Source organism: Pedobacter sp. 01N310 (assembly GCF_056399805.1).
On record NZ_JBFTSB010000003.1, the window covers coordinates 346,029 to 403,699 of the forward strand.

Genomic DNA, 57,671 nt, shown 5'->3' on the forward strand with positions numbered 1-57,671 from the left:
TTCTACCAAAAAGTGTTAATGTAGAATCGCCGTTTCCTTTTGGCATATCGCCAAGCACCTGATCGTAGGTCCTGTTTTCTTTAATAATATAAAAAACATGCTTAATGGGCGATTTTTCGCCCTGTTTACGCGGAATAGGATTTCCGGCTTCACCATCGGCCATGATAGTCCGCTTATCAGTAAAGGGCGTATTGGCATACACCTGTTTGGTATATGCTTTTAACTGCTCAGGTTTTGGTGCATCAATAAAAGATAAGGTTCCTTTAAACAAACCGGCAATATACTGCAGCCGGCTATTGGCCGTACTTCCCATATGGTAGCCACTATTATCAACTTTAGAAATAGGTTGTGGCCCTTGAGGGTTGGCCATAGGTGTATTGCCCTTACCATTGGTAACCAAAATTTTCGAGCCCAAAACCTTCACACTCGTTGGGTACCAGCCTACCGGGATAAAACCCTGACTTAAACTTAATCCAGGTTTGCTCACATCAAAAACTGCCAAACAGTTGTTATCTGCATTGGCGATGTACAAAGTTTTCTCGTTGGTACTTAAAGCTAAACCATTAGTGGTAGAACCTGTTAACTGTGTGGCATAAAGGGTCGTAGCAATGGTTTCGATCACCTTATTGTTCGAAGTATTGATTACCGAAACGGTATTATCGTTGGCATTGGCTACGAATAAAATATTTCCTTTTTTATTAAGCAATAGTTCATTTGGGTGATCGCCAACAGGAATGCGTTGTGAGATGCTTTCTGAAACTAAATCGATAACCGCAACAGATTTTCCACCCCAGAGCGAAACGTATAATTTACTTTCATCTGCAGATAAAACACAACTGTAAGCAATTGCAGGAAGCTGGATTTTTTTCAGGATCTGCTTTTCTGTGGGGTTGATAATGTATAAACTGCTGTCTTCTTTGGTTACCGTATATAACTTACTGTTGTTTTTGTTTACAACAATCCCCGCCGGACTGATTTTTCCCTTTGGCCAAATGGGACCTAGTTTAATAGTATCGCTTTTGCCAAGTTTATTGTTCTGGATATTAAAATCTAAAATCCAGTTGTCGTTACCGCCTGAAGCGTAAAGGTGTTTTTCGTCTTTACTAAAAGCAATGCCGTACCACGATTTACTTAGCACTTTTTCATCGATAATCTTTTCTGTTTTGGCATCAAGCAATTGCAGCGACTGGGTACTTTGTCCGTTGTTGGTAATGGCAAGATATTTACCCGAGGCGCTGAGCTGCATATTTAAAGGCAAATCACCCAATTGTAACGAATGCCCTGCCGGGCTCAGCTTCCACCCATTAGGCAGTAAAATCTGCTGTGTACTTTCGTTTTTGCCTGGCCATTGTGCAAATCCTTTTTGGATGAGCAGGAAACCGAATAATATAAATATATATGACTTTTTCATTTTCTTAAATTGATTTAGCAACACCTAGCGATGAAGATTAAAATTAACCAGCGCCCTGATGGTGTAACCGTTACCAGATGCTACGGAACCGATTTCGCGGATGGCCTCTGATGGGATTACCTGACTACGGGTTGCATAAAAAACAGGCCCACCAGAAAGAGAGAACGAAAGTTTCGAATGGTTTGGTTCCAGATTGATTGATGGCCCGATCATTACCTTTGCACCACCTTCTGCTTCATCCTTTTCCCAAAAGCCTTCTAAATCTTGACCTAAGGCTTCAAAGCCAAGGTATAAAACGTTAGAAACACGATGCTGATAACCAAAACTGCTTATAAAATCGAGCTTATCCCTTGTTTTATCAAAAGCTTTTTCGAAACGAAGGTTACCGGCCATTCGCCAGTTTGTCTGATCAAATGAAGCGGTAATGCGGCTAATCGCTGAACCAATGCTCGACCAATCTCTGCTTAAACCTAAACCAGCACCTAACCTAAAACCAGCTATGCCTTTACCGCCCACTAAATCTCTAATTACTTCAGCTTGTTGCGCAGAGGTTACACCTCCCGAATTGGCAAAACCGATTGCTGCTGTTGCATACAAGGTAAACCTGCTGCCTAAATAGCCCTTAACACCAAACTGTTGCCCTAAACCATCATAACCGAACTGTCCATTGGTTCTTTCGCCATAACTTCCTGAATAATGAATATTCCAACGGGGATTTTCTGCTGTTAAGGTATTCAGCGAAAACAGAAAGGGCTGAGCGGCATCAGTTCCTGTTTTGATTTCAGGCTTGGCTTCATTTATTTTCTGTGCGGCACAGCTTAAGACGGTACCAGCAAAAATGAGCATCAAAATTGTCTTTTTCATTGCAATGATCTATCAATTAAAATTTGGTTTCATTTAATAGTGGCGATTGACTTGCATTTACCTGATAAGTCTGGATCTTATCATTTTCATCAACCTCTACAATGCGGTAACCTTTATAGGCCGTACCCCAGTTTCCACCGATGTGTGCATCGAAAAAGTGCGGCAGTTTATCGGTATAAAAAACGGCATCGAGACTGTGGTCGTGCCCATGGAATACTGCTTTTACATTTGCATAACTGTGCAGCAGTTTAATCGTATCCGGACATTCTATAAAAGGGCTTTCGGGCACCCAGAAATGAGGGGGAATATGCAACACCACGAAAACAGTTTTCAGGTTTTTAAACTTATCGAGTTCCTGCTTTAAAAAATCGTTGTTAGGGCATAAATAAGTGCCTTTGGTATCAGAAGTATTGGCCAAAACAAAACCTACTCCATTTTTTTCGAAAGAAAAGTTATCCTCATAGCCAAAAACCGATTTCCAGATCTTTGCATCGGCATGATCGTGATTACCCGGAATGGCATAAAAAGGAACTTTAAGTTTATCGTAATATTCCTTTTTTACTTCTGATAATAGTTCCGGACGATCGTGTACAAGATCTCCGTTAATGATCACAAAATTGAGTGGGTTTTTATCGTGCGATTCATTTAACCACTTCACAATATTCTCATGGTGCAATTTGTACTCCGTTCCAGGCTGACCATAATGTCCATCGGATGCGATGGCAAAACGCAATTTAGGAGCTTTGCCCAGTCTGGCAGGCGCGGTGTGTTCTTCAGCGAATGAAGAAAAAACTGGCGAAATACTGGCCACAACAGCTGCGGCCAAACTATTTTTTAGAAAAAATCGTCTGTTAGACATAAGGATGGGATATGTTTTGTATCAAAGCCCAATATTAGGATGACCAGGCTTCTTAAACATAAATTTAATGTTATGATTAGGTTAACCAAAGCATATCTGTGTATCAATTTTATAACAGAAAGGTCCTTGAAAATTCAGCTTAAATTTTATTCCTCGGTCTGTGTCCTCACAGAACGAAAAACAATAATTTCTTCCTATTGAGTACTTGATAAAAGCAAACCTGAAGGTCTGTGAGGACACAGACCTTGGATTAGTGATTGAAACTACCGGAACCTTTCTCCCAGTTTTTATTGCTGTTGCTACTAAAGGAAAGATCCTTCATTGCATTCAGGATGACAAATCCCTAAAATTGGGCGTCATTCCCGCGCAGGCGGGAACCACGAAGTGCTCAGCGAAGCTAATCGTAATGCAATAGCTTTAAATCCCCAATCATTCGGGAATGATGAGCCCATTCCTCGGTCTGTGTCCTCACAGAACGAAAAACAATAATTTTGTAATGAAAAATTTAGCGAAAGGACTAAAAACAAAAGGTCTGTGGGGGCACAGACCTTGGAGAAAAAATTTGTTGTTAGGTCTTCGACGAGCTCAGACAGATAACATTATCCAGAATTAATAAACCAAGTGCACCTGGTTCCGTGCTTTCCGTGTTTCCGTGGCAAAAAAAATGAGCTACCGATTCAGGGAACATCAAAAAAAAATGCCTGTGGGAGACACAGACCATGGAAAATATTTATTAAAAGATAACGATCGCCTGCTTGATGACCAGGTAAACCGCCAATGCGAACAAAAATATCGCTATCGATTTATTGATAATTAAGCTACTCAGGGCAAACTTCTCTTGGATATAGGTTGCAAAATGCGCATATAAGTAAAGTGCAAGTGTAGAACCAACGCCCGAGCCCAAACTAAAAATCACCAATGAAAGGTAATCCGTTTCAATCCATTGGTGTAAAATGACATAATTGCCAAAAAACAGCCAGAATGGAATCTGAACAGGGTTTAGCACCCCTAAAATTAACCCATATAAAACACTCCCACTTCGTTTATCCTCTTTGGTATTACTTGTTTTAGGCACTTTTTTCCTATTTTTCCAGGTAATGGTACCCATCACCAAAAACATCACGATCATAAAACAATCGACTAAAGTGCTCAAGCGCACTTCGCTTACCGCCTCGTTCGGATTGATATCGCTCATGGCCCAGCGGGCAAAACGCATCATCCCAAAGGTAAAAAACACTTCTACACAAGAGAAGGAAAGAATAAAGTACCAAACCTGCCGCATGCCCTTGTTAATAGCGAGCTGTGCAACGGTGAGATTAATGTTGCCCGGAGGAATATAACCCATGGCATTGAGAATGATGCCTATGAAAAACGTTAGAAAAAGCATTGCCGAAATTATGGATTTAAATTTAAATGCGATGCTAAATATTTTCCGGTATACGATTTTTCCACCTTAACTAAATCTTCGGGTATACCTTCAAATACCACCTGACCGCCGCCATCGCCCCCTTCCGGGCCGATATCGATTACCCAATCGGCACATTTGATCATGTCCATATTGTGTTCTATTACCAAAATAGTGTTCCCTTGTTCAATCAAGGTATTCAGCGCCTTTAGCAGTTTTTTAATATCATGAAAATGCAGACCGGTTGTTGGCTCATCAAAAATAAACAGCGTTTTATTGGCATTGTTCCCTTTAATCAAAAACGAAGCGAGTTTAATACGTTGTGCCTCACCACCCGATAAGGTATTAGAAGATTGGCCTAAATGTACATAACCCAGACCTACATCAACCAATGGATTTAATTTATTGAGGATCTTTTGTTCATCCTTAAAAAATTCTACCGCCTCTTCAATAGTCATATCCAAAATTTCAGATACGTTTTTCTCTTTGTAGGTTACATCTAAAACCTGCTGTTTGAAACGTTTTCCGTTACAGGCTTCGCAAGGCAGGTAAATATCGGCCATAAACTGCATCTCGATCTTCACCTCGCCCTCACCCTGACAAACATCGCAACGGCCACCTTCTACGTTGAAAGAGAATGCAGCTGGTTTTAAGCCTGCAGCTTTTGCCGATGCCAGACCCGAAAACAAGGCACGGATATCATCCCAGGCTTTAACATAAGTAACCGGGTTAGAACGGCTAGAACGACCAATCGGGTTCTGATCGACCATTTCTACAGCGCTTACCAGATCGTAATTGCCGAAAATGCCATCATAAGCACCCGTTTGCTCACCAGCGTAGTTGCCAATTGCCTTTTGTAATGCAGGATATAAGATTTTTTTAACCAAGCTGGTTTTACCCGATCCAGAAACACCACTTACGGCAGTAAAAACACCTAACGGAAACTTCACATCAATATTCTGCAGATTGTTTTCCCTTGCTCCTTTAATCAGGATGTGATCTTTCCACTTACGGCGTTTATCCGGAATGGCAATTTTTTCTATTCCCGATAGGTAACGGCCTGTTAAGCTATTTTTATCTTTTAAAATCTCCTCGTAATTACCACTGAAAACCAAATTACCGCCATGGGTACCAGCCTCAGGGCCAATATCAATAATGTAATCGGCTGCACGCATCATTTCTTCTTCGTGCTCCACCACCAAAACGGTATTGCCTACATTACGGAGCGAGATTAATACTTCGATCAGTTTATTGGTATCACGTGGATGCAGACCGATACTCGGTTCGTCCAAAACGTAAATAGAACCCACCAAACTACTTCCCAATGAAGTTGCCAGGTTGATCCTTTGCGATTCTCCACCCGAAAGCGTATTCGATAAACGGTTTAGGGTAAGGTAGCCTAAACCTACATTGTTTAAATAAAGGAAACGGTTATCAATCTCTGCCAATAAACGTTTGGCAATTTTGGTATCGTTGGCGTTTAATTTCAACTCGTTAAAGAAAACCAGTGCTTTTGCCAATGGCATCAGCACCACATCGATAATCGATTTCTCAGCAATCTTTACGTAAGATGCATCCTTACGCAAACGCGAGCCTTTACAATCAGGACAGGTGGTTTTGCCCCGGTAACGTGATAACATAACGCGGTACTGAATTTTGTAGGTCTGTTCTTCCAGTTCTTTGAAAAAAGCATCAAGGCCTGCAAAATATTTATTTCCTGTCCAAAGCAAGCGTTGCTCTGTTTCTGTTAAGGCACTATAAGGCCGGTGAATCGGGAATTCGAATTTTGGTGCAGCTTTAATAAAATTCTGCAACCATACATTCATTTTTTCGCCGCGCCAGGGGGCAATGGCATTATCGTAAATACTTTTGCTCTTATCAGGAATAACCAGATCTTCATCAATGCCGATTACGTTTCCATAACCTTCACAACGTTTACACGCACCATAAGGGTTATTGAAAGAGAAAAAATTCGGCGTAGGTTCTTCAAATTTTATTCCATCCAGTTCAAACCGATCGCTAAAATGTTTTGTTGTGCCCTGGCCTTCTACATAACAATCGCCTTTACCTTCAAAAAAAGCAGTCTGTGCCGAATCAGCCAATCTGCTTAATGTTTCTTCTTCCTTGTTGGTTACAATACGGTCGATCAGGATCTGAACTGTTTTATCATCCGTTAAGGCTTCATCCTTAAAGTCGGCATCATCTAAAACCGCTTCTATTTTTTCAATTTTATCGTTAATCAGAACGCGTAAAAATCCTTTCTGTAATAAAATAGCCAGTTCCTCCTTAATTGTACGGTTATTGTGCGGGTACAAAGGACAAAAAATAGTAACCGTTGTATCTTCGGGCATGGCATTTACATAATCAACCACCGTGCTTACCGAATCCTTTTTTACTTCTTTGCCCGAAACAGGCGAAATGGTTTTCCCGATACGCGAGAAAAGCAGTTTAAGGTAATCGTAAATTTCGGTCGAGGTACCAACGGTAGAACGTGGGTTGGAAGTAATAACCTTTTGTTCGATGGCAATTGCCGGAGCAATACCTTTAATATAATCAACATCGGGTTTATTCATCCGGCCCATAAACTGGCGGGCATAAGAAGATAAACTTTCTACATATCGGCGTTGCCCCTCTGCATATAAAGTATCAAATGCAAGCGAAGATTTCCCCGAACCAGACATACCTGTTACCACCACAAGTTTGTTTTTTGGAATGGCAACATCGATGTTTTTGAGGTTGTGCACACGGGCACCTTTTATGATAATATTTTTATGCGGATCTTTTTCGGCCTCTTTTTTGCTCATGTATAGTAACGAATATAATGTATAACCCCAGAATGTTGTTAGGGTTTTAAGAACATACAAAAATAGGGTACTGAGACGGTTAATTTATTTTTTAACATTTTATTTTTTGCTTTTTGATAAAAAAATAACTTTCTTTGAACATTAACAACCTCAAAACCAAACTAACACACATCAAAAAACATAGGAGAGCAGCTATAGAAATTAAACATCTACAAATTAATTTTTAGCAAATAGTACGGGATTTAGTGTAGGTAAACCTATGAATTTACAATCATATAATGATCAGGACCTGGTAAAGGTATATATTGCCGGGAACGAGAATGGATTGCAGGAACTTTTAAGAAGACATAAAAGTAAAATTTATACCTCTATCTACTTATTGGTTAAAGACCAATATCTGGCGGAGGATATTTTTCAGGATGCTTTTATAAAAGTAATTAATACCCTGCGATCGGGAAGATATAACGAAGAAGGCAAGTTTTTGCCTTGGGTAATGCGTATTGCCCATAACTTGGTTATCGATTATTTCAGAAAAGAAAAGAGAACACCAATCATCACCAGTGCCGATGGAATGGATGTATTCAATATGCTACACTTTTATGATGAGAGCGCAGAAGATAAAATGCTTCGCGACCAGACCCATAAAGATTTGAAAGCAATGATCCATTTATTGCCTGATGAGCAGAAAGAAGTGCTTTTAATGCGTCATTACGCTGATTTAAGCTTTAAGGAGATCGCAGATTTGACCGATGTAAGCATCAATACAGCATTAGGCCGTATGCGTTATGCATTGAGTAATTTGCGTAAAATGCTTAAAACAAAGGAGATGACCTACAAAGGGTAGTAAAATTGTTACATAAAATTTTTTAGGGGTTGAAATAAAGCATCTGAACTATCGTTAAGTTTATAAAACTTATCACATTTTAGTTGCTTATGACAAAAACCTCTACATCAAAAACAAATGTAAATTTACCTACACCTAACATGTTTCAGCCTAGAACTGATATTGAATCTGACGCAGAAATCGACTTATTTTATGATCAAATAAAAGGTAAGTTAGATAGACTGGCTAAAAATCCTCAAGATGAAACCATCAACAAGATTTTAGCTTACAGCAGCGCAAAGTAGAAAATCTTTACATGAGCCAAAAAAGCTTGTTCCACAGGGTGGGGCAAGCTTTTTCATTTTATGAGTTCAATAGTTCATTCACCATTCGTTCATTGGTAACTGCAAACCGGCTACGGTTTCATAATTGATGGTACTTTATTATCTTATAACTACTTACATACATTATAAACTATTTGGACATCAACTATTTGACCATATACTATCGACTATCTGACCATCAACCCCATCCTACCTCTTCCCTCTTTTCCATAAATGGTTTTATTTTATGAGTTCAATAGTTCATTCGCCATCCGTTCATTGGTAACTGCAAACCGACTACCGGTTCATAATTGATGGTACTTTATTATCTTATAACTACTTACATACATTATAAACTATTTGGACATCAACTATTTGACCATATACTATCGACTATCTGACCATCAACCCATCCTACCTCTTCCCTCTTTTCCATAAATGGCCTAATTTTTACAATCTCCTAAAGCAAAAAGCCTTACCTTTGCATAGTGTAAATTTAACACTAAGTACGCTATGAACAAGAACTTGCTCCCACTCACTTTAGGCGGTTTAGGCATCGGGATAACAGAATTTGTTATGATGGGCCTGCTACCCGATATCTCAAAAGATTTAGCAGTAACCATTCCGCAGGCAGGGCATCTAATTTCTGCATACGCTTTAGGTGTAGTAATAGGCGCACCCTTATTGATCATGATTGCCGGCAAATATCCACCAAAAATGATATTGATTGCTTTGATGATCATGTTCACGGTATTTAATGCCTTCTCTGCATTCGCACCTACTTTTGATACCCTGTTTATTGCCCGATTGCTTTCGGGTTTACCACACGGTGCATTTTTCGGGGTAGGATCGGTAGTAGCCAGCAGAATAGCCGAAAAGGGAAAAGCTGCTCAGGCGGTATCGCTTATGTTTATGGGCTTAACCATCGCCAATATTGTTGGGGTGCCATTAGGTACCTTTATCGGTCACAATTTTTCCTGGCGGATCTCTTTTGCCGTTGTCGTATTTGTTGGCCTTGTTACTTTGCTAAGTTTAAAATTATGGCTTCCAGCGCTGGAAGCCACAAAAAACCGTGATTTAAAAGCAGAACTAAGTTTCTTCAAAAAAAGAGAAGCATGGATCATCATTTTGATGATCTCGATCGGAACGGGTGGATTATTTACCTGGTACAGTTATATCGCCCCTTTAATGACAGATGTTGCAGGCTTTTCGCCAAATGCAGTAACCTATATATTAATGCTGGCAGGTTTGGGCATGATGTTCGGCAATTACGTTGGCGGCCGATTGGCCGATAAATTTTCACCAGCAAAAGCGTCTGCAGCCTTGTTGCTCACCATGGTAATTACACTAACCATTGTTCACTTCGTATCCGCAAGTCAGCCACTGGCTTTAATTATGACTTTTGTTACCGGCGCCGTATCTTTTGCGTTGGCAGCCCCAATACAGATGTTAATGATCCAGAGTGCTAAGGGCTCCGAAATGCTGGCAGCATCTGCAAGTCAGGCGAGTTTTAATATTGGTAATGCTTTAGGCGCATTCTTCGGCGGGCTTCCACTAGTTTATGGATTCGATTATACTTCGCCAGCCTATGTTGGTGCAGCTATGGCTTTGGTTGGTGCTTTTTTTGCCTTCTGGTTAATTAAAAGTAATCAGGACGTAACGGAACAGGTTAAAGTGCCAGCAACTTCCTTTCACTAAAAATATTCGTCATTGCGAACGAAGCAGCACTTTGTGATGGAGCGTAGTAATCTATATTGTTACTTTTTTTAGAAAATGAAAGTTAGTGCAAGCAAAAATTTCAGTCCTGCTGTACACTGTAGCCTCGCAGAAAAAGCTCGGGCTGCCGTTCCCATCAGGTTTAAAACGAAAGGTCAGTGCGGTTAATTAAAAACCCTTCGCAATTCCTGAATGATTGGATGTGATAGTCCAAATCACTCACTCATTCAATCATTCAAAACTCAATCATTCAAAATTAGTTGCCAGTTAACTTTTTGAGGGAGATTACAAATGCTTAGATCAATAATTAAGCGTTAAGCCTGCGCCAAAGCCCATATCGCTATCATAGTGCACAGAAATGCCCATGTATTTAGTGGTAATAAATTTAAGTCCGCCCATAAACTCTTTATCACTATTTACCATAAAGCTTGCCCTTAAGCGTTTAGAAATTGGTATATCTTCCCGCATTAACTGTAAACGAACATTACCGTCGTGGTAAACTTCTGCCTGCGCTACTACCAACATAGGCAGCGTGTAGGCAAGCCCTACACTAAACATACTTCTTTTATCCTTTGTGCTTTTTTGGCCAAAAATATTGCTTTCCTGTTCGCCAGCTTCCATTTTCCGGTAGCGCCAATCGAAACCTACAAAAGGCATTAGCCACTGCATTCTATCTACATATCGGCCAATATGAGTTTCGGTTTCAAAGCCGTGCATTTTATTGTAACCTAAGCGCCATTCAGCGCCAATGCTCCAGCGCGTATTTGCCAACATGACCATACCATCGTTTCCGTTACTGGCAAAATCGTTTTCTGCCATAAAATGAAACATCCTGTCATCGGCAAAAAGTTTTCGCTGCGCCAATTTAGGGTTTGGGATTTCGGGGTTTAGCGGCGAGTTTTCATAACTAAAGATTTTACCCATCCCACTCATCATGTGGTATAAAATGTGGCAATGAAAAAACCAATCGCCACTTTCTGAAGCGCTAAACTCAATGGTATCGCGCTCCATGGGCATAATATCGAGTACATTTTTTAAAGGAGCGTAATCGCCCTGACCATTAATTACCCTAAAATCGTGCCCATGCAAGTGCATAGGGTGGCGCATCATACTGTTGTTATATAAAATGATCCGCAGGTTTTCGCCCTTTTTAATGAGGATTTTATCTTCTTCAGAAATGGTTTTATTATCCAAAGTCCAAACATAACGGTTCATGTTGCCCGTTAACTGAAACTCCATTTCGCGGGTTGGGGCTTTAGGTAAAACCGTTTTTTCAGGTGAGCGCAACATATCGTAATTTAATGTTGTCATGGGGCCTTTTGCGCTTTTGCTACTACCCATATTATGGGCTTTATGCGCATCAGCAACAACAGTATCAGTCCCAGTATCATCCAGCTCAGCATACATTACGGTATTCATATCCATCACCTGGTTCTGCATTTTCATGCCTTCCATCTGCACCAGATTACCGTTCATATCCATCATTTCGTTCATCATTTTCATGCCTTCGAAATATTTCAATTTGGGCATTTTTTGAGCCGGCACTTTTTGCCCACTACCCAGCCATAAGGAAGCAGATTTGGTACGGTCTTCGGGGGTTACCAAAAACTCGAAGCTTTTGTTTTCGGGGATGGTTACAATTACATCATAGGTTTCGGAAACAGCAATAATCAGCCTATCTACTTCTACGGGTGTTACATCGTTACCGTCGCTGGCCACTACCGTTATTTTACCACCGGCATACGTGAGCCAAAAATAGGTAGATGCCCCGCCGTTAGCAATGCGCAACCTTACTTTATCGCCTGCTTTGAGCTTGTTTGGTACCTGATATTGATTTTTTCCATTAACTAAAAATGCTTCGTAGTACACATCACTCACATCCATGGCAGTCATCCGTTTCAGTTCGTTGGTGAGCTTGGTTTTAAAGTGCCCACCTTTTATTGCTTCGACATAACTCTGTGTTGTGCCTTTTTTTATCGCGAACCAATCATTGGCATTGTGTAATCGCCTGTCTACTTCGTGGGGCATCATATTTGTCCACTCACTCAAAACAACAGGTATCGTCGGTATAGTGGGTTCTTTTCTTTTGTTTAAGATCATGGCACCGTACATTCCAATCTGCTCCTGTAAGCCCGAATGGCTATGGTACCAATGGGTACCGTTCTGTATAATCGGAAAACGGTAAACATGGGTTTTATTGGGCGCAATAGGCATTTGGGTTAAATAAGGAACCCCATCATATTGATTTGGCAAAAATAGCCCATGCCAATGCAACGAAGTTGACTCCTTTAGTCTATTATGTACATGTATTTCTGCTGTATCGCCCTCGGTAAAAGTTAGTGTTGGCATAGGTATTTGCCCGTTAACCGCAATGGCTCTTTTAGGTTTCCCGCCAAAAGTTACCGTTGTATCGGCAACATATAAATCATAGCGCACAACCCCCGGCGACTTTTTGTTGCCTAAAGTTTCCACATCACTTGCTTTGAGGGGAGCTTTTTTTGGGGCAGCTGCTTTTACCTCACTGTGCTGATGTTGGCCAAAAGTAAAACTACTGAGCAAAATACTAAGGCAACAAACTAAAATAAACTTCATTTTGTAGCGTATGTTTTATTTAAGCACCACGGCAACCTTACCACAAGTTAACATTTTACTGCCATAATACGGATTTTTTATTGCCTCGCTTTCACTTAACCAATAGCTTTTTTTCATCGGGCAATAAGCATAATAAACAGGCTTATCGTTAAGTTTTACTGCTTTTACCAAGGCATAAAAATCGGTTGACAGGGAGGTAAAATGATCTCTTTGATGTTCAATATCTTTACTTTCCGCAATGTGCTCAGCATCAAATAATATTTTATCACGCAGAACTTTCGAAGTGTTCGTTTTCTCGTTGGCTTTTATGGCGTTAATTAATGCGGTAGCCTTGGTGCCAGCCACGCTTGCATTGCTGCTAATTAAGGCATCTTTAACTTCGTAATAAGCCTGCAAAGGGTTAACCGCTGCTGCTTTTTCCTGTGCTGATACACTGCCAGCCACAATTAGTACAAGGACATTGATTGTCCATAATTTAAATAATCTTTTCATTTTGTGTTAAGTTAAATGTTATCAACCTATTTCCTGATACCAGTTAGCGAGCTGCTTATTAATTTGCTTTGCAACCAGAACAGGGTTTTATTATTATACAAAACTAGCGCTACAGCCTTTCCGGATGTTACACATTTACCGAAAATGTTTATATAATTATCGCTTGTAGTTGGGCCATGAGGTTGGCGTTAAGCGGTTAGCGTGGATTGAGCGATTTAAACAATTAACCTTTTATAAGTAAAGGTCCTTCGACTAAGCTTTCATTGACGTTATTTTGCAATTGCTTACTAATAAGATATTTGCGACATTATGCATTTCCATCCAGCCATGCCACAGCACCGCATCCCTGTTCCGCTTAAATCCGGCCTAACAAATTTTTCGGATTCTGCTGACCCAGCCACACCGCTGACCTCTAAAGAAAAATTTTCAGCCGGTGTTTTTTGTTTCTTTTTGACATCAAAAAGAAAGAGCCTTTCGGCGGCGGTGAGCCGAGGAAAGCATGAGCTGTAGGGTAAAAAATAATCAATTATACGTCGTTAATATTGATTTTTATGAAATAAATTATTCCTCATGATAGCAAATCTCAGTTTTATCTCACACCTCTCCCATCTTCCATTTCCCATATTACATTTTCCATCTTTAACCTATATTTGCACATGCTTAAAAAAGAACGCTACAAACTTTTTGTAGAACATTTTTCGGCCAAGCAGCCTGATGCAGAAACCGAGTTACATTATAATAATCCCTACCAGCTTTTAGTGGCGGTAATCCTTTCAGCACAATGCACCGATAAAAGGGTAAACATGGTAACCCCTGCGCTTTTTCAACGGTTCCCTAATGCTAAAGCGCTGGCCGAAGCTACGCCCGATATTGTTTTCGATTACATCAGAAGTATCAGCTATCCCAACAATAAGGCAAAACACCTGGTGGGTATGGCTAATATTCTGCTTAACGAATTTAACGATGTGGTGCCTTCTGGGATTGACGACTTACAGAAAATGCCAGGCGTTGGCCGCAAAACCGCCAATGTAATTGCCTCGGTAATTTACAATGCACCGGCAATGGCGGTTGATACCCATGTTTTCCGTGTGGCCAACCGTTTAGGTTTAACCAATGGTAAAACCCCACTGGCGGTTGAAAAAGATTTAGTTAAAAACCTTCCCGAGCACGATATCCACATTGCACACCACTGGCTTATTTTGCACGGACGTTACGTTTGTGTGGCCAGAAGCCCCAAATGCGATGTTTGCGAAATTACTTACATGTGCAGGTACTTCGAACGCTTAACCACTCAAAACGAAAGAGATAAACTAAAAGCCTAAAAAATTATTTTCACTTTACTATTGATATTAGCTAAAAAACATTTACATTAGCTAAATATATTAGTATTATAAATATCAACATTTAAGCATATTAGCCGATAATCGATTATATTTACGCAATCAATGAAAAAAGAAATGAGCACTGCAAATCCAGATAAATTAAAAGCCCTACAACTTACCTTAGATAAGCTAGAGAAATCTTACGGTAAAGGTACCATCATGAAACTTGGCGATTCTGCCATTGAGCCAATAGATTTTATTTCTACAGGATCGATCAGTTTAGATATTGCTTTAGGTATTGGCGGTATCCCAAAAGGCCGTGTAATAGAAATCTATGGTCCGGAATCTTCTGGTAAAACAACTTTAGCCACACATATTATTGCCGAAGCACAAAAAAAAGGCGGTATTGCTGCTTTTATCGATGCAGAGCATGCTTTTGATCAGTTTTATGCAAAGAAACTAGGTGTTGATACCGATAACCTTTTAATCTCTCAACCAGATAATGGTGAGCAGGCATTAGAAATTGCTGATAACTTAATCCGTTCGGGTGCTATTGATGTAATTGTAATTGACTCTGTTGCCGCTTTGGTTCCTAAAAGTGAAATTGAAGGCGAAATGGGCGATAGTAAAATGGGTTTACACGCCCGTTTAATGAGTCAGGCGCTACGTAAATTAACCGGAACAATTTCGAAAACCGGATGTTGCTGTATTTTCATTAACCAATTACGTGATAAAATTGGTGTAATGTTCGGCAACCCTGAAACCACAACCGGTGGTAATGCGTTGAAATTTTATGCATCGGTACGTTTAGATATCCGTCGTATATCACAGATCAAAGATTCTGATGAAGTTTCCGGTAACCGTGTGAAAGTAAAAATCGTTAAAAATAAAGTGGCTCCACCTTTCCGCATTGCAGAATTTGATGTAATGTTTGGTGAAGGTATTTCTAAAAACGGAGAGATTGTAGATTTAGGTGTTGACTTCGGCATCATCAAAAAAGCAGGCTCTTGGTACTCTTACGGAGATACCAAACTTGGCCAAGGTAGAGACGCCGTAAAACAATTGTTAAGCGACAACCCTGAACTTGCAGAAGAATTAGAAATTAAAATTAAAGCCGAAGTAACCGGCGATAAATTGGCTGAGAAATAAGCCTATCTTAAATTCAATAATATTAAAAACGCCCTGCTAAATATTTTTAGCAGGGCGTTTTGCTTTATATGTTATAATATTTTATAGCACAGGCCTTTATTGAAAAGGCACCGTTATTAATTCTGGCTAAAAATGGCGTTAAAATCTTTGGTTACATACACAATTACCAAAAGTGCGGCAATAACCAAAGCACCTAAAATAATCACCCCCCAGCTTCCTTTTAGTTTGTTTTTGTCATTTCTGATCAACCAATATAAAATACCGATTAGCGGTATCGCGCAAACAATCCAAAATATTAACGATGCTCCAGTCATATATATAAATTCAATTTAAACAATTCTCATTGCCAGTTTTCAATTGGCGGTTTACAGTTTTTTGCCACGGAAGCACAGAAACACGGAGGTACATTGCCTTAACCACCGTAGTAAGATTGCTTCGTTCCTCGCAATGACGAACGAGGGAATTAACCGGTTTTCAGTTGCCAGTTTACCGTTAACAGTCAACTACTCTAGGCAATTAACTATTTACTAATGAACCAATGACCAATGAACCAAAATTAAAACTCCATTCTCGCCATTGGCGAAACATCCTGTCCTACGAAATCCTGTTTCAGGTATTTCTGGTAGCCTGCTATGGCAATCATCCCTGCATTATCTGTACAGTATTGAAAAGCGGGGATATATACCTTCCAGCCCAGTTCGTCGGCTGTTTGCTGTAATCCATTTCTTAAACCGGAGTTCGCCGAAACACCTCCTGCAATAGCAATTTCATTAATTCCGTATTGTTTTGCCGCTTTCTTTAACTTATTCAGCAAAATTTGCACAATGCTATGTTGAACCGATGCGCAAATATCATCTAAATTTTCGGCAATAAAATTATGGTTCTCTTTTTCCTGCTTCCTGATAAAATACAGGATAGAAGTTTTAAAACCACTAAAGCTAAAATTCAGATCGGCAATTTGCGGTTCGGCAAATTTAAAGGCCAAAGGATTTCCATGCTGTGCATGTTTATCGATCAGCGGCCCTCCCGGATAAGGCAAAGCCAGTAATTTAGCAGTTTTATCAAAAGCTTCACCCGCAGCATCATCCAATGTTTCGCCAATTATTTCCATATCAAAGTAATCTTTTACCAGCACAATCTGTGTGTGCCCGCCCGAAACGGTTAAACAGATAAATGGAAAACCTGGCTTAGGATCATCAATAAAGTGCGCTAAGATGTGCGCATGCATATGATTAACAGAAATTAAAGGTATATTTAAAGCTAATGCAAAAGATTTTGCAAAAGAAACACCAACCAGTAACGATCCTAAAAGGCCGGGGCCACGTGTAAAAGCGACAGCATTAATGTCCTGTTTTGTAACTTTAGCATTAATTAAAGCTTGTTGTACGGCAGGCACAATATTTTGTTGATGTACCCTTGAAGCTAATTCAGGTATAACACCACCATAATTTTGATGAATTGTTTGGTTTGCAATAACATTGGCAGTAATTTTGCCGTTGTTACAAATAGCAACGGATGTATCATCGCAAGAAGACTCGATAGCAAGTATAACAGACAAATTATTAATATTTAAGCTGCAAAATTATTAAAAAACTATTTAAAATACTCCTTTGGGTAATCGCATCAATAATTCTGCTGTTTGCGCTTCTTATTTTTTCGCTACAATTTAAGCCTGTTCAAACTTATTTTGCGCAGAAGGCTGCCGCATATTTATCTAAAGAGCTTAAAACCACCGTATCAATCAAGAGTCTCTACATCAAGCCATTTAAATCTATTGTACTCGAAGATTTATTGGTTTTAGATTTACAAAAAGACACTTTACTAAGCACACCACAATTTATGGTGGATATTAATCAATTATCCATTGATAAAAAGATCATTGATATCAATACCCTTCAAATTAACAATGGGCAGTTTTTCCTAAAGGATTTCAAAGATAAGTCTTCTAATCTCGATTTCATTATAAACTACTTCGATTCTGGTAAACCTACTGTAAAGAAAAAGAAAAGCAAACCATACGATATTAATATTGGCCGCATTATTTTAAATAAATTCGCCTTCAGGTATATCAATTACAGGGCAAAAGATACCGTTCAGGGCAAAAGTGTAAACTTCGAAAACGTATCTGTTAAAGAGTTGAGCGGAATTTTTGAAGGGCTCGATACCAAAAACCATTTGATTAAAACCAATATCAAAAACCTAACTTTTAAAGAGCGTAGCGGGTTTTACCTTAAAAACTTAACGGCCCAAACCACTATAGACAGTAATGCCATCGAGCTGAAAAACCTATTGCTCGAAACCAATCAGAGCCGTTTAACAAACTATTACCAAATGCGGTTTAAAAGTTATAAAGACTTTAACCACTATGTAGATAATGTTCGGATGAAGGCCATTTTTAAAGATAGCCACATCACTTCCAGAGATATAGCCTTCTTTGCGCCTGAGCTGAACACCATGAAACTCGACCTTGATGTTGATGGCCAGATTACGGGTTTAGTGAATAACCTTAAAGCCAAAAAACTATCGTTAAGAACCGGAAAAGCCACACACATTAAAGGCGATTTTATTTTAAAGGGACTGCCGAAATGGAAAGAAACCTTTATGGACCTCAACATTGAAATGGCGGGAACGAATAAAACCGATCTGGATGAGGTACTGGCCGGCATTACCAACAGCAAAAAGAAAATTGTTCCGGTAATTGTGAACAAATTCGGCAACATTAACTTTAACGGAAGTTTTACCGGTTTCCAGAACGACTTTATTGCTTACGGCGAATTTAAAACCAAACTTGGCCGTATTGTTTCGGATGTGAACATGAAAATCGATAAAAACGATGTTCCTTCATATACAGGGAACGTAAAAAGCTACGATTTTAATCTTGGCAACCTGATTGACGAAAAAAGCCTTGGCCGTATCAGCTCCTCACTGTATGTTAAGGGCCGCGGCACTGAGCTTAAAGATTTGACCGAGAAGATAAACGGCGATGTAACCTATATCGACTTTAATAATTACCGTTACCACAATGTGAAGATTGACGGAACCTTTAACAAAAAGTATTTCGATGGCAAGCTGAGCATTAACGACCGTAATGTTAAACTGGTTTTTGATGGCGGAGTAAACCTGAATCCTAAACTGCCGGTATTTAACTTTAATGCCACTATTTCTAAAGCAAGATTAAAGGCTTTAAAGCTGGTGAAAGATTCGTTGCAGGTTGATGCTAAATTTACCACCAATTTCTCGGGTACCAACCTGAACAATATCTCAGGTAAATTATTAATAGAACAAATCAGGCTGCAAAATTCGAAGGGTATCTACAGTGTTGATTCGGTACAGTTAATGGCCGCCGGAAAGGGTGCCAGCCGCGTACTGGATATCCGATCAGATATTTTAGATGCCAGTATTAAAGGTGAGTACGATTTAAATTCTATTGTTTCTTATTACAAAGCCATCGCCAAAACCTATATCCCTTCGTTAAAGGCTGATATTATCAAATACAAGAACCAGATTTTTCAGTTTAACCTGAAGGTTAAAAAGTTCGAACCGCTGGCGCAAATATTTGTCCCAGGCTTAGAATTAGAAGAAGGGGCTACATTAACCGGCGATTTCGACTCGCGCAACAATACCGCAACGCTGAACGGTTTTGTTAAGAAACTAAAATACAATGGTATTGTGGTAAACAATATCATCCTCGATGAAAATACCACCACACAACAGCTTCAACTGATTGTAACTTCAGATCGGGTGCAGATTAACGACAGTTTGTTTATTAAAGATGTAAACATTTCCAACATCCTGCGGAACGACAGTTTGGCTTTCAACGTAAAAATGTCGAACGCTGAAGAGGACAATCAGCTCGATTTAAACGGCCTGGTAGAGTTTACCAAAAACCAAGATACCACAGCAAGGCTAAGCGTATTGCCTTCTATCTTAAAAATCAACAACGAAGAGTGGCGCATCCAGGAGAAGGTACGCATCGTGCTCAACAATGGCAAAACCGAGATCACTAATTTCGATTTAACCAACGGAAAGCAGCAGGTTATTATTGATGGATTAATTTCGGAAGACCCTAAAGATTTAATCAGTGTTGGCTTTAAAGATTTCAACTTAAAAACCCTGAACCCTTTTACCAAAGGCTTTGGTGTTAAACTGGGTGGAAACCTGAACGGCACAACCGATCTGTACGGTATATTAAAAGCACCGAGGGTTGCCGACGATTTAAAGATCGATTCGTTAAACTTTAACGATATCTATATCGGTACTTTAACCGATACCTCATCATATAGCAACGAAAGCAAAAAGATCAACGTATTTACCCGCATTATGGCCGACGATTCGGAGACTTTTAAGCTGACTGGAAATCTCGATCTAAAAGAAAAAGAAATCGACCTGGCTGTAAAAATGGACGAAAGCAAGCTCACCATCCTCGAGCCTTTTGTTAAACAACTGGTATCGAATTTAAAGGGGAATATCTCGGCTGACTTAACCGTAAAGGGCAAATTAGAAAAACCTGAAATTAATGGAACCCTATCATTAGATAAAGGGCAGCTGATGGTAAACTACCTTAAAACCACTTATGTAATTACCGATGAGGTAGAAATAAACAATAGCGTAATTAAACTCGGCGATTTTGAACTTAAGGATCTGGAAGGTCATGAGGCTACCGCACGCGGCACTGTAGACTTAAACGACATCAATTACCCTACTTTGGATGTAACAGTTAACGCGAATAGCTTAATGGCCTTAAATACCACCAGCAAAGACAATTCGGTGTATTATGGCCGGGCCTACGGCACTGGTGTATTTAAGTTTACCGGGCCTACCAATAAAATGAAGATTGATATTAAGGCAAAAACTGAAAAAGGAACCGTTTTCAACCTGCCTTTAAACAGTTCAGAAACCATATCAGATAAAGATTTCATTAATTTTGTAAGCCGCGATTCGACTGTGCTGGTTAAGAAAAAGACCAACTTTGATGGCCTGACCCTAACCTTCAAATTAACCATCGACCCGAATACCACGGCGAATATATTTACAACCCTGGGTAATTTAAGTGGCAAGGGTAATGCCGAGCTAAACTTAAACATCAACAGTTTCGGCGATTTCGAAATGTCTGGCGATTATATCATCGAAACCGGAAGTTTCGATTTTACAGCACAGGAGGTAATTAACAAAAAATTCGAGATCAGGCAAGGTGGCACCATCCGCTGGACGGGTAACCCTACAGCTGCACAGATAAACCTAAAAGCAGTATACGCTTTGAGAGCGAGTTTGAACGACCTTTACAAAGCAGCCAACCGCGATGCCAGCAGTAATGCCAACCAAAGGGTAAATACTGAGGTTGAGATGGGTTTAACAGGTTTACTCTTAAAACCAGATATTAAACTTGATATTAACTTCCCTGCTCAGCCTTCTATCAAAGAAGAACTGCAAACCTATTTCAGCGATCAGAACAACCTGAACCTTCAGGCTTTCAGTTTAATTATCAGAAGAAGTTTTGCCCCTGGAAACGGAGGAGAATCGATCGGGAACCAGCTCAGCTCTACCGCAACCAGTACAGCTACCGAGTTGGTATTTAACCAGTTTAACAATGTACTTTCTTCATTAAACTTAAATTTTGTCGATCTGAATGTACGCTCGTTGAGCGAGGCCAATGCATCGTTCAAATTCTTTAGCGATCGTTTAATTATCAACGCAGGTATTGTAGATCGGAACAGTGTGAACGATTTTACCGTTATCGATTTCTCTAAAGACAATGTGGGTAGAGAGGTTGAGGCCCTTTTCTTAATTAAAAAAGATGGAAGCTTAACTGTTAAGGCCGCAAATAAACCACCTACGCAACAAAGTATCTTCTTAAACAGCGGGATTAGCTCAACGGCAAATGTAACCTCTTTCGGTTTGGTTTACACCCAGCAGTTTGATACGTTTAAGGAGTTTATCCAGAAAATTTCTGGTGCTTACCGCCGAAACCTAAAACGGAAACAAAGCCAGGCCCCTGTTAAAACCAATAAATCGATCAATAAAGAAGCAATTATCAATCAGAGTAAAGGGAATCAACGGAGGTAGAGAGGTTCATTGGTCATTGGTTCAATAGTCAATAGTTTATTGGTCATTGGTCCGGATGTCATTCTTCCTCATACGTCATTGCGAGAAGGAACGACGAAGCAATCTTCTTTGATAGACTATGTATCATTTAGGTCCTGAAACAAGTTCAGGAGGACGAACGCCGTGGGAATGACGCAAGCAAAGAAACCATGCAGTGCTCAGCGAAGCTAATCAGCCCTATAGCATTACGATTCCCAATCAAGTTGGGAATGACGCATACATAAGAAATTAACTCTGATTATGGCGGCCGTCATTCCCGCGCAATGACGATTGATCTCGATTGAAATAATGAGAATGGTTTCTCTGCTCCATACTATATGCACCCTGCTATCCGGCCTAGGATATGATGGAAGGAGAAAACGTTAAAGCTTTAGCACCTCCTCTCAACCTACCACAACCCCGAGGTAGCACGCCCTCCCCGATTTTTCATCGGGGGCTTGTGCTGACGATCAATTAAGCTTTGACGAATTTATCCGACATCAGATCCAAGCCTTGATTGTTTGTTTCTTTATCATCAAGGATAAAGAAAAAGCCCTTCGGCGGCTAGCCGAGGCAAGCATGTGGAAGGGAGAAAGACGGCTATTTAAAGATCCTTCGCTGCGCTCAGGATGACAAATATCCTAACAAAAAAGACCAACAATCGAACATCTGTTCAACTGTTGGTCTTGTATAAGTTTTCAATTAGCGGTTTTCAGTTCTTACAATCCAAACTGTTAACTGCCAACTGAATTATCCTTTCATAATCGAATGGCCCATTTTATCTCTTTTGGTGGTCAAATAACGTTCGTTATGTACGTTACTTGCAATTTCTATAGGAATATTTTCGACCACTTCTAAGCCATAACCAATTAGACCTGCTCTTTTGGTTGGGTTATTACTCATTAAACGCATTTTAGTAACCCCTTCCGATCGCAGGATCTGCGCACCTACACCATAATCGCGTTCGTCGCCTTTAAAGCCTAATTTAATATTCGCTTCTACCGTGTCAAAACCGGCATCCTGTAAGTTATACGAACGTAATTTATTAATCAGCCCGATACCTCTACCCTCCTGGTTCATGTATACGACAATGCCTTTACCTTCTTTTTCGATCATCTCTAGTGCTTTGTGCAACTGCGGACCGCAATCGCAACGGCACGACCCAAAGATATCGCCTGTTACACAAGAGCTGTGTACACGTGCTAAAATCGGTTCGTTGGCATTCCATTCGCCTTTAGAAATGGCTAAGTGCGTGGCATTGTTATCCAACTGGGTATAAGCCGTCATTTTAAAATCACCCCAAGCAGTAGGTAAATCGATGCTAACCTCTTGTTTAATCAAACTATCCATGGTTAAACGGTAAGCGATTAAATCTTCGATTGATATAATTTTTAACTGGTGCTGTTCGGCAATTTTAAATAAATCAGGGAGTCTGGCCATTTCACCATCTTCTTTTAAAATCTCTACCAATAAACCTGCAGGTTTCATGCCGGCCAAACGCGCTAAATCTACCGCAGCCTCTGTATGACCAGCACGGCGGATTACGCCACCATCTTTTGCAATTAAAGGAAAAATATGTCCTGGTCTGCCCAACTCTTCAGGGTTGGTTTTAGGATTAACCAGGGCCAGCATGGTTTTAGAGCGGTCGCTTGCTGAGATCCCGGTGGTACAACCGTGTCCAACCAGATCTACGGAAACCGTAAAATTAGTTTCGTAAGCTGCCGTATTTTTACCCACCATCAGGTTAAGGTTTAACTCTTTACAACGTTCTTCTGTTAAGGGCGCACAGATTAAACCACGGCCGTAAGTAGCCATAAAATTGATGATCTCGGGCGTTGCATTTTCGGCTGCCGTTAAAAAATCACCTTCGTTCTCTCTATTCTCATCATCTACAACAATAATCACTTTACCAGCTTTTATATCTGCGATGGCCTCTTCTATTGTGTTTAATTTTGTTTGCATTTTATAAACATTATGGGGCAATGGCGTGTTAAAATCAATTTATACCACAAACAATAACCCGTACAAATGTACAACCTTATTGAGCAATATTTGGATTAAAATATCATCTGTAAGTAAAGGAAAAGACGCCTATTTTTCCTTCTTTTTAAACAGTTGAAGGAAGAGTTGTTTGTAATAATTTACATCAAACAAGGCCGAATCTACTGTAGCTTTATAGGTTAAAAAGGCCGCCAGTGGCGATAAAACGATTACGGCAATCCACATCCCGAATATCGGGTTTAAATTACCTTCGCGTGCTGATTTTTCGGCCACTGTGGTAATAATGTGATACACCAGAAAGAAACAAATGGCCACCACTACCGGTAAACCCATTCCCCCTTTTCTGATAATCGCACCCAAGGGTGCACCAATAAAAAACAACAGGATACAAGATGCGGCCAGGGTAAATTTACGCTGGTACTCTACTGTGGTAAAAATAATTTCGCCGGTTAAATCAGTTTGGCGCGGCCCCCAGTTGGGTACATGCTGCATAATATTCGCCACCGTATTGTTTGCATTATCGAGGGCCAGTTTCCGCGATCCGTTAGGGATACTCTTCAATATTACATCATCAATCTCTTTCGGTACGGCTTTTACTTTGGTATAACCTTTAGTCACATTAAACTGTTTAAAGTTGCTGGTGAGGTTGGCAATGGTGCGCATTTTCATCGTATCCAGTTGCTTGGTCAGCGAGTCGCGCTTTTTTACGATCCCTTTCAGGTTTAACATGGGCGTACTGTTTCCAAAAGCATTAGGATCGGTGGTATTTCCATCAAAAGACGACATATCGAAACGCGGTGAGGTTTCTTTAAAACGGTTCCGCGTAAAAATCTGCCTGGGGTTGTACATGCCGTTTTTCGAAGCCTGCTCTTCGTACTGCACACCATTTTTAAGGTAAAGCACCAAAAACTTACCATCAGCGGTTTTATTCATCTTACCCTCTCTGGCCAGAATTACTTTCGGAATCCCGTTATTTTCACGGTGATCGTAAATCATGATATTGTGTAGCGTACCGTCTTCTTCTTTCGAATCGACACGGATGGCATAACCTGGAATGGCATTGTTAAAAACCCCTGGTTTAATTAAAAATGAAAGTTTTTTGTTCCTGATATCGTACAGTAGCGAACCAAATTTGAGGTTGGCTTTGGGCAGCATATAGTTGGCAAAAAAGAAGGAGGCTATAGTGAGCATCAAAATCACCACAAACAAGGGGCGCATGGCTTTCTGTAAAGAAATCCCCGCTGATTTAATAGCCACCAACTCATAATTCTCGCCCAGCGTACCAAAAGTCATGATGGATGAAAGCAGTACCGATAGTGGTAGCGCCATAGATACGTTGGCAGCCGAGGCGTAATACATCAGCTCCAGAATGGTGTACCATTCGAAACCTTTTCCGATTAAGTCATCAATCCATTTAAACAGAAAAAACATCAATAGAATAAACATCATAACAAAAAATGTTGCTATGAATGGCTTCACAAATGCTTTTATTAATAGAAGATGTATTTTTTTCACCCTACAAAGGTAAACAATACGAAGGTAATTTATGCACCCAAAACGCTAATCAGATAATCGATCTGGTTATCCCAGATTAATTTTTTCTCTGCAAGAAGCTCATCGGTAGTAAAATCAGTAATCGAGAGGGCAACATCGTTGGTTAGTTCATCCTGTACAATTTCCATCTCAAAATAACATTGAGGTTCATCATCCAGCCACTTAAATTTAACCAGCTTATTTTCTTTAATGGAAACCAGTTTTGCTTTTTGCTGCTCATCGTCCCAGGTAAAAGTATATACCTGATCGCGAAAATTCACATCGTCCGCAAACCATTGCGATAAGCCGTTTGGCTCACTTATAAAACTATACAATATTCTTGGTGACGATCTAACTTCGTACTCTAGTGTAAATTTTTTCTTTTCTGCCATGTTAGTACACTACCAGGATAATTTCCGGACTATTTTTTAATATTATTTTTCTAAAGAAAGGTAATTTATTCTATATCTGCAACAATATAATTTTTATTGGTTCAAGGTGCAGGCTCAGTGGTTCATTTGCCATTGGTTCAATGGTTATTGGTGCATCAGTTCATTGGTCATTAGTTCATTCGTCAGTGGTCATTCCCCTCGTTACTTCATGCCAGAAGGCTATTTTGACGACGAACGCAGGGCGGGTAGTTGATTAATCGACTCCTAATTTCTGCTCAACATCCGCAATACTAACCAATAAAAAATCCAATGCTTATATAAACCTTATGTAGTTAAGAAAAAGATGCTACGTAGCTGACCACTTTGCGGGAGATAAAGAAAACTATTAAATCTGCTATAAAAGCAGGCGTACAGGTCTTTCACCACATAAGGAATTTTAGTCCATTTAAGTTTCGATTGAACTTATATGAACCTTATATGTCTTATATGGTTAAGAAAGGCGGGTAATTGTTGAAATTATTTCAGTGTAGGACAGGCAAAATGTTGTTTACCTTTCTCTACCCCCCTTGTTTACCTTTCTCTACCTATTCTTTACCCTTTGTTTACCACTTGTTTACCCTTTCTGTACACCAAGTTAACCCCAGGGTTACCCCACGGTTACCTTTTCTTTACCCTGGGGTTACCTAATTTATTACCTAAAAGGTAAAGGATTCGCGAATATCAGCTATGGAAAAAGTTACCTTGGGGATGACTTGGTAGCACCAGGGGGTAATCAATCTTTGAAACCATCAATTTTATGAGCACAAATGGCCAGCTGAAATATCTTTCGCACATACCGTAAGCAATAGGTTTGATCATATGCTAAGACCAGAAATGCGGTTAATTCTGCGGTATCCGCCAAAATGCTGCCCTTTGTGGTGTTATCTACTTCTAAAAACAGGCTCCCCTAAGGGCTCAAATAACGATTACAGCCTCTTAAAAACAATCAAATTTACTGAGCAATAAGGCTTTATAGTATTTTTCACATTTCTTTTTAATAGAATGTATATTTATTCTATATTTGCAACTCTTAAAAATAACCACATCGATATTTACGTTATTTAGTAAATATTACCCGGCGGGGTAGCTCAGATGGTTAGAGCGCAGGATTCATAACCCTGAGGTCGGCAGTTCGATCCTGCTCCCCGCTACCATAGTGGGCAAATCAAATTTTTGTTTGGTTTGCCCCTTTTTTTTACCCTCAAAAACAGCCTTTAAAGTACCTAGAACGCGTACAGCCTCATTCATTCGAACAGTTCGATGTTGTGTTCCGTCAAAAGTGAGTTTTTGAGGATAGATCGAACTAATTAATCGCCTTTTTCCTTCAGAATCCGCCTCTATATATGTTTCATGAAGGTTTTTGAGCAACCCAGTCGCTTTTCCTATTAATTCACCAATATTCTCTTTTCCCCTGGATAAATCAATAAGTCTATTTTCAAGAATAAGGATATTTCTTTCACAGTCTGATTTGATTTTCCTGTACTCAAAATCAAGAATCACATCATTGAGCATTTTGTCCCTAGCCTTAGAAATTCTATCATTAAACTCCTCCAACTGTTTTTTTACATTGGATAATTCATTATTATCTTCACTTGAAAAAGCTTGATAAACCTGTTTCAAAATCATTACATACGCCTCATGTAACAGTGGATCTATAGTATACTTTTTTAATTCCTCCACAAAAAGCTTATTGACTTTTTCCGCATTATATCTCACCCCACATTTCGAAAAGCAATGGTAATAGTGATAGTGCTTGCTATAACCTTTTGAAGCACTACCTGAGAGCATGTAGCCGCACTTTGGACATATCAGAAAGCCACGTAAGGGAAGCGCATCAGGAGAAGATATAGTTGTCTTTTTGGGTTTGTTTCTGCCGTTCAAAACATCCATAGCTTTATAAAAGATGCTTTCAGAAACTATTGCTTTATGTTGCCCCATAACCGTATGGGCTTCCTCCTCCTTGTATTTCGCAATGGGTATCCTACCGCAGTAAATGGGATTTCTAATAATCTGCCAAAAATTTTTTCTGCCTGTCTTCAACCCTTTATCTGATGCCGCCTTCCAGATCTGATCAATGAACCACTTACCCGTAGATAATTCGTCATATACCCACTTCATTATTGACGCTTGGGGTTCTACAGGACAAATATACTTTCGCCCGTCTTCGGTTACCTTGTTAGTATAACCTATGGGAGCAGGCCCCATCCATCGCCCTTCTTTCCTTGCTCTTCTCATTCCATGAAAAGTATTGAGCGCTCTTCTATCATTCTCAACTTCGGGAGCTGCGAGATAGAAAGCCAGCATCATTTTGTTTTCGGGAATGGAGATATCAAGAGGCTGCTCAATGGCCTGAGGCTCTATACCGAGATCAGCCAAAATTTTTATCATCTGATAGGCATCCCCCGCATTTCTGCTGAATCTGTCCCACTTGGTGAAAAGTACCAAATCCGTTTGTCCTCTCTTCTTTTTTAGATCAGCCAATAATTTTTGCCATGCGGGCCGCACGAAGCTTTTGGCGGAATGATCCTCAAAAACAACTTTCCTCACCTTGATATCTCTGGCGAAACAATATTTCTGTAAAACCTCTTCTTGATTGCGCTGCGAATACCCCTTATCAGCCTGTTCATCAGTGCTTACTCTAATGTATAAATCTGCTGTAATCATCTTTTTAAAACTTGCTCTACTTCCAAAATAGCTAAAACATATAGCAAATCCAAGATTTCCTTCGCTTGATTTATAGACATTTTTACACCTTTTTTCTTTAACATTTCCATTAATTTCTCAGGGGTAATTCGCGCTATCGGAAGATGTCTCATAAGCTGTGGATAAACCTAAAATTAATTACACGTTATGTGATCATTTGTATATTACGTTCGGGATCCAGTGTTTTTTTTTGCCATATGTACTACTTTGGAATTATGCAATTTGGATTTACACCTTTTCTTTCACAAGAGTGATTCGGATAATTTTGAAATCAAAATTCATCGGTAGAAGCAAATTAGCATTACGCTATGGTGGGGTCCACAAGCCACAGGTGAGCGCTGGCCGTTGTAAAAGCATTTTATAAATCCGTTCCAATCTTGATGATAAATTAATGCGGATGATAGCAGAAACTATTCAGGCCTTTAACTACTATGATGTTAATTTTGCTCGAAACTTAGATAACTTCCTACTTTCATCATTTTTTTAGAATACATTACAAATTGGATATTGCGGAATTTTTGGATGATTTATTAGTGTTTTAAGTATTTCCGAGTTCCGAGGAAATACCCGACCTCAAGGGCGCAAGATTTTTTTGTGTATACAAAAATACATCTTGCAAAACACCCGAGTGGTTAAAGGATTACTTCATATAACTCTAATTTATAGTATTTATTTTCGTTTCGATTCATGTTAACTTTAGCCAGATTTGATAAAACAATTTGCTTGACCATTTTTGCTATTTGTCACAAAAAATAAAAAAAGTTCTAGTAATTTTCAAAAAATGCTATAAAGACCAGATCAAAATCTGGCTAAGTTAGAAGAAATAAAAAAAATTTAATGTCTTATATAGAAGATTAAAACTTATTCACTTTAACCATTATGAAATGCTTTAAGTAATGAACTATAAGATAATCTGAAAAATCAATAACTATCCGAGTTCCGCAACTACAAATGCATTGACATCTAAAATCTTAAAATCTACAATACTCCACAAATCAATAATGATCGAAGTGCGCATTAGGATCAAAGCTTCATCATCATCCACCGATTCTCCACTAATCACACGACTCCCTGTTTCCGGATTTTGAGAGTATCTGATTTTTGTTTCCTCAAATCCAGGCTCACGTACTGAAACAGTCAGGGGACCTTGAATTTTGTTGAAACTAAGTTTATACTCCATTTCAAAGGCTTTCCTGAAATTGCAAATTAAGAACTTGTTGCTTACAAAGCGATCGAATGATGTATATACTGGAATGTCATTAAAAGTTCCAATTTTGAGGAACTGGATATCCTGTGCATCGGTTATTAAATTTCCGATTGCGACAAAATTTGGACTGGAGAGTAATTTTTCGTTTTGATATGCAAACTCGGGAGAAGTGATAATAATATCAGCCTCAATTCCTCGATCTATTAGCCGAGAGATAGCCGTTTGAATTACTTCTACAGCATTTCCTCCCGTAATAACCGTTGGTAAGCTTTGATCTACGCGATGAAAAAAGACTTCATCCTCAGTACGCCCTACCAAAGCAGCTAAATCTTCTAATCCGATAATTCGCGAATAGCTACTGCCTTCAATAAAGGCTATACGACCTCTTTCGAGAAAATTAGATTTTCCGACCCTTACCAGTTCATGACCTTGAGATGGTATCTGAGTGTAATTGCCCCATCTCTCAAATATCTTTCTGATCCTAGCTTGCCTTTCCCAGGCGACATAAGCACGGTTCTTAAACTCATTTATTCTTTCAATACTAAGGCCTGCGTGCATTACTTCGTTTTCAACTGCCTTATAACGCTCCTGAAAAGCTGGTTTGAATGCATTCAATATGTTTTCCAGGCTTATATTTAGGGCATCAGAAGTTGAAAGTTCAACAATCGACATCAGCTTTTCGGGTTTCTTAATCATTTCTTTGGCCTTTTCATAAAGAAACTGATAAAGACTTGATATGACGTTTTTCTGTTTGGAATCAACTCTATCAAAATTGATAAAAAATGATCCATTCCTCAGGCATTCAATTAGAAATCCCGTCATCATCCAATCATGTAGTGATACTTTTGATCTACTTCGTTCGATCACTAAATCATAAAACGTAAACTCTGTCCAATTAAGATAGCTACCCTTTAGATTGAAAACAAATATTATATCTTCAAGCAATTGGTTTGATTCATTTATAGGAATTCTGATTAATTCAGAAATTTCATTGAATTCAAAAGCTGTGAGAAATTGCTCGTAACGCAAAAAGTTTATCCAATATTTTATACCAGTCAGCATACGGCGTTGAAGGGTTTGAAAACCCTTGGTTAGATCAAGAATAAACCTCTGTCCATTGCTAGCTAGACTGTACCTATTGAGAAAATGTTGAACACTTCTATCAGCTCTTGAGCTTGAGACAGTAAAATCAGATATTGTTGTTTTAAACCCACCGATATTTTTTGCCTCTACACATTGATATAGAATCGCACTAAATGCATTAAAGCATTCATAAAACTGATTATAAACGGTATCAAGATCACTCTCTGCTTTAACATTTGCAAAGCGAATATTGTCTGGCAACATCATCAAATCCTTTAAGATATTTGATGGTATCGTGTGGGCATATGATCCAAGTTCTTTGTTTTGCAAATCTTGGCTGCCAACTTTATCCATGACCATCCTATTAATTGATGGTGGTAAGTATATGTAATCGAGATGTTGTTTCTCATCAAGATGTTTCACACTATCTATCAGCATCTTTTCTATGAATGCAGTCAACTCGTTCAGTGTGTAGCGATCATTATTTTCGATTGCTAATTCAACCCCCTTGGAAACCATTTCCTTTATTTCATTGAATATCATAAAACTGACTCCTTTATGTTATAGATGCGTTTTAAATCATTTAGCTTTTCGAAAACATCCAAAATCTTTTTAACTTCTTTATGTTTTTTGTCCTCCACTGCCTCATAGTACTTCTTTTCAAAATAATCATAATATCTGTTATCAACAGGCTTAAGATCTTTGGCAGGTTTAAAAATGAAGATTTCAGTGTAGTATCCAAACTTTTTTCTTGCGGTAAGGGGTACCTTTTCAATGAGGATCACATCATCATGAATCTTCGCAATTGAATTGAGCTGAATCTCCTGATAAAATCTATTTGGGTACGAAACTGTCTTTTCAACAAAAGTCTTTAAGTTTTCCAGATTAACGTCATATATTAATAATGAGTTGCGATCATTTATCTCAGCGCTAAATTGAGTTATCACCTGCTGAGATACTCCGGCTCTAAACATATTATGATTAGTAAATTGAACTAAGCCCTCAGCTTGAATAATTTTTTTGTAGATTAAACTGCTGTGACGTTTAAAAAGTTCATCATAAATATTCTTTTTAGATTCCAAGATGAGACCATTCTCCAAAAGATCCTGCACATTTTTTGTGTTAATGAAATAGTAAACAGTTCTGAATAAATGTGCGATACCAACGAGTATGCTCATCACCAGATAAGAACCGATCAGAATTGCATTATAATAGTAATGCTCATGATCAGTAAATGTTTCGCGCAAGGTACCAAGGAATATTAAGCATCCAATAGTCGTTAGTGTATAGATAATGATAAAGTTTAACAGTGATCTTTCATACAATAGCTCATATAAGAATGGCTCTTTTACTGCCATGTTACTAAACAGCATCGCCATCACGGCAAGTGTCATACTTATGATCGTCGCGATATTTGAAGTACGTTGATCAACAATAGTCGCTACAGTTTTGATTTCTATGAACTTAATAAAATCTATATGAATCTTACTTGCTAACCAATCCACGACTGGATTATTAAATAGCAAGAATATGCTTATGACCAAAAAAATAACCGAATACCAATTTTTCTTGGCATTAAAATATTTCAGACAATTTTTGATCGACCGATAATTGTCCTGAATAATCAGGTTAGGGTATTCCGTTTCAAGAAAATATTGAGTTTGCTTTCTGAGAGATTTGTTTTTGAGAGCCATTAAGATTTAATATTTTTTATTTCATAGAACTATCGACTTGATCAAGATAAGTTATTTATTTTAATTAAAAGATGACCTATCGCAAAGTTTAGTGGGAGGAGCAATCATGAGAAAAAGTTTTTAATTACACAGAACAAGTATTTTTTATTTATCGCTATTTTTTTCTCAGTTACTTTATTTCTTGAGCCAAGATTTTTAATTCCTGCATGGCCTTACGAACCCTAGTTCCTGCTGCACTGTTACCAGCAGTATAGAATTTTTCTGCGACTGCTTAAATTGCAGTGATTATCTATTTAATTTTTACAAATTTTTCCATTGTCAATCTTGTGATCTAATTGTCTTTTTAGCTAAGGTATTATATTTTATTATAACAATTCAAATCTAAGCTGTCATTACAATATCTCAATGAAAGCTATGACATATATTAAAAAGGAAACTAGATTTAATTGCGTGAGCGATTGAAATGAAAAGCGCGGTTCGACGAACATGCCATAATATCAAAACTATTAAATCTTGTCTCAAACCACATCAAAAAAAGTTTCGTTAAATTTGATAAATGCGTGATTTAGAGCCACCCTTTGAGTTATACTTTAATTAAAAGATCCTGCGTATCGCAGAACATGAAATTAGTGGTAAAAGAATCATTTATATAAATTTTAATTTAGGACTTTTATTATTGAAATAAGTAATAAATCATTATTTTAAGTTATAATTTACAGGCTAAAATGGACAGTAAAAAATCACCGCTTCGTGCCCAAATGGTAACTCAGGGATGGAAACAATTCCTGACTGCCAGAACCAGGATGCTCAACGCTTATGACATTGCAAAAGAGCAAGAAAGTAACAGAAAGGCAAAGACCAGACATGGTCTTGTAGCAGAAGGCGAATTTAGAAAATGGTTAGCTGAGTTCATTCCCAAACGTTATGGCGTAACCTCAGGCTTTATCATCTCACCTGGTATTTCAAGTTCTGAGCATATGGTTCATTATGATGTGATCATATACGATCAGTTGGAATCCCCAGTATTGTGGATCGAAGACAATCCCGATTCCTCTGACCAAGGAAAATCACTTGCAATCCCTGCAGAATATGTCCTTGCGGTCATAGAGGTGAAATCTGCATTCAATAGAAAGTCCGCAAAGGATGCAGTTGAACACTTGTCAAAGCTCAAGCCATTGCTCGCTCGTGTCGACCCTCCAAACAGTCGTGCCAAGCTCTATCTTCCCGGAAATTTCTTCTGCGCAACAGTATTTTTTGAACTACGAAAAGAGGATGAAAAAGACTTTACTGCATTGGATGAGCTGGTGAATGCGACAATGATCCGAAGATTCTTCGGTGGCATTATACTCCGAGCGGAAACTGAATACAAACGCGACTGCGGAAAAATAATTTTTAGGAATCAAAACGTTGATACCGCAGCTGATCAAAGTACATCATTATCGTTTTGGGCTACATCGAAATCACTGAGGTATAGGGATGATGCATATTTCAGCCTACTTTTGAATTATTCGGAAACATATTTTTCAGAATTTGCATTTGATATCCTTGCCCTATTGAAGGATACCTATCAGCCTCATGTTCTTTCGAGCCTGCACTGCATGGGTTCTACAGCACGGGAAAACGGAAGCTGCATAGAAACGCGATATTTTGATCCCGAAGCTGTCAAAAGATATCAAGAGCAAACAGCGGCAATCCTGAAAGCTCAGGGTTTTGAAGGTTTGGAACCATATCTCTAAAATTTACCTATAATCCCTTATTGTCCTTTCGCGTTAAACTTAAATAAATAATATTTCTGACTGATTTTGCGTAGAACTCTTAAAATAAACGGTATTGACGAAATACATCGTTTTTCTTAACTAAGTGTACGACCCAATCGATTTGTTCCCTCTTCGCCAATCGACTAACAGACAGAAAATCAAAACTTTACAACAATTTTTATTGCCGGTTAGAGGGGATCAATCAATCTTGGTTCATTCAGCTTCAGCCCCATAAAGTTCGTTTTCTGTTGACAATTCCGAAAAAGGTATTTGAAGCTCTTCGATCGTTTTCAACTTCCGAGACTACCAAATACAATGCAAGTATCATTTTATTTCAGGGATATAATATATCTAATGGTTGCTCAATACCATGAGGCAAATTATATAACTGATATTCGTTTGGTGCATAAAAAACAACCCAAATGGACTAAGGATACTTTCTCTCAATAAAAAACTTTAATTTTAAAAATCTAAAATTAATGTACTATATGAATTTAAAGCATAATCCAGCAGGGTTTCCACCTGCGCTCATCATCCACTGGGAAAAATCAGATGGCATCAATTTTGCCATTGCACTGGCAAGGATCACAGGCTGGATGCTTCAGGTAGATTGGTTAACTGGAAGCCAGGAAACAACCGAGGATGAAATGATACCTGTTCGTGCTTATGTGGAAACGAATCAGGATGTCGTTTTTGATTTTACGGGTAAGAAAAGTATTATAGCCTTTAACCAATATGTTATCCGGCCAGCTGCTGCAGGCAGGGTTAGGCCAGACAAGACTTATATCTCAACCCGTTGTTATCAGGAGGAAAAGTTAATAGAAATGCCTATGCGGGTAAAAGCTAACCAGGTGGAAATTGAGCGGGCAACAAAGGCCATATTGGCCAATCCTAATTTTTTAAAATTAATTCCTAAAAGACGAAACCCGGAAATCCCGGCTTACCTGGCTTCTAAATTTTCACATGGGAACTGTATTCCCTTTGCCCAGGCCTTATCTGAACTAACGGGGTCACCCGTTATGGGCATTTCAGTTTCCCGCTATCACCGCGATTGTGGAAATAAATTAGGTTTTTGCCATGTAGTTGTCGTACATCCGGATGGTATAGTGGAGGACTCATGGGGCAAACAGACCTTAAAACAAGTATTGGATAGATTTTATATTCTGGATTATACTATGACGGAAGATATTTATTTATTCCACCAAGCACGTCAGAAATTCGAATCTGCTCAGTATTATGAGGATGCTTATTTTCTCGCAAAATCTATTCTAATGCAAAAAACTGATAATTAACTTATTTTTTGACCGATTGTCTCACTTTATTTAAATATTTACCTTGTAATTCAATTAGCAACAATCAACCAATGACTAAAATTAACACTCAACAAAGCCTCAAGGCCCGGTTTCCTTGGATTGGTAAAGGATTATGGGGAATCTTGAAAATCATCCTTTTTATAATTGTTTTTGCTCCATTTCTTCTGGGCTTATTAAAGTGCTTTTTACTGCTTTTGGAAGATGATGATCGCTTTATTACCCTTACCGCTTATGGTTTTGCAATTTTTCTGGGGGTTTCGACAATGCTCTTCAACTGGCAACGGAGTACCAAAGATAAAAACCTAGCTGGAAAGCTTTACCGATATGCGGTAGATTCGGTACTTTGCTGTTTTTGTTTTTTGATGGCGGTGGTATGTAAATATTTATTTTCGGAAAAACTGGCCTTGAGCATTGTACTTTTTGATTTTTTAAAGGATTACTATTTTATCTTAAAATGGACATCATTTATCTGGCTGGCAGTTGTAATGTTACTTGCAGGGGATATTTTTATAAGTTTTTTCCATTTGTATGTTAAAGAGAGGGATAAGGAGGAAAAAACAAGCTGATTCTTAATCCACCGGTTCATCTGGAAATTTCATTTGAGTATCCATCTTTCCAAAAATAAGTTTGACGATTTCATTATCTCCAAGGTTCTTATTTGTCCACTTTTGGTTTATTGTATCATAACCCCTAAGGTTTTTGATGTGTTCCGGATTAAAATTGAAGTTGATAAATCCTTGTTCGGATATCGTTTTTTTAAGGCCGGTAAAATCTACCCTATTTGAAAAGAATGGCGCATACTGATAATCATGGAAGAAGAATGGCGGACAAAATTTTTGTTTAAGATTTACCTCCCCTTTCATGTAATCATCAAGAAGGTTACCCGGAAGCAGGAACTCAAACATCATATTTCCAAAATATAACATACAGACGTGGGAGATGAGTTTGGTGGACGCGGTCATACGCTTAAATATCCGTATTTCTGGTCTGGGATATTCTAAAGGTAAGGCATATTCATGAACTGTGGCAAACAAGGAAAAATCTTGATTAAAGGCATTATCCAGTATAAAGAGCCTTAGGGGTTCATAGTTTGAAAGCTCTGATTCAGGTAATAGGCAATAAGCCATTTTACAAAAGATTTTGTAAACATTTATTGGAGTGTAAGGACTCTTCTTATAGGATAATTTTGCGCTGCCAGTTTTTAGATTAATTTCCAATGGCAAGCCCTCATTTTCCACTTCAGTGACTTTTGCCCCATACATGACTGTAGGCTTAGCGCTTAAGGGACTGCCTGGAACCTTAAACTGGGGAACCCTGTTTTTTTTTCCCTCTCTTGAGAACAAACTATTCAGCGGGCCTAAATAAGCTGATAGATCAGTTTCAAATGCAGAAAACCGGCTATTACATGCATCACATTCATCCTGACAAATCAGGGTTTTGTTTCCCAGAAATTCAGGAATTAGATGAGCATCCATTTTAAAGTTGACTTCAGGCATTCGTTTTTTACAAAACCTGCAACATCGTTCTTTTTTTGGTATCCAGTGTTTATTTGCTTCCTCCGGGCAGCTTACTAATACCTGGATGGCATAATCTTTTGCAAATTCCGCCAGACTATCCATGTGCTCAGGATTTGTATAGTAATTCAGTTGACCTTTATTCATATCTGGTAAGCGGTTATTTACCTTATTTACTTCAGACAAAATAACTAAAAGATTTCATTTTTTAACCGTTTAAGCAAAAACTCCATAGTCTGGTGGATAACTTATTTAGCTTGATGGACAGTTTGTTGTTAAATTAGCAACAAACGCTTTTCAAATGATGGATTATTCCAACTTATTACAAAAACTACGGGCCAAGCTAGGCAACAACCAGATGTCAGTTATGGTGGGTTCAGGATTCAGCAAAAATGTTAGTCCCCTCTTCCCCACCTGGTATGAACTGCTGTTAGACTTGATGAGAGCACAGTACGGGGCGGAACTTTCCCGGGAATATTATAATCTTCCACCTATTAAACGTAAACAGCACAAGGAAGAACAATATATAGATATTAGGTTTAAAGAATTACTACGGCAAAAAGGATACCTCCAGGTAGTTTCGGATTATATCCGAGAGCATTCCATTGAATCTATTGCTACATACATCGAAAAAAGAACACCTTATGTACATCAGGAACGGTCTCAAATCCTATTGTCTATGGGCGAAATCCAAAAGTCCCTAGATTTTKAGGATTTGGATTTGCACCGAGCATTAATTGGTTTGGGCTGGAACAATATTTACACAACCAATTATGACCATTTACTTGATATATGTGTAAGTGAACAACTTCCTAATGACCTCAGGAATGAAATCCAGCTTTTGGAAAAAGAAGTTGCTTCCCTATTACTGGAATATAGTAATTTCGAAAAATCACTTTCTGAAATTGAAGTCAAGATTTATGAGCAAGAGAACAATATAGGTATACAAGGCACGGATGGCATGACCACTTCCAAACCTGATGATTTGGAGGAACTACGAGAAAAAAGGGATAAAATTAATACACAACTCAGAAACCTCGAAAGACAGGCCAGTCTTAAAAGTAGTCAGATAGACAAAAAAGAAAAGCTACTAAATGACTGTTTTACAATTGTTACTGAGGCGAGTAAGCTGAAAATCAAACGGAATAAAAATATCATTAAGCTGCACGGCTCTTTACGGACACCAAAGCAGATTGAAAATTTTGAATTTGGTTTTGATGGGGACCATAAATGCCAGTACATTATTTCTCAGGAAGATTACGATCAATATCCTCACCTTCACGAACCATTTACCCAATTAATGCGAATTTCCCTTCTACAGGAGTCTTTTTGTCTAGTGGGTTTTTCGGCGGATGATCCAAATTTCATTGCATGGATTACCTGGGTGAGGGATGTGCTGCAAAGGGGCAATAAAAAAGGGGAACCAAAGGAGGTGAAGATCTACCTAATTGATGTAAATAACGACAAAATTTCTCCAGATCGTTTATTGTTTTTTGAAAACCATAATATCAAAAGGATTCCTTTGCAGGATGAGTCGCTCCAGGGGTTGCTTGCTTCCTTTATGGAAAAGGAAACTGGACAACCTACCTATAAAGATTACCTGAGCGCCTTTGTTTCATTTCTTGCGGACGATGATAATGCGGAGCCCATGATTCCACTAGCGGATACCACGCATATTTCAGAGTGGCAAGATATCTGGAAAGACCGGACAACTTTAAGAAGTGAACCTCGTCAGGACCCTGAAAAAGTACAAGAAAATTTAAGACGTTTAAAAGCTCTTGCAACTCCTATTTACATCCCAGACATAAGGTATACGGATACACAGCTCAGTTTTATTCAGTTTTATGATAATTACAGACTGCGGCGATATGATGCTAAAAAATCCAGCAAGTTAAAAGCTGGGATCAACCCTGCTGAAATGAAGCTGTTGGCTTTCGCTTTTAAGGATTCGATGCTTCCTCTTGATTACGCTTTCCACCCAGAAATGAAAGCTGAATTCCTGAAATCAGGCAATAATAAAATCATTATGGAGGAAGCTGTAGGGCTTTCTAATGCGCTGACCGGAGGCAAAAAATCACCGGACAATATGGGTGAGAAAATTTACCAGTTGGCTTTTAATTTTAAATTCAGACAGCTTAAAAAAAAGCTCGATCAATGGGATGCGCAAGGAATAGAAATTCTTCAAAAAGCAGGTTTGTTATCGCTTTGGGATAAATCAAAAACTGGTTCTTACACTAAAACAATGTTAAGCCCGCAGCATCAAATAGAACCCGAAATATGCTTATATTTAAATGAATTACTAATTTGTAACAGCGATTGGCATAGCCAAAAAAAATTAAAGCAAATCGTTACTGCTTATTCAAAGCAAGGTTTTACCCAGCTATCAGATAACTTTAAATATTTAAAAAACTCACTCAAACCAACTTTTCAAAAGATAGAAACTTTAGGTTCAGGCCGTTATTCCATCAGTCGTGATGATGACCACTGGGAAAAAGTGCGAAGCGAGGTAACTACTGTCCGTTTTCTATATTTAATGTTGTATAGTGGCACTCAATTAAGCCATACGCAAACCCTTCATTTGAAGGCAACAGAGTGGCTTGAATTAATGAGCAATGCCTATGAAATTTATCCTGAAGCCATTCTGTTTTATTCACTTCAAGTAAGTGAGCGTGACTTTTGTGTTAGGATAGCTCAGGAATATGTAAGTAATCAAAAGATAAGCCAGCAAGTCAAAAATCGCATAGCGGTAAACCTGTTTGCTGCAATACGTTCTGCACCAGAAAGAATGGGAGATAATATAATCTCCTTTTTATCCACCTTTCTCATTGTTGTTCCACCTGAAGTTTGGCAGTACCGGTTTATGAAGGAATGGAATAGAAACGTTTCTAATAGAGCGGCATTTCGTGAGCAACACCGAAATCCTTTTGCAAAATTGGTTTACGCTGCTGCCAATTATATGGAGGATAAACATTTGTTGTTGCAGCTGATATCAGATTGCCTTTCTGCCACAATTAACCAAAACAAAGAAATCCAGTTGGATTATACATATTATATCCAACGAAACTATTACTATACACGTATTTCGAGGGATGATGATGATTTTGGTATAATAGATGAGACCATATCCAAAATCACAGGCACCATCTCCGAAAAGCGATTAAATTGCTTCTATGTATTGGCCAATTTGAACATTTTGCTCACCCAGGAACAAAAAAATGAAATTAAAAAGGTGTTGGCATTACTGGATTTTACTAAAATCTCAGATAGCCGTTTCTGGGAAGTGGCCATTTACATTGCGGATGGTGACGTCCTATTAATTGAAAAAGTCAAGAGCGTCGTTCTCATTTCATCTAAATTATGGGATACAGGCTATAGGGGGAAAGCTGAAAATGGTCGCACCAGCTGGAGCCACGCTGATCCAATTAACCTGAAGAACTTGTCCCTAAAGCAAAACAGGACTTGGGGAATAAACTGGTCCGATATTGAGCTGAAAAATTTATCAGACATTTTACTTGGTAAGGCAGGTGAATTTAAACTCATCATGAGGCATGATAATCAGATGTTTAGTTATTTTAAACTCTCTGAGGTGATGGATTGGTTTTTGTTTGAACATCAGGCCTCTCTCAGTACCTACAAAAACTATAAGCCCTTAAAAGAGTTAATACAAAGTTTTCATCTGTATAATAGTCATTTTGACGCTTTGGAAGATGGCCTGACCAGTCTGGAAAAAGCAGATGTTGTTTGGGCACTTGGGGATTTGGCAGCGAATTTCAATAATAAAGAGGCTGAGGATAGGCATGTTATCATGGTTTTAAACAAGATTCTTTTTCAGGCGGAACCTGCTGTAGAAGCGGCTCTGGGATATATGGTGTATTGGATTGAAGTGGAAGTGGAAAGCAAAAAAGAATTCTGGAACAGTAAAGAGGTTATCCTGAGTATTTTGAGGAAATATCGTTATCATCCGCTAGCCAAAACAGAAAAGACTTATAGTGATTATCAGCTTTGCCGGATTGCATTGGCTTTTCACCCCTATTCCAAACCTGATAACGATTTAAACTGGTGGATTGAGCAGGCAAGAAATTCCCCTTATAACTCCATCAGGCAATTGGTCCAAAGAAAAGATAACAAAATGGAGCTGGATTAAAGAATAAGCCTAGATTTCGCTGGGTTGACCATCTAACTGCGGAATATTGTGTCAATGCTTTTTTGGTTAATGTTAACCACCACAACATTTACAGCTGAGAAAATTAAAGTATCTAGTCTAAAATCTTGAAATGATCAATTTCTCACGGAATAGTTTGGTTAGTGATAACTGAAATCTCTAAAAATAGGTCTTTCTAATAACGAAATTCCCTAGTATGGTGAAGTTTGGTGATGACACATTCCGGGTGATCCTGTTCAATAATGTGTGCTAAAACGAGATTGTCCTCTTTAGGATACATTTTAATCGTGGGTGGTTGATTCATTTAATCAGTTAACTTTATGATTTACATAATTCGGCTAGGTCAACCATGCTTCTAGAATTAACATCATCCCATCTCGCTACACCTCTGTAACATGGCTTGAGAATTAATTGGTCTTCAAATAAGCGTAATCCATTACGATAACCTGAAAACGCCCTTCCATGGCGATGGTTGAGTCGATAATAAAATCAAACATCAGGCGAACGGCAATTTCTTCTGCACTTTCTACAATTTCACCCGTGTTGTTGATACCCTTTTCGGGTGGAAGGTTTTGGAGCCTTAGAGCTCTTTTAAGAATAAAGTCAAATTTAATTTGAGCCTCATCTAAACATAATCAGCTTTGAACCCACACCTGGATCAACAGCACGCACCTATTTACCTATCATTGCTTCGGTAAGAAATTAAGCTCTCACGATTCGGGGAATTTCGGTTAAAAACCTAAATCATTCCATATTTGTACTCTGGAACGTTGTTAAATCCAACATTTGATCCGATGAAAACTACCATTCATCTGTAAGCTTGGCCCTAAATCAATGACATTATCTTCTGTTGAGCATCACCTTCAACTGCTTTACAACAACAAATCCAACTCGATCTGGTTAAGAACGGGTGTCATCAGATCGACATCCACATTTGCAGTCTCCAGAGTGACCAGCAGACTATACCTGACTATCGAATCCGTTTTCCCTAGCTTCTTGCGGCTCCTGTACCACCCGGGCTTTGGATAAATGGCGATCTTGTTGCGTACGGCCATATCAGCTCCCGACATCGTTACAAAATCTTTTTTCACTGACCCTCTTGAACGGACACGCTTGATCGACCATCGTTCCTCTGTATTGTCCACCTGGTCTTCGTCAAGCTCGGCCGCTTTGGAAATCCGCCGCTTAAACTGATCCAGTGTTTCACGTTCCTTTATTACCGCAAATTCCAAAGCATGCGAATGATAATGAAAATTGTTTACGTAACGTTTGTTCTTACTGCCTGGGTTGGGTTCAATAAAATAGGATAAAGTAACCTTTAGGGTGACGTCCTGATCAAAAAGTTCTCCCGAGAGTACCGCATCCGGCCAGGGAAGATCAAACAGGTGGTATTCCTTGCTCTTCCCCGATGACTTTACCAAATGATAAGGCTGAATCTCCCGCTCAGCAATTAATGTCAGGCTATTGCTTGCACTGTAGAGTGCATCATCCAGGACAGGAACACCATATCCGACAGATCTGAGTAAAAGTTTCCTATCAGTTTCATTCAGTTCATTAAAATCACGGTTCCCAAGCATATTTGCTGTCCAGTCAGCCGAATGAACCATCAGCGCCCGTATGGTCTCCGGCCAGAAACTGGGGTATGCGGCCCTTAACTGAGCGGCCATTTTAGCTGCAAGTCCGGCGGCACCGCTGGTATCTCCGAATGGTAGAAAGGTATACCTGGGATACTCTTTATCAGCTGTCAACAACTTTAGGCTATAGTGATCAGACACTGCCACACCGTCGGTACTGCAATTTCCGCCTTCCATCACAATGTCCGGTTTAATTGGCCACTGGCTTTCCCATAATATGGAAGTTGAATTACTTGGCGCCATTCCACCATTGGGCGCAAGATGCATATAACCTGTTGCAGGATCAATTCGGTCTTTTCGGGTATAGCTGCCAACGGTAACCGCGTTGTACGCCTGTGCAGGATCATGCACTGACTCCATCAGGTTTAAGTCGGGATAGTCTTCGTGGTTCACAGAAACAACGTTTCCGCTGCTCACTATGATCAGTTGCGGCGCAGTAGGATCTAAGGTAGAACCGAATGCGATCTTATCGACGGCTGCAGACCAGGCAGAAGGGCGGCCCTTAAAAGCAAAATCCTTGTCCGTAATGGTTAAACAGAATACCCTTGGGTTAGCAGGCCGGTCGACAAAAGGCGTACTGGCCGCGTACTCAGTAACGGCACCATAGAGTTCGGGATCATTGGGATCAGCGAGGTTAATGATCTTAAAAGACTCCAGTCCGTGCGTGATCCTGATCCTTCCCCTTTCGGCAAGCGCATCAACCATATCGCCATAGAGTGCAAGTCCGGCAACCCCAGTACCGTGTCCGCCATTTGGCCAATCATCGCCGGAGCCCCAATCATCGGGTTTATAAGAATATAAGCGTTCATCGGGTAGAAAACTGCTAATCAAGGGATGTACATTGTTGACGCCACTATCCAAAAGGCAGATTAATACCGAATTTTCATCCAGCGCCACATCGGTACGGCCGATAAGTTCCTCCATCCACTGCGCGTTATCTTCATATTCCTCATCCTTATGGCAGATAAAATCAGCTGTTTCCTGAGGCTTACGGATTTCTGAGAGATTGTCCAACAGCATCAATGAACCTGAAAGTTGCTCGGCTGTTCCCTTTACCAGTCTTACCCGGTGCTCTGCAAAGGCAAGCTCTGAGGATCCGACCAAAACCCCTGCTAAAGCCAGGTTTTCCAGTACCCTCGCTATCCTGAACTGATCATTTCCGGTTTTACGGAACCAAACCTCCCACCACACAACTGCACCCTCATCTGGAAAGGGAAACTCAGGCTCATCCGCCCAGAAAGATTTCAAGGTAGCAGACCTGATATTTTCGATATTGGTAAAAAGCGAGTAATAGCTTGGCCTTCCGGTATCCTGCCCGCGGTAACGGCCATTCTTGGTCAAATAATCCAGTACCTTATCGATAAACATTCCCACGCCGCCTTCGGTCATCATCAGGGTAATGCAATACCTGTATTCCAGCCCGTCCTCGGTTTCCCGAAATTCCTCCCTGATGTTGAGTATCTGAAAAAGCGGATCATCCCGGTCCTGATCCATATTTTTATAGTCCAGCTGAAATCCCCATTCTGAAATAAAATCTACATAAATGGCATCATCACGAACGATCCCTTCGGGCAAGTCGACATCGGCAGGAATATCAAACCGTTGCCTGATGGCCTCCAGTTGGTTAAGAATTCGGTTTCCGTGTAAATTTCTGTTTCTCTGGGCAAGTTCGAGACCACTTCCAAAAGGGGTTCGTGGATAAACGTAGTCCAGGCTCTGGGCAAAGCCCTCGAGTTTAATGTGTCTTTGGGGATTCTGTCTGGCCATATTTGAGAGGTGCTTTTTTAGATAACGATTTTTGTATTTCTAAAGAATCCAGTTTCATTGAACCAGACAAAATCATTTCCTTAATAGCCTCTTCACATGCCTTAGTAATATCCGAATAATTCAGTCCGACAGCCAGTTCGGCTATCTTCGCATAATTCGGTTTCTTTGAGAACGAGAACCCTTTTGTTGCTTTTTTTATTGTATCACTTACCTGCTGCAGGTCGGGCAGCGGATAACTTACCACGTCATCAAATCTGCGAAATAAGGCCCTGTCAAGACTTTCCGGAAGGTTTGTTGCCGCTACGATGATACTGTTGCTTTGATCTTTTTCAATGTTGATCAGAAAACTGTTAAGTACCCTTTTGATCTCCCCAATATCCTGCCCCCTGTCCCTGTGCGAACCAATAGAGTCAAACTCATCGAACAGGTAAACCGCCCTGTGATCTTCCATGGCATCAAAGATCATCCTCAGCTTTGCAATGGACTCACCGAGGTATTTGGACATCAATCCATCCAATCTGATAATATATACAGATAAACCCAGCTCACCGGCAATGGCTTGTGCAGTCATCGTTTTTCCTGTCCCTGGAAGTCCGGTCAGCAGCAGTTTTCTTCTCGGGGAAAGATTGTGTTTCTTCAGCAGCTCCCAATTTTTTTGTTCATGGATCAACTTGGTCAACGCCTCTTTCACAGTAGGCGCCAGTACCATGGCACGAAGGTCTATCCGCGGATTAAAGACCTCGATCAGCTCTTTCAGTTCCCGTTTAGGGGCGGAAATTGAAACAGTTTTCGGTGATTCCAAAAACGCAACAGACTTGTCTTTTTTTGCCTTTTCGATCAATTGCTTCAGCTCCTGGGCGACCATGGTATGTCCCTGCCGCGCCTCGGAAGCCGCAATCTGCATAGCAGTAGCAAAGAAACGATGTTCATCGTCCTCCGCGTAAGATTTAATAAGGCTCTTGATTTGATCTGCTGCTGCCATTTTGCAAAAGTATACATTTTTTAGCTGGCGTTAATATCAAAAGCGCCAAATCTTTAGTCCTATAATATCGTAAATTATTTCTGTATTATCCGCTGTTGCTACACCCTTGTTACATCGGATGCACGGCGTATGACTATAAATTGTTCATCGGAGCTACCTACCATTATAAATCTACGTCGTTATTTTTTCAAGCATCGTAATAACATTTGCATGCTTGCTGGATATCTTAAATTAATTTAAAGCTTCATATGATCTATTGATATCATAGGCTTCGCCTCGCATAAAAGAGTTAAAAAAGTTAATCATAATCTGATCGAGCAAAGGCTGTCCATTGTAAACATCTAGGATAGATGGGAAAAGCTTAATGTAATCGGCAACAAAAACCCCCAACAAAAACATTGAACTTTTTACATTAAAATTCACCAGCCCAAAAAAATGAGAGTCTTCAACTTGAAACATATTGCCAAATTGAAAGACTGAAACATTGGAGGGGTGCGAGCTGAGTGAAAAATATGTGTACATATTATCCATTACCTTTGGCCGGACTCCTGCCCTTTCGATAAACTCCTGAAAGCCAGCCACACCTTTGAGCTGGCCGTTTTCGAATCTGATATTATACTCCTTTCCGGTAATCTTATTATAAATATGATCCTTTTCCCGCTGGGAAAGTTTTTTAAAAAGCGCTGTCTGTTCGATTTCCGATTTCAAATCTTCAATCTGCTGCCTTTCTTTTTTAGCTTTTTCAATTATCTCTTCATTAATCAACGCGGTGGTAAATTTTTGCCGATAGCTTAATCCAGCACTTACCCATAAGTTGTAAAGGATTAGCAGCTCGTCACCTGGTTTGGTCTGTAGATAGATAAGATTGAACATTCCTACGGTTTCAAAAATTGTTCTAACTAAAGAACCTACCACAAGTGGATCTATTATTTTATTCAATTTAGCACCTGTTTTAGAGGTAAACTCAACTCCCTTGATGATCTGCTTTAAGTGTAAGAGCTTGGTAAACAGCATCTGATTGACCAATATTGCGTCTTTCAATTCTCTTGGGGTTTCGGCCTCGGCTTTAAATGCCAATATTGTCTTAAAGAAATATTCCAGAAAAATATCGATCATTTCATCTACATCTTCTTTTGTCTCAAGCCTTGACAAACGTTGATATTCAACCCGTAACTGATCTTTGGTCATTATCTGATTTTATGTGATTTATCCAGTTTACGATGGCAAAGGGATGCAATAGTCATTATTTCTATAGCGTCCTGTTCAGACATTGCCCAATCTGTTTTAGGAACGTGGGCAGTCGTATTCCTAAACATCCCAAAGAAACCGATAAGAAGGTTTGCAAAGCCTTTGTGCTCGCTCACATCGGTTTCAGTTGTGAAATTATTGATGATCAATATTGGAGAGGCGGATGAAAATACCTCGGCAACCAGCTTACCGCCATCATTGGTCAGATTAGCCAGGTCTCGGATGCGGTCCGCCACACCTTTTGTTGTTTCAAATACCGCATGAAAATAATTATCCACTAAAAGCTCAGCCTTACAGTATCTGTAAATGGCCTGGTGAAGCCCCCTGACTTCCAGTTTATCGAGCAGGCTTTCCGCACGCTTCTGAGCCTGATCGATGGTTTTCGCGACAGTTTTCCCCTTGAAGCGGCCTTCAATGGTGTATTCTATTCCAAGGAAAGAAAGTGATTCATTTATAGAGGTGACTATCCCGAAAAAAAAATCGGTACCGAATTTGAGGAACCTGGAGGGGTGTAAGGCAATTTGTATAAACCTTAGGATATCATTGGAATTTTTGGCGTAAAATTGCTTTTGTTCGAAAGCATTTACAAGACGTTTCCACTTGGTAATATCGGGAGTGGGATTTTCTATCTTGCATTCCTGAAGATACCGATTGATATCCGTTCCGGACAAACCGTGACTGATATCTCCCAACGACCTGCAGATTGATTCCAGTACGTGGGGAGGAATTTTCTCAAACACCCTACTCATTCCTAGCTTTTAAAACAGGCTTTATCAATCCTTTTTCTAGATCAAAGAAATGGCTCCCGGAATATTGACATGTCTAAATAGCGTTCCGACAGTCATCCTGTCCTGGGAGCTAATGGGCATGTTTATCAAAAGGCGCTTAGCCCGCAAATCATCCTGGGTGAATTTTACTGGCATTGACTCGTAAAGTGCCATTTCCTTTTCATTAAGAAACCAGCTTTCGCAATCCTTATGGACATATTCACAATCATTGTGTACCGAATAGGAAATGTCGTTTTCGTAATTACTGAAGTTGAGGAACCTGGTGATCTCTGCAAGCTCCAAAAACTCTTCGCGTGTATAATTGGCAGCTGTGATATACTCATGGCCAAATTTCTTTGGTGCGTTGCTATAAAAGTCTGCCCATTTTTTTGGCACACATGCTAATAGTTGTCCCTTGAATTTTGCAAATGTCTTCATAATCCCCCTAGTTTGAAAGTTGGTTAAAAATACTAAAGTTTAACTATTATACCTTTAGCAAACCTTGATAAGTTATTAACAGACCCTTGGGTTCAAAATATTCATAACCAGATAAACTGTGCGGATAAAACTTAAATGACAAGTCATAAAAACAACAAGACCATTCCAATTCCTATTTAAGTTCGGGAAAACCATTCCCATTTTCAGAGATAAATTGCGGCACTGTAACCTTTAACGAGTTTGGATTCAGCAGGGTTTGTATCAGAAAGATTCATTTTCTGGGTATCAATCATTGATTAATAATTTCAGTTCGAAAATTGTCCAGTAACGATCATTTAAGTTTTAAAATAATTTGCAACTTTCGCTAATTCCTGCAAATCAGTCAAGAAAAAATTCGAAACTTGTCCAGTAACGGCTACTGAAACAGTAAAAAGCCTTGAAGTTCGAACTCTTTCAATGAAAGAAGCTCAAATTCAAGGCTTTTTGTTTTTAGCGCATTTTCTATTGAACATCTCAAATATGAGCAGAAACGCCTTATTCGCTAAAACAATGCAATTAACAGTTCGATCCTGCTCGGACAGAACTACTCTGCTTTGTTTCACCTTTATACTGAGTAAACGAGTTTAATGTGGATGAAATCAAGGTTAATTTCCCGTCTGTATAATATTTAGATGAGCATTTTGGCCGACCTAAAATGGACTTAAGCCCTGGGCAAACCTTGCCGCTTTCCATCCTGTATTAATAAAATGACCAGAGAAAAAAGTTCCTGTTTAAGTTTTCTATAATTTGAATTCAGGTGGAGCATGGTGTGTTCCATCTGCTTTTGCTTTATCCCAAGCAATTCTCCATGGCTGTCAACAAGATTTTCTGTTTGCCCCTCTAGTACTTTTATATAATCAATCAGATCCGTATCAGCACTATATTTATCTTGTTCAAGCTTTAAGAATTTTTTACCAACGGCTTTTAGGTCATCAATATACGCTGGGCCGGAGAGCAGTATAAAATGATCATCGAGCAAATGGTGAAGAAAAACCATTTCAATTTTAAAAAAATCGATGTCTGATGCCCAGTGCTTTGCGATAGCATGATATTGGATATAGGCCAGGGAGGTACTATTTATGCTGTTCATTTATGTTTTATTAGGGTGAAATTATGAAGGGAATATCAACATGGGAACGGGATTATACAGCGTGCACTTATCTTTGAAATATTGCTGGGTAAGGGAATTAAAATGAAAATGCTGGTCAACCAGAACTAAGAGGTCGGCCTTCATTTCACTTACCACAACCTCCAGTATATCCATAGATCCGCCTTGATTTAGCATGTTTAGGAAGAGTTTCTTGTAGCCTATATTCAGGCTGATTTCATCATTAAACACCTCTTCTGCCTGATCGGTCTCCATCAGCGGAAGGCCACTGGCTGAAGCGTGTGCAATAACCAGATTAGCATCCCAACAGGTGGCAAGGTCTGCCAGAAACTTTACTGTCCCAATGCCACAGAAACGCAGGTCAGTTAAATACACCATCCGTTTGAGTTCATGCTCAGACCATGAGGAAGGAATGATCAGTAGCGGCACCCGAATTTTATGTAGTAGATTATTAATGGCAAGATTAACATTCAGCAAAGCCTGAGGCAGAAATTCATCTAAACCCTTTATAACCATTAAGATTTCGTTTTCGTTGGCCAGCCTATATAGATCCCCCATTTCGAAAGAAAAACTCAGTTCCTGAATTAAGGGTTTAAATCCCGGATAGCGCATTTTTCTTTCAAAAAGATTTTTCATCAGCTTGGAATCGATTGCTACAGAATTCGGCACCTCTGGTAACATTTCTGTCCATCCATATTCATCCGTGGTTAGATTTAGAACCGGCAAATTAGCCAGGATAATATTTACCCCAAGACGTTGCGCCAGAACGAGTGCAAATATGGCAGCATGCTCAGATTCTGAACTATGATCGTTGATGATGATAATGGATTTCATTTGTTATTTGCTTTAAGCTATATGCTAACAGCAAAGGTCGGCATAGCTTAAAGCAAATGAAATGATGGTAGTCACCTTAATGATTGCGGGTGGTCATGAGGCAAGGGTTTACCACAGAAAAAATCAAAAATAAAGTAGTTTTTTAATCGGCCTGACGGTACATCTGCTTATAATAGGCTTCTGCCATTCTCGCTGACTCGAATTCAGGGATGACGCCTTTTATACCACTTTGAACCATATTAAACCACTTTGATGGATCATCATAGTAAGTAGGCAAAACTGTTTTTTCCAGCGCATCCATTAAGTTGGTATTCTCTTTTTTATCTCTTTCCTCCTCGGATAGCAAACTTTCTGCAGGCTCAATAAGAAAACAGTTCTCTCCATTTAGTGCAAACTCAGGAATCCATCCATCTGGAATAGAAAGATTGATAGCGCCATTCATAACCGCTGTCATGCCGCTGGTTCCTGAAGCTTCCCGGTACATTTTTGGATTATTAAGCCACACATCAGCTCCTTTTTTTAGAAGTGAGGATAAACCGAGTTCATAACCAACCAAAACGGCACAATTAGGGAACGCTTTTGTTTTATCAATGATCTGATTGAAGATTTGGTTTGCGCCTGTATCTTCTGGATAGGGTTTTCCTGCCCAAATGATCTGTATAGGATATTTTGAATGCTTTAATAACATCTCGAAACGCGTCCAGTCGTACATCAGCAGATCTGCTCGTTTATATCCGGCAAAACGCCTGGCCCATACCAGGGTGAGCACATTTTCATCAAATAGCTTTCCAGTCTGATCGGCAACTTCCCGAAACAAGAGTGATTTTAATTCCTTTTTCCGGGCTAAAAACGCCTGTTGATTATTCTCATTTACGCGCTGAGCGATAGCCTTATCCTGCCAGTACTTTTGATTCTGTGCATTGGTTATGGAAACAATCTCACATATGCCATCATAGCCTCCCCACATTTCGCGGGCAACTTCACCATGAAGTTTGGAAACAGCGTTTGCTTTGCCAGAAAACTTCAATGCTGCCAGCGTGTAATTAAACTTCTCCCCCTCCAGTCCCAGCACAAATTTAACTTCATGTTCCTGCATATGGTAAAAGAATGACATCTCTTTTAACAGCGAAAAATCATGTTCTTCATTACCCGCAAGCTCAGGGGTGTGGGTTGTAAACCGCATTCTTTTTTTTATCTCTTCGAGATTTTGATATTTTGAATACAGATAAAAATTAAGTGGCACCGCATGCCCTTCGTTCATATGATAATAATCTGGCTGCAGGTTGAGCTGATCCAACAGCATTCCCCCACCAATCCCCAGAATGATTGACTGCGCAATCCGGGTGACCTCGTTTGGGTCATATAGCCGGTGAGTAATGCTTCTACTTATTTCATCATTTTCAGGAAGATCGGTACTCAGCAAAAATAAAGGTGCGGTGCCAAATGTGGCAGGCCGCAATAAAAATGCTTTGACTTTAACGATAGCACTATGTACCGGAACAGAAAGAACAATTCCTGTATCTTCCAGAAACGAATAATCTTTTTGAATGAAGGCTGGAACCATATTGTTATCCTTATCCCTTACCTGGTCATAATAACCGTATTTCCAAAGCATGCCTATGCCCAACAAATTTTGTTTCAATTCGAATGCGCTCCGAAGATGGGATCCGGAGAGAAAACCCAGGCCTCCGCTATAAATTTTAAGGGATTGATCAATGGCAAACTCCATTGAAAAATAGGCTACACTGGTTTGATATTCTGCGTCAGGGCTGTACCCAAAGCGCTCGGTTCTGGTCATAGAAAACGTTTTGTTCGTGGATTATTTTATTGGAGAATTAAGAAATTATTAAAAAGAACCTGTTTATATATTCAGGATCAAATCATAAATTCCTTAAAAGCATTCTACAAAAACCAAACCAATGAACCTGTTCGCACTAAATTGTTCCCCATTTTTTAAAGATTTTTTTGATAAACCTTCCCAAAGGCAGATATGGCCAGCGCATCATGTTTTTTGAAAGCGCTACAAATAAATACCGGCTGGAGATCCAGTTCAATATACCCAATCTAAAAAGTAAATATCGACGGGACAAGCCGATTCCATTTTCCTTCTCATCATTTCCATTTTCACCAGATTTCATTAGTACTCCTTTCAAAGTGCAAATCCGGATGCAGGGGGCCTATGAGCTGCATAGGTTGGTCATTGTCATTTTTATAAGCATGCTTACTATCCAAGACCAGGTTTGCCCCCATGTAAACAATTAGGTTGCTTTTAAATGAAAACCTGACTTCTATTTTCTGAATAACATTTTTTACCCCTTTCACAGATTTTGCGGCATGTTCTGCAGCAAGTTTTTTGGCGTAACTGTCCACAGATCCCTTAAGCGTCACCAAACCATCTTCCACCGAAATCTCTATTTTCTCTACACCAATAAGGGAATCGGTCGTGATCGCCAGTCTAACCTCCTCTGCTAATTTTTTATTCTTTTTTTTCATTATAATTTCCATTATTAATGGGCCAAATTTGCTCCTTCTCATCATAATATTTTGTTTATTTTATCTGCGCACTTAAATCTCCAGTTTTTTATTTCTGGCATATCATCAAGATGTACACCTATATATTCTTTATGGCTGGCCAATTTATCCTCACAAAAACGGATGAACTCATCGGCCTGTTGCTGGAACCGGGGAACGCGTTTAACCGCTTCCATAGCTAAATGATACCGGCTCATCTGATTTAATACCACCATATCAAATGGTGTGGTGGTTGTTCCTTCCTCCATAAATCCCCGTACATGAAACCGTGCGGGATCCGGCCGTCCATGAACCAGATCATGAATAATACGGACGTAACCATGGAATGCAAAAATCACCGGGGCAGCATCGGTAAACAGGTCTTCAAAATATTCATCACTTAATCCATGCGCATGGTATGCTCTTGGAGAAAGGGCCATTAAATCAACCACATTAACAACTCTTACCCGAAGCTCAGGTAGGTGTGTGCGAAGAATTTCGGCGGCTGCGATAGTTTCCTGGGTGGGTACGTCTCCGGCGCATGCCAGAATCACCTCAGGTTCACCAAGATCATTTCCAGCCCATTCCCAAACAGATGCCCCTTTTTCACAATGCGCTACAGCTTCTTCCATCCCTAACCATTGCAGTTCAGGCTGTTTCCCAGCAACCACAACATTAACATAATTTTTACTTCTCAGGCAATGATCCATTACAGATAACAGCGTATTGGCATCGGGCGGTAAATAAATCCTGATTACGCTGCTTTTTTTATTGACCACCGTATCAATAAATCCTGGCCCCTGATGACTATAACCATTATTATCCTGTCTCCATACATGAGAAGTTAGTAGATAGTTTAGCGAAGCTATTGGCTTACGCCAAGGGATTTCCTGAGTAGTCTTTAACCATTTTGCATGCTGGCTAACCATGGAATCGACAATGGTTACGAAAGCTTCATAACAAGGGAACAGGCCATGTCTGCCCGTTAACAGATAACCTTCTAGCCAGCCCTCGCAAAGGTGCTCGCTCAATACTTCCATTACCCTTCCATCCGGAGATAATTTATCATCAGTATCGATAATTTTCTCCATGAAGCATCGATCAGTCACCTGAAAAACGGCCTCTAATCTATTAGAGTTCGTTTCATCGGGACAGAACAACCTAAAGTTCTTGTTAGCTGCATTCATGGTAAATATTTCACGCAAAAACTTACCTAGATTCCGGGTGCTTTCTGCCTGGATTGTTCCTGGATGTACTACCTTGATCCCGTAGTGTTTGAAGTCTGGCAGAATAAGATCCTTTAACAATACTCCCCCGTTTGCATAAGGTAATGCGCTCATTCTTTTATCCCCAACAGGCGAGAGGCTGCGGAGGTCAGCGTTTAGTGTACCGTGCTCATCAAAGAGCTTCTCCGGCTCATAGCTGCGCATCCATACCTCAAGGGCGTGCAATTTCTCAGGGTTCTCCTTAACTCCGGCCAACGGAACCTGATGAGCGCGGAACGATCCCTCGATAGGCAGATTATTCCAGGATTTAGGCCCGGTCCATCCCTTGGGCGTTCTTAAAATAATCATAGGCCATTTTCTTTGATGGATTATACCTTCAGCCCTGGCATTATACTGGATTTTTCTGATCTTATCATAAACGATATCCAATGTAGAAGACAGCTGACGGTGAACATTGTGCGGGTATTCTCCTTCAACGAAAAACACCTCATATCCATATCCTTTGAATAGTTCACTTAAAGCGGTATCATCCATGCGGGAAAATATGGTAGGACTTGCTATTTTGTATCCGTTTAGGTGAAGTATTGGCAACACCGCGCCATCTCTTGCAGGATTTAAAAAAGCAACTGAATTCCAGCTTGCTGCCAGAGGACCTGTTTCTGCCTCTCCGTCACCAATTACGCAGGCGGCAATCAGGTTTGGATTATCAAACACAGCGCCGAAAGCATGCATCAGGGAATAGCCCAATTCACCGCCCTCATTGATTGATCCTGGTGTGTGGGCACTTACATGACTGGGAATTCCTCCAGGAGTAGAAAACTGTCTGAAAAGTTTAAGCATACCTTCCTCATCCATCGTTACCTCAGGAAAAAATTCGGTATACGTACCCTCCAGATAAGTATGGGCTACTACTGCGGGTGCCCCATGGCCAGGCCCGCACACATACAGCATATCCGCATCTGTATCTTTTATCAATCTGTTCAGGTGGACATAAATAAGGTTTAAACCGGGAGAAGTGCCCCAATGACCAAGCAATCTGGGTTTAATGTCGTCTGGTGTAAGCGGGTTGCGCATTAGCGGATTGGCCTGTAAATAAATCTGACCAGCAGATAGGTAATTTACCGCTTGCCAATATTGATGTATTTTATCGATTACTGCTTCTGAAATTTCTTGCATGGTATTTTGGATTTAAGCTTTAAACATGTATTGTTTTAAGCTTCAGGGATAATGATTCGATAGGTTTTTATCTAAGTGTATATAGATCTGGCAATAAAAATTAAGACTAATAAAAAAAACATATCAAGTCGCGATATCATTCTAATCTGGTATGTTTAATCAAATATCCTCAACTATTCCGGGCCGGGAAATGATAGTGGTCATGTTTAATAGAGATGTTGATCCTAAAATAGAAGATCAAGACTGGTAAGCATGTTATTTAGCAGGTAATTTATATAGCCCGTTCGTGGTTTATTTGTAGGCACTAATTGTACTGTACGGATTATTTTTGATGCTTTTTACCGAAAATCAACTTGTAAAATTGAACCAGTATCAGCGGCAGTGTACCTGCAAAAATTGCGGCGAGCCATGCCTGTAATGGTATTATATTGAGATGAAGAACCTGCCGGCTTTGGGGAAAAACATACACCAAAGTGATAAGAGAAAAGCAGAATATGATTGCCATCCATACGAATTTATTTTTGGTCACCTCATTTTTCGTCATTCCCGAGCGCAAAGAAGACATATTGAATACATGAAATAATTGGGCAGCGGCCAGCGTAATAAATGCTACATTATTGATGACCTCTACTTTTTCACTTACATATCTCATACATATAAAAATCGCAAGCATAACCGAAAGCGTCATGAGCACGGCATAAACCAAAATCACCAGCCAGTTACGGTTAGATATAATCTCAAGGCCAGGATCTCTTGGGGCCTTCAACATAATGGATTTATCTCCCCTTCCCAGGCCAAGAGCAAGCGCAGGAAAGACATCAGTAACCATATTCAAAAACAGAATCTGTAAGGGAAAGAGGATGGCACCAGTTCCCAAAAAGCCCAGTAGGGTTACAATAATAATTTCACTCAGGTTACAGGATATCAGATAGATAACAAAGCGCTGGATATTCTGAAAGATCTCTCTTCCATTGGCAACGGCCCGGGTAATCGATACAAAGGAGTCGTCCTTAAGCACAATATTTGCAGTTTCTTTTGCCACTTGAGTGCCCCTTAGTCCCATGGCAATCCCTACATCTGCCTTTTTTATTGCTGGCGCATCATTTACACCGTCTCCGGTCATCGCCACCAAAAAGCCAGCCTTCTGATAGGTATCCACAATTTCGAGTTTCTGTTTAGGAGAAGTTCTGGCAAAGACAGTAGTGGAAAGAATCCTATCCCTCCACTCCTGATCCAATAAGTCTTCCTGTGGAAGAGCATTCCCCAATATGACCTGATCATCCGCTATTTCTGTGATGCCAACCTGTTTTGCAATACTTAAAGCTGTTAACGGATGGTCTCCGGTAATCATAACGATTTTTATACCTGCAGAGCGGCAGGTTGAGATAGCGCCTTTGATATCACTCCGCGGAGGATCCAAAAACCCAACCATCCCCACATAGGTCAGTTCAGTTATGAAGTCGCCATCAGGCATTTCATTCAGGCTTTTGAAGGCAAAAGCCAATACCCTTAACCCACTTGCTGAAAGGTTTTCTGCATTGGCGAGTATTTTTTCCCGATCACTGGAAGTGATTTCATTTAAACTATTTCCGGACTGGATCTTTGTGCACTTTAAGATCAAACCTTCAACTGCCCCTTTCACTGAAATGAAATAACCATTTCCATTTTGATCGGCAGTTGCCATCAGTTTAGTTTCAGCACTGAAGGGAATCTCCGATTTTCTCTGGTAATGTGCTGCAGAGCCCTCCCTGGAAAACGCGGCGGCTTTGTTCAATAGCAATAAGGCAATTTCAATAGGATCACCAGATACCTTAGACGTCTCAGTTTGATCAACAGGGGCGTTGTTACAAAGCGTGCCGATTTTAACCAATAGCTCAAAATTTTCCTGGCTTCTGTTTATACCCTTATCATCATACACCAGATGTCCCTTTTCCATAGAAACATGTACTTCTTCGTCAGGAAAAGACAGGACTTTTACAAAAATCTTATTTTCTGTTAGGGTTCCGGTTTTATCTGTAAGGATGACATTCACTCCCCCGAGCGTTTCGACCGAGGAAAGTCTTTTGACGATTGCATCTCTTTTTGCCATGCGCAGCATGCCAAAAGCGAGCGCAACCGTTGCCACAATAGGAAGGCCTTCAGGAAAGGCAGCCACAGCAAGTGCTATTGACGTTTCCAGAATCTCGAGCCAGGGTTTCCCTTCAATAAAAGCGGTGAGTGCAAAGAAAGCCGTCATGAAAAGGGTGATGTAAATTAACTTTTTGGTCAGATTTCCGATTTTGATATCCAAAGGTGATTTGGTGGCAGCTGAACGACCAACCATCTCGCTGATCTTACCCAGTTCGGTGTTTGCTGCAATGCCTGTAATAATGGCTTTGCCATTTCCATTCATCACCGCCGTACCTTTGTATACCATGTTTATTGATGCAGACGCATCAGTATCTGCCCCCTGGCTATCGCTTGTTTTAAGGATGGGAAATGATTCCCCAGTCAATGCAGACTCATCTACCTGAAGTCCGTTTGATTCGATAACCCGGCCATCTCCAGACACCATGTCTCCGGAATCAAGCAGCAGCAAATCTCCAGGGGTCAACTGTTCGGAAAGCACATCCATGGTTTTTCCGCCCCTAACGACTTTAGAGACACTTAGGTCCATTTCTTTCAGCGCCCGCATGGAACTCCTTGCCTGTAGTTCCATAAAA

The 57,671-nt window shown here is 39.7% G+C and carries 37 protein-coding genes, 1 tRNA gene and 1 pseudogene (2 of these 39 cut by a window edge); 11 read left to right on the forward strand and 28 right to left on the reverse strand.

What is annotated here, in order from left to right:
- The 5 genes from AC1DNH_RS09485 to uvrA all read right to left on the reverse strand — a co-directional run.
- Positions 1–1,411, reverse strand: the 5' portion of a protein-coding gene (locus tag AC1DNH_RS09485) for a bifunctional YncE family protein/alkaline phosphatase family protein (RefSeq protein WP_477610307.1). It extends 1,031 nt beyond the left edge of the window; 1,411 of the gene's 2,442 nt are visible here — the first part of the coding sequence; its start codon is at positions 1,409–1,411; its stop codon lies beyond the left edge, outside the window.
- Positions 1,412–1,435: 24 nt separating this feature from the next.
- Entirely contained in the window at positions 1,436–2,275 is an 840-nt protein-coding gene (locus AC1DNH_RS09490) for a hypothetical protein (RefSeq protein ID WP_477584503.1), read from the reverse strand.
- A gap of 16 nt (positions 2,276–2,291) precedes the next feature.
- The gene (locus AC1DNH_RS09495; RefSeq protein ID WP_477584502.1) at positions 2,292–3,134 is read right to left on the reverse strand and encodes a metallophosphoesterase family protein; all 843 of its coding nucleotides are present in this window, start codon (positions 3,132–3,134) and stop codon (positions 2,292–2,294) included.
- A 733-nt stretch (positions 3,135–3,867) separates the two neighbouring features.
- Complete coding sequence (locus AC1DNH_RS09500) at positions 3,868–4,521, reverse strand: LysE family transporter (RefSeq protein WP_477625342.1); 654 nt, start codon at positions 4,519–4,521, stop codon at positions 3,868–3,870.
- Positions 4,522–4,529: 8 nt separating this feature from the next.
- Positions 4,530–7,343, reverse strand: a complete 2,814-nt coding sequence (gene uvrA, locus AC1DNH_RS09505) for an excinuclease ABC subunit UvrA (RefSeq protein ID WP_477610403.1) — start codon at positions 7,341–7,343, stop codon at positions 4,530–4,532.
- 259 nt (positions 7,344–7,602) lie between these two features.
- Between uvrA and AC1DNH_RS09510 the strand changes: the two genes are divergently transcribed.
- From AC1DNH_RS09510 to AC1DNH_RS09520, 3 genes are all read left to right on the forward strand, one after another.
- Complete coding sequence (locus tag AC1DNH_RS09510; RefSeq protein WP_029279592.1) at positions 7,603–8,187, forward strand: RNA polymerase sigma factor; 585 nt, start codon at positions 7,603–7,605, stop codon at positions 8,185–8,187.
- A gap of 89 nt (positions 8,188–8,276) precedes the next feature.
- A complete protein-coding gene (locus AC1DNH_RS09515; protein ID WP_029279590.1) occupies positions 8,277–8,471 on the forward strand; it encodes a hypothetical protein in 195 nt (64 codons plus the stop codon).
- 531 nt (positions 8,472–9,002) lie between these two features.
- Positions 9,003–10,187: an MFS transporter gene (locus AC1DNH_RS09520; RefSeq protein WP_477625343.1), complete on the forward strand. Its 1,185-nt coding sequence runs from the start codon at positions 9,003–9,005 to the stop codon at positions 10,185–10,187.
- Between the two features lie 318 nt (positions 10,188–10,505).
- Here the strand turns inward: AC1DNH_RS09520 and AC1DNH_RS09525 are convergent, their stop codons facing one another.
- Both AC1DNH_RS09525 and AC1DNH_RS09530 read right to left on the reverse strand, forming a co-directional pair.
- Positions 10,506–12,797, reverse strand: coding sequence for a multicopper oxidase domain-containing protein (locus AC1DNH_RS09525; protein ID WP_477583985.1), 2,292 nt, complete (start codon positions 12,795–12,797; stop codon positions 10,506–10,508).
- Between the two features lie 15 nt (positions 12,798–12,812).
- Positions 12,813–13,289: a DUF3347 domain-containing protein gene (locus AC1DNH_RS09530; protein ID WP_477583983.1), complete on the reverse strand. Its 477-nt coding sequence runs from the start codon at positions 13,287–13,289 to the stop codon at positions 12,813–12,815.
- 656 nt (positions 13,290–13,945) lie between these two features.
- Here AC1DNH_RS09530 and nth point away from each other — a divergent pair.
- Positions 13,946–14,611 (forward strand): endonuclease III, encoded by a 666-nt coding sequence (nth, locus tag AC1DNH_RS09535; protein ID WP_477583982.1) that lies wholly within the window; start codon positions 13,946–13,948, stop codon positions 14,609–14,611.
- Positions 14,612–14,746: 135 nt separating this feature from the next.
- A complete protein-coding gene (gene recA / locus AC1DNH_RS09540) occupies positions 14,747–15,760 on the forward strand; it encodes a recombinase RecA (RefSeq protein ID WP_029280282.1) in 1,014 nt (337 codons plus the stop codon).
- Between the two features lie 116 nt (positions 15,761–15,876).
- On the opposite strand, the gene AC1DNH_RS09545 is transcribed toward recA, so the two are convergent.
- Together AC1DNH_RS09545 and tsaD are read right to left on the reverse strand one after the other, a co-directional pair.
- Positions 15,877–16,074, reverse strand: a complete 198-nt coding sequence (locus AC1DNH_RS09545; protein WP_108199335.1) for a hypothetical protein — start codon at positions 16,072–16,074, stop codon at positions 15,877–15,879.
- A gap of 242 nt (positions 16,075–16,316) precedes the next feature.
- Complete coding sequence (gene tsaD, locus AC1DNH_RS09550) at positions 16,317–17,318, reverse strand: tRNA (adenosine(37)-N6)-threonylcarbamoyltransferase complex transferase subunit TsaD (RefSeq protein WP_477585317.1); 1,002 nt, start codon at positions 17,316–17,318, stop codon at positions 16,317–16,319.
- Positions 17,319–17,599: 281 nt separating this feature from the next.
- Between tsaD and AC1DNH_RS09555 the strand changes: the two genes are divergently transcribed.
- Entirely contained in the window at positions 17,600–21,823 is a 4,224-nt protein-coding gene (locus tag AC1DNH_RS09555; RefSeq protein ID WP_477625344.1) for a translocation/assembly module TamB domain-containing protein, read from the forward strand.
- Positions 21,824–22,591: 768 nt separating this feature from the next.
- On the opposite strand, the gene AC1DNH_RS09560 is transcribed toward AC1DNH_RS09555, so the two are convergent.
- The 3 genes from AC1DNH_RS09560 to AC1DNH_RS09570 form a co-directional block, all read right to left on the reverse strand.
- Entirely contained in the window at positions 22,592–23,803 is a 1,212-nt protein-coding gene (locus tag AC1DNH_RS09560) for a bifunctional 3,4-dihydroxy-2-butanone-4-phosphate synthase/GTP cyclohydrolase II (protein WP_131032157.1), read from the reverse strand.
- A 129-nt stretch (positions 23,804–23,932) separates the two neighbouring features.
- The gene (locus AC1DNH_RS09565) at positions 23,933–25,357 is read right to left on the reverse strand and encodes an LptF/LptG family permease (RefSeq protein ID WP_477582067.1); all 1,425 of its coding nucleotides are present in this window, start codon (positions 25,355–25,357) and stop codon (positions 23,933–23,935) included.
- A gap of 29 nt (positions 25,358–25,386) precedes the next feature.
- Positions 25,387–25,767 (reverse strand): START-like domain-containing protein, encoded by a 381-nt coding sequence (locus tag AC1DNH_RS09570; protein WP_029278206.1) that lies wholly within the window; start codon positions 25,765–25,767, stop codon positions 25,387–25,389.
- A 1,116-nt stretch (positions 25,768–26,883) separates the two neighbouring features.
- Here AC1DNH_RS09570 and AC1DNH_RS09575 point away from each other — a divergent pair.
- Positions 26,884–26,960: transfer RNA gene (locus AC1DNH_RS09575), tRNA-Met, on the forward strand.
- Here AC1DNH_RS09575 and AC1DNH_RS09580 read toward each other — a convergent pair.
- The 4 genes and pseudogenes from AC1DNH_RS09580 to AC1DNH_RS09595 all read right to left on the reverse strand — a co-directional run bounded on the left by AC1DNH_RS09580 (position 26,917) and on the right by AC1DNH_RS09595 (position 32,782).
- Positions 26,917–28,470 carry a recombinase family protein gene (locus tag AC1DNH_RS09580; protein WP_477625355.1) on the reverse strand — a complete coding sequence of 518 codons (1,554 nt, stop codon included), beginning with the start codon at positions 28,468–28,470 and terminating at the stop codon, positions 26,917–26,919. The two genes, AC1DNH_RS09575 and AC1DNH_RS09580, sit on opposite strands and share 44 nt — an antisense overlap.
- Positions 28,471–29,437: 967 nt before the next feature.
- Entirely contained in the window at positions 29,438–31,342 is a 1,905-nt protein-coding gene (locus tag AC1DNH_RS09585) for a hypothetical protein (protein ID WP_477581985.1), read from the reverse strand.
- Positions 31,339–32,493: a hypothetical protein gene (locus tag AC1DNH_RS09590; RefSeq protein ID WP_477581987.1), complete on the reverse strand. Its 1,155-nt coding sequence runs from the start codon at positions 32,491–32,493 to the stop codon at positions 31,339–31,341. The genes AC1DNH_RS09585 and AC1DNH_RS09590 overlap by 4 nt, the downstream gene beginning before the upstream one ends.
- A 169-nt stretch (positions 32,494–32,662) precedes the next feature.
- Positions 32,663–32,782 (reverse strand): annotated as a pseudogene (locus AC1DNH_RS09595) (hypothetical protein).
- Positions 32,783–33,218: 436 nt separating this feature from the next.
- On the opposite strand from AC1DNH_RS09595, the gene AC1DNH_RS09600 reads away from it, so the two are divergent.
- From AC1DNH_RS09600 to AC1DNH_RS09610, 3 genes are all read left to right on the forward strand, one after another.
- The gene (locus tag AC1DNH_RS09600) at positions 33,219–34,229 is read left to right on the forward strand and encodes a DUF6602 domain-containing protein (RefSeq protein ID WP_477581989.1); all 1,011 of its coding nucleotides are present in this window, start codon (positions 33,219–33,221) and stop codon (positions 34,227–34,229) included.
- A 509-nt stretch (positions 34,230–34,738) separates the two neighbouring features.
- Entirely contained in the window at positions 34,739–35,542 is an 804-nt protein-coding gene (locus AC1DNH_RS09605) for a hypothetical protein (protein WP_477585285.1), read from the forward strand.
- 71 nt (positions 35,543–35,613) lie between these two features.
- A complete protein-coding gene (locus AC1DNH_RS09610) occupies positions 35,614–36,129 on the forward strand; it encodes a hypothetical protein (RefSeq protein ID WP_477585284.1) in 516 nt (171 codons plus the stop codon).
- Positions 36,130–36,132: 3 nt separating this feature from the next.
- On the opposite strand, the gene AC1DNH_RS09615 is transcribed toward AC1DNH_RS09610, so the two are convergent.
- Positions 36,133–37,224 (reverse strand): HNH endonuclease, encoded by a 1,092-nt coding sequence (locus AC1DNH_RS09615; protein WP_477607947.1) that lies wholly within the window; start codon positions 37,222–37,224, stop codon positions 36,133–36,135.
- 154 nt (positions 37,225–37,378) lie between these two features.
- Between AC1DNH_RS09615 and AC1DNH_RS09620 the strand changes: the two genes are divergently transcribed.
- Positions 37,379–41,221: an SIR2 family protein gene (locus tag AC1DNH_RS09620; RefSeq protein WP_477625345.1), complete on the forward strand. Its 3,843-nt coding sequence runs from the start codon at positions 37,379–37,381 to the stop codon at positions 41,219–41,221.
- An 890-nt stretch (positions 41,222–42,111) separates the two neighbouring features.
- On the opposite strand, the gene AC1DNH_RS09625 is transcribed toward AC1DNH_RS09620, so the two are convergent.
- The 11 genes from AC1DNH_RS09625 to AC1DNH_RS09675 form a co-directional block, all read right to left on the reverse strand.
- On the reverse strand, positions 42,112–44,640 hold the full coding sequence (locus AC1DNH_RS09625) for a S8 family peptidase (RefSeq protein ID WP_477607943.1): 2,529 nt from the start codon (positions 44,638–44,640) through the stop codon (positions 42,112–42,114).
- The gene (locus AC1DNH_RS09630) at positions 44,609–45,622 is read right to left on the reverse strand and encodes an AAA family ATPase (protein ID WP_477581439.1); all 1,014 of its coding nucleotides are present in this window, start codon (positions 45,620–45,622) and stop codon (positions 44,609–44,611) included. Before AC1DNH_RS09630 ends, AC1DNH_RS09625 begins: the two co-directional genes overlap by 32 nt.
- A 231-nt stretch (positions 45,623–45,853) precedes the next feature.
- Positions 45,854–46,810, reverse strand: coding sequence for a DUF5677 domain-containing protein (locus tag AC1DNH_RS09635; RefSeq protein WP_477581440.1), 957 nt, complete (start codon positions 46,808–46,810; stop codon positions 45,854–45,856).
- Positions 46,810–47,619, reverse strand: a complete 810-nt coding sequence (locus AC1DNH_RS09640) for a TIGR02391 family protein (protein ID WP_477581442.1) — start codon at positions 47,617–47,619, stop codon at positions 46,810–46,812. Before AC1DNH_RS09640 ends, AC1DNH_RS09635 begins: the two co-directional genes overlap by 1 nt.
- Positions 47,620–47,655: 36 nt before the next feature.
- On the reverse strand, positions 47,656–48,075 hold the full coding sequence (locus AC1DNH_RS09645) for a hypothetical protein (RefSeq protein ID WP_477581444.1): 420 nt from the start codon (positions 48,073–48,075) through the stop codon (positions 47,656–47,658).
- A 700-nt stretch (positions 48,076–48,775) separates the two neighbouring features.
- A complete protein-coding gene (locus AC1DNH_RS09650) occupies positions 48,776–49,204 on the reverse strand; it encodes a hypothetical protein (RefSeq protein ID WP_477581445.1) in 429 nt (142 codons plus the stop codon).
- Between the two features lie 21 nt (positions 49,205–49,225).
- The gene (locus AC1DNH_RS09655; RefSeq protein WP_477625346.1) at positions 49,226–50,056 is read right to left on the reverse strand and encodes a hypothetical protein; all 831 of its coding nucleotides are present in this window, start codon (positions 50,054–50,056) and stop codon (positions 49,226–49,228) included.
- Between the two features lie 142 nt (positions 50,057–50,198).
- The gene (glgP, locus tag AC1DNH_RS09660) at positions 50,199–51,854 is read right to left on the reverse strand and encodes an alpha-glucan family phosphorylase (RefSeq protein WP_477625347.1); all 1,656 of its coding nucleotides are present in this window, start codon (positions 51,852–51,854) and stop codon (positions 50,199–50,201) included.
- A gap of 326 nt (positions 51,855–52,180) precedes the next feature.
- Positions 52,181–52,549 (reverse strand): BON domain-containing protein, encoded by a 369-nt coding sequence (locus AC1DNH_RS09665; RefSeq protein WP_477610499.1) that lies wholly within the window; start codon positions 52,547–52,549, stop codon positions 52,181–52,183.
- 41 nt (positions 52,550–52,590) lie between these two features.
- Positions 52,591–54,969 carry a phosphoketolase family protein gene (locus AC1DNH_RS09670; RefSeq protein ID WP_477578527.1) on the reverse strand — a complete coding sequence of 793 codons (2,379 nt, stop codon included), beginning with the start codon at positions 54,967–54,969 and terminating at the stop codon, positions 52,591–52,593.
- 322 nt (positions 54,970–55,291) lie between these two features.
- A protein-coding gene (locus AC1DNH_RS09675; protein WP_477578529.1) for a cation-translocating P-type ATPase crosses the window boundary here: on the reverse strand, positions 55,292–57,671 show its 3' portion. It continues 311 nt past the right edge of the window; the window shows 2,380 of its 2,691 coding nt (coding positions 312–2,691); the start codon falls outside the window, past its right edge; it ends in the stop codon at positions 55,292–55,294.

What these genes read in the sequence shown, in the direction of transcription:
- AC1DNH_RS09555 (WP_477625344.1), top strand. Translation starts at nt 17,600, where the DNA reads ATGGTGGATATTAATCAATTATCCATTGATAAAAAGATCATTGATATC.
- AC1DNH_RS09640 (WP_477581442.1), bottom strand. Translation starts at nt 47,619, where the DNA reads ATGAGTAGGGTGTTTGAGAAAATTCCTCCCCACGTACTGGAATCAATC.
- AC1DNH_RS09590 (WP_477581987.1), bottom strand. Translation starts at nt 32,493, where the DNA reads ATGGCTCTCAAAAACAAATCTCTCAGAAAGCAAACTCAATATTTTCTT.
- AC1DNH_RS09530 (WP_477583983.1), bottom strand. Translation starts at nt 13,289, where the DNA reads ATGAAAAGATTATTTAAATTATGGACAATCAATGTCCTTGTACTAATT.
- AC1DNH_RS09665 (WP_477610499.1), bottom strand. Translation starts at nt 52,549, where the DNA reads ATGAAAAAAAAGAATAAAAAATTAGCAGAGGAGGTTAGACTGGCGATC.
- AC1DNH_RS09635 (WP_477581440.1), bottom strand. Translation starts at nt 46,810, where the DNA reads ATGACCAAAGATCAGTTACGGGTTGAATATCAACGTTTGTCAAGGCTT.
- AC1DNH_RS09610 (WP_477585284.1), top strand. Translation starts at nt 35,614, where the DNA reads ATGACTAAAATTAACACTCAACAAAGCCTCAAGGCCCGGTTTCCTTGG.
- AC1DNH_RS09605 (WP_477585285.1), top strand. Translation starts at nt 34,739, where the DNA reads ATGAATTTAAAGCATAATCCAGCAGGGTTTCCACCTGCGCTCATCATC.
- uvrA (WP_477610403.1), bottom strand. Translation starts at nt 7,343, where the DNA reads ATGAGCAAAAAAGAGGCCGAAAAAGATCCGCATAAAAATATTATCATA.
- AC1DNH_RS09495 (WP_477584502.1), bottom strand. Translation starts at nt 3,134, where the DNA reads ATGTCTAACAGACGATTTTTTCTAAAAAATAGTTTGGCCGCAGCTGTT.
- AC1DNH_RS09625 (WP_477607943.1), bottom strand. Translation starts at nt 44,640, where the DNA reads ATGGCCAGACAGAATCCCCAAAGACACATTAAACTCGAGGGCTTTGCC.
- AC1DNH_RS09515 (WP_029279590.1), top strand. Translation starts at nt 8,277, where the DNA reads ATGACAAAAACCTCTACATCAAAAACAAATGTAAATTTACCTACACCT.
- AC1DNH_RS09545 (WP_108199335.1), bottom strand. Translation starts at nt 16,074, where the DNA reads ATGACTGGAGCATCGTTAATATTTTGGATTGTTTGCGCGATACCGCTA.
- glgP (WP_477625347.1), bottom strand. Translation starts at nt 51,854, where the DNA reads ATGACCAGAACCGAGCGCTTTGGGTACAGCCCTGACGCAGAATATCAA.
- AC1DNH_RS09600 (WP_477581989.1), top strand. Translation starts at nt 33,219, where the DNA reads ATGGACAGTAAAAAATCACCGCTTCGTGCCCAAATGGTAACTCAGGGA.
- AC1DNH_RS09655 (WP_477625346.1), bottom strand. Translation starts at nt 50,056, where the DNA reads ATGAAATCCATTATCATCATCAACGATCATAGTTCAGAATCTGAGCAT.
- AC1DNH_RS09570 (WP_029278206.1), bottom strand. Translation starts at nt 25,767, where the DNA reads ATGGCAGAAAAGAAAAAATTTACACTAGAGTACGAAGTTAGATCGTCA.
- AC1DNH_RS09630 (WP_477581439.1), bottom strand. Translation starts at nt 45,622, where the DNA reads ATGGCAGCAGCAGATCAAATCAAGAGCCTTATTAAATCTTACGCGGAG.
- AC1DNH_RS09560 (WP_131032157.1), bottom strand. Translation starts at nt 23,803, where the DNA reads ATGCAAACAAAATTAAACACAATAGAAGAGGCCATCGCAGATATAAAA.
- AC1DNH_RS09650 (WP_477581445.1), bottom strand. Translation starts at nt 49,204, where the DNA reads ATGAACAGCATAAATAGTACCTCCCTGGCCTATATCCAATATCATGCT.
- nth (WP_477583982.1), top strand. Translation starts at nt 13,946, where the DNA reads ATGCTTAAAAAAGAACGCTACAAACTTTTTGTAGAACATTTTTCGGCC.
- AC1DNH_RS09500 (WP_477625342.1), bottom strand. Translation starts at nt 4,521, where the DNA reads ATGCTTTTTCTAACGTTTTTCATAGGCATCATTCTCAATGCCATGGGT.
- AC1DNH_RS09645 (WP_477581444.1), bottom strand. Translation starts at nt 48,075, where the DNA reads ATGAAGACATTTGCAAAATTCAAGGGACAACTATTAGCATGTGTGCCA.
- AC1DNH_RS09585 (WP_477581985.1), bottom strand. Translation starts at nt 31,342, where the DNA reads ATGATATTCAATGAAATAAAGGAAATGGTTTCCAAGGGGGTTGAATTA.
- AC1DNH_RS09615 (WP_477607947.1), bottom strand. Translation starts at nt 37,224, where the DNA reads ATGAATAAAGGTCAACTGAATTACTATACAAATCCTGAGCACATGGAT.
- AC1DNH_RS09520 (WP_477625343.1), top strand. Translation starts at nt 9,003, where the DNA reads ATGAACAAGAACTTGCTCCCACTCACTTTAGGCGGTTTAGGCATCGGG.
- AC1DNH_RS09490 (WP_477584503.1), bottom strand. Translation starts at nt 2,275, where the DNA reads ATGAAAAAGACAATTTTGATGCTCATTTTTGCTGGTACCGTCTTAAGC.
- AC1DNH_RS09670 (WP_477578527.1), bottom strand. Translation starts at nt 54,969, where the DNA reads ATGCAAGAAATTTCAGAAGCAGTAATCGATAAAATACATCAATATTGG.
- AC1DNH_RS09580 (WP_477625355.1), bottom strand. Translation starts at nt 28,470, where the DNA reads ATGATTACAGCAGATTTATACATTAGAGTAAGCACTGATGAACAGGCT.
- AC1DNH_RS09525 (WP_477583985.1), bottom strand. Translation starts at nt 12,797, where the DNA reads ATGAAGTTTATTTTAGTTTGTTGCCTTAGTATTTTGCTCAGTAGTTTT.
- AC1DNH_RS09510 (WP_029279592.1), top strand. Translation starts at nt 7,603, where the DNA reads ATGAATTTACAATCATATAATGATCAGGACCTGGTAAAGGTATATATT.
- recA (WP_029280282.1), top strand. Translation starts at nt 14,747, where the DNA reads ATGAGCACTGCAAATCCAGATAAATTAAAAGCCCTACAACTTACCTTA.